We start from the raw sequence: 57,671 nt of genomic DNA, 5'->3' as shown, positions 1-57,671 counted from the left end.
CTTGAACCCTCACACCCGTTAAGGCGGCGGATTTTGAATCCGCTGCGTCTACCAATTCCGCCATCTCGGCAAGTGCGGCCAATTATACGTACCGCCCTTTCGAGTGCAAGCACAAAAAGCAAAAAAGTGTTTGTTCGCATTATTTTTAACCAACTCAGGACACTAAGATACACTTATGCAGAAAAAATCCCCATAGTTGGTCAAAAAACAACAGCCTAGTCTTACTCGCCAAGACAGTGTCTGTGCTAGGCTAGCATCGAATTGAATACTGGGATGTAAACATCAATGCAAACGTCTTCTATCGCTTGTCCAACCGCAGGTTTTTTTCGCCGCTTAGCGGCCTGGGTCTATGATATTCTCGTGGTTGCCGCACTTCTTATGCTTGCGGGGGGCGGCATGATGGCATTGCTCGCGATCGCACAAGCGCTCGGCATGTCTATCGCGCCCTACCAAGATATCAGTGACTTTCTCACCCATCACCCCATTGTTAACCCATTATATACAGCGTATTTAGCCTGTGTCATCGGTGGGTTCTATGGCTATTTTTGGTGTAAGGCAGGACAAACACTCGGGATGCGAGCGTGGCGCCTGCGCCTGCAAAATACCGATGGCAGTAATATTCGCCCCACTCAGGCACTGATCCGCATGGCAACGGCCTGCTTTGGCCTTGGCAACCTCATTGTTATCTTCGATATCAATAATCGCGCTTTCCAAGACCATTTTTCTGAGTGCGATATGATTGTGCTGCCAAAACCCACCAAAAAGAAATAACGCCCTCATCAATAGGGCGCAAGTGCGCCCTTTCCTATGCGGACTTCAGTTTAAGCCAACCGCTAATTTGATTTAAAACAAGAAAAGCCTAATTATCTCACGTTGGAACCCTTGGTGTTTTATCCTGTTTTATTCATCATTAACGCCCACCACTTATGACTAATTAAGCAATCTGCTCACATAAACGCTCTCGAACAAAGAGATAATATCTGCCTTACGCTGCAAGTAGATACATTTTAATCAATAAAAACCCATCTTTCCCTTGGCGAAAAAAAGGATAAGTACGCGTAAAAACCAACATAACATTCACTTTAAAATTTCAGCTCATCTTTTTTAATAAAAAGCCACATTTCCTTTTGTGAGATATCACCAAGAAGTAAGAAGCCTCTCGCTTTTACAATAAAGATAAAGCAAATGTTTATTGCTCAAAATAATAATGACGTGAAACTTAACACTTTACCTCAACACGTGTAGTACGCCCCAGTACTGAGAAGAGGTATGAGGAGAAACCATGAGTAACCAGAGTGTTCCTGAGAAAAAAGGTTGGTTTGCCAATCTGAAGTTCCCATCCGCTTATACGATACTGTTTATTCTTATTGCCGTCGTTGCCGCCCTAAGTTGGGTCGTACCCGCAGGGCAATACGACCGCACCATGAACGAAGAGCTTGGTCAAGAAGTCCCTGTATCAGGCACTTATCAGCAAGTTGAGAGTAATCCGCAAGGCATCGTGGATGTCCTTTTAGCCCCCATTGATGGCTTTTATAATCACCAAACTTATGAAGCGGCGGCCATTGATGTCTCGCTGTTCATTCTGATTATTGGCGGCTTTTTAGGGCTGGTGACGAAAACGGGCGCCATTGATGCTGGTATTGAGCGGGTCACCAAACGCTTGGAAGGGCGAGAAGAGTGGATGATCCCTATCTTGATGGGCCTATTTGCCGCAGGGGGCACCATCTACGGGATGGCTGAAGAATCACTCCCCTTCTATACCTTGCTTGTGCCTGTGATGATGGCCGCACGTTTTGATCCTGTCGTTGCCGCTGCCACCGTGCTACTTGGCGCAGGTATTGGCACGTTAGGCTCAACCATTAACCCGTTTGCGACTGTGATTGCTGCCAATGCCGCAGGCATTCCTTTTACCGACGGTATTCTGCTGCGCCTCGCCATTTTGGCCATTGGTTGGCTCATTTGTGTCGCTTATGTCATGCGCTATGCTCGAAAAGTACGCGCTGACCAAAGCCAATCCATTGTGTATGACCAGTATGAAAGTAATAAAAAGCATTTCCTTGGCGAGCACGATGATAATCAAAACCTAGACTTCACCGCCACACGTAAGGTCATCCTTACCGTTTTTGCCGGTGCATTCGCGGTCATGATTTATGGCGTCTCCTCGCTCGGATGGTGGATGGCCGAGATCTCAGCCGTGTTCTTAGGGGCCGCCATTATCATTGGTCTTATTGCGCGCATGAGTGAAGAGGAAATCACCACCAGCTTTATAGATGGGGCGAGAGACCTACTTGGTGTAGCGCTGATCATCGGTATTGCGCGCGGTATTGTGGTGATCATGGACAAAGGCATGATCACCGACACCATACTGAATAGCGCGGAAAGCCTAGTATCGGGCTTGTCGTCATTTGTGTTTATCAATGTGATGTATTGGCTTGAAGTACTTCTGTCTTTCTTGGTGCCCTCATCATCAGGACTGGCTGTTCTAACCATGCCAATCATGGCGCCCCTCGCTGATTTCGCCAACGTCGGTCGCGAATTAGTCGTCACCGCTTACCAGTCAGCCTCTGGCTTGGTCAACCTAGTGACTCCGACGTCTGGCGTGGTCATGGGCGGCTTAGCCATTGCGCGTGTACCCTATGCGAAATGGATAAAATGGGTTGCTCCCCTGCTTGGCATTTTAACTATCATGATTATGGTTATGCTCAGCGTCGGTGTCATGCTGTAAACACTATCACCGCAACACACGCGCACTTGCGATAAGCAAGTGCGCTTTTTTTTGCCTAAAAACGACCTTGACCTGCTTTATTTTTTTGTCACTTTGTATTTTTCACAACAAAACAACATTTTTAACAACAAGCCGTATAATAATGATCACCGTCACAATTCAAACCAAAAGATCGCCTGTGTTTGTTAAATTAAAAAAAATCAAAAGATAGTCATTCATTAATGACGCATAAGCTTTAATACACGCAAAATAAAACAGGCATAAAACAAACACAAATCCCGCGTAAACTCTGAAGATAAAAAAATAAAAACGCTAAGCAATCATTAAAAGTGATTAATTATTAAAGACCACGTAAATCATCTTCCATAAATACCATTAACACAGGGTAAAAACCGCTCTCTGGGATGTATTGAGTCAATGTGATCCAACTTCCAGTTCCATTATCACGCCGCGTTAGAATGAATTTGTACCCAATAATAAATCTGCACTTTTTATTTATCCCTTCCGATGAAAAGCCAAGCAGAGATATACGGAGAAAGAAAGATGAACAACTTCTATGTCGGCTCAGAAATTGGTCAATTACGTACAGTGATGTTACACCGTCCTGAGCGTGCTTTGACACACCTCACTCCCTCTAACTGTCACGACCTGCTTTTCGATGATGTGCTTTCCGTTGAACGCGCAGGTGAAGAGCATGACAAGTTCGCACAAACGCTTCGAGACCAGGGTGTGGAAGTCTTATTGTTGCAAAACCTGCTGGCTGAAACACTGGATGTCCCTGAAGCCAAAGCTTGGCTGATGAACCTAAAAATATCTGACTATACCTTTGGTCCGTCGTTTGCGAACGATATCCGCTGCTACTTAAATGATCTTCCTCATCATGAGTTAGCGTCGATGTTCTTAGGCGGGCTCGCCTACTCTGAGCTTCCGCTGGCGACAACATCGATGTTGCAAGCGATGCATGCCCCTTCAGACTTTATTATCGACCCACTGCCTAATCACTTATTTACGCGAGATACCTCGTGCTGGTTATACGGCGGCGTATCGATTAACCCAATGGCTAAACCGGCGCGTAAACGCGAAACCAACCATCTACGCGCTATTTATAGATGGCACCCACGTTTCGCCAATGGCGACTTTATTACCTACTTTGGTGGCGAGAACATTGATTATGACAATGCCACTATCGAAGGCGGCGATGTCACTGTCTTGGGTAAAGGGGTGGTCCTCATTGGGATGTCTGAACGCACCACGCCGCAAGGGGTAGAAAACCTCGCATCCAGTTTGTTCAAACACGGACAAGCCAAGCAAGTGATTGCGATGGAGCTCCCTAAACACCGCTCATGCATGCACCTTGATACCGTGATGACCCATATGCGCGAAGATACCTTCTCGGTATACCCAGAAGTGATTCGCAAAGACATCAAATGCTGGAGCCTCACCGGTGATCGCACTGGCAAACTCAATGTTCGCGAAGAGGATTACTTCCTGACCGCGATTGAAAAAGGACTTGATGTCGGCCCACTGAATCTGATTACCACAGGTGGTGACAGCTTTGAAGCCGAGCGTGAGCAATGGAATGATGCCAACAACGTCCTCACCGTTCGTCCTGGTGTCGTGGTGGGCTATGAACGGAATACCTATACCAACGAAAAATACGATAAAGCGGGTATCACTGTCTTGTCGATTCCCGGTGACGAATTGGGCCGCGGCCGGGGTGGCGCGCGCTGCATGAGCTGCCCTATCCATCGTGATGGTATTTAAAACGCATTGGGCTGAGCCTGCTTGCGCTCAGCCCCAACGACTGTAGAGAGTATGATTATGAATAAACCCACTGTCGTGGTTGCATTAGGTGGCAACGCCCTCCTGCGTCGAGGCGAGCCTTTAGAAGCCGACATTCAACGTGCCAATATTGCCAAAGCGGCGAAAACCATCGCGGCGATTGGTGAGCAATATAACGTCGTTCTGGTTCATGGCAACGGCCCGCAAGTCGGCTTATTGGCACTGCAAGGGTTAGAGTATAAATCTGTGACCCCTTATCCGTTGGATGTGCTCGGCTCTGAAACTCAAGGCATGATTGGCTACATGCTGATGCAAGAGCTACATAACTTAGCACCGGATCAACATGTGTCTTGTATGCTCACGCAAATGACGGTTGATCCCAAGGATCCGGCATTTGCCAATCCGACCAAACCGATTGGCCCCGTGTATGACCAACAAGAAGCGAATCAGCTTGCTGACAAATATGGCTGGGATATCAAACCGGATGGCCAATATTTCCGTCGGGTGGTACCTAGCCCGCAACCCACTGGCATTATTGAGGATGATGCCATTGCCAGCTTGATCAAACAGGGGCATTTAGTGATTTGTACCGGTGGTGGCGGTATCCCAGTCATTAAAGAAGGTGATCAACTCAAAGGCATTGAAGCGGTGATTGATAAAGACATGTCAGCCGCATTCTTAGCCCGCCAAATCAATGCCGACGCTCTGCTGATTTTGACCGATGCCGAGGCGGTGTATCTCGACTATGGTCAACCCAATCAACGGGCCATCGCCGAGACAACGCCCGAGGATCTAAGCCAATACACCTTCGATGCAGGCTCAATGGGGCCTAAAATAGATGCCTCGTGCGAATTTGTGCGCCAAGGTGGAAAACTGGTTGGCATCGGCGCTTTAGAAGATGGTTTAGCGATTCTAGCCGGTCAGGCGGGCACGCGTATTCGTCCACATTCAGTGAATAAAAACAATATTTCTCACGGCCAACCTGCTCCTGCACAAGCCTGAGACCAATAACGAAGAGGATTTCCCATTATGGCTTTTAACCTACGCAACCGTAACTTTCTAAAACTACTGGACTTCACGCCTCGTGAGATCCAACACTTTATCGACATGGCTATTGAACTCAAAAAAGCCAAATACAACGGTTATGAAACGCCGCGTCTAAAAGGTAAGAACATTGCTCTGATCTTCGAAAAAGCCTCAACACGCACCCGCTGTGCCTTTGAAACCGCTGCGTTCGACCAAGGCGGCCAAGTCAGCTACATCGGCCCAACCGGCTCTCAAATTGGTCATAAAGAGTCGATGAAAGACACCGCTCGCGTACTCGGCCGCATGTATGACGGTATTGAATACCGTGGCTTTGGACAAGACATTGTCGAAGAGCTCGGTGAGTTTGCCGGGGTACCTGTATGGAATGGCCTGACCACCGAGTTTCACCCTACACAAATCTTAGCCGATTTAATGACCATGCTCGAACATGGCCGTGGTAAGCAGCTTCATGAAATGCGCTTTGCTTATCTAGGCGATGCTCGCAACAACATGGGAAACTCCCTGATGGTCGGTGCAGCGAAAATGGGGATGGATATTCGCTTGGTTGCACCAAAAGCATTCTGGCCGGAAGACGCATTGGTGACACAATGCCGTGAAATTGCAGAGCAAACCGGTGCGCGCATTACGCTCACCGAAGACGTACAAGAAGGCGTTAAAGATTGTGATTTCTTGTATACCGACGTCTGGGTTTCCATGGGCGAGTCTAAAGAGGCTTGGGACGAGCGCGTCGCGATGATGAAACCCTATCAAGTCAATATGGATGTAGTGAAAGCAACTGGTAATCCACATGTAAAATTCATGCATTGCTTGCCCGCGTTCCATAATAACGAAACGACCGTCGGCGCCGAAATAGAACAAAAATACGGCCTAAAAGGGCTAGAAGTCACCGAAGATGTGTTTGAGTCAGACTGCTCTATCGTTTTTGACGAAGCAGAAAATCGCTTACACACCATCAAAGCAGTGATGGTCGCCACCCTCGGCGATTAATCCCCTGACAGGGCGTCACACGGCGCCCTGCTTCTCCTCTTAATACCACGCAGTGACACGCATCAAGGTTTCCCTTTACCGCAACTGATAGCATATGCGATTGAATCGCTAATCATCAGTTTTATCTACTGATGTTAAAGCAAAATGCCGTTAATTATAAGGGGTTGCCCGTGATTGATGATGCAATTCTATCGGTAACAGCCGCCACACCAGAGGACGATATCCTTTCAGCGTGCCGGCATTTACTCCAAACCCAAAGCTTTACTACCCAAGATGCTGTGCGTCAGCAACTGGTGGATCTTGGCTATTTTGATGTCAGCCAATCGACTGTCTCTCGGTTATTATCCAAGCTGGGGGTCGCCAAAGTACCCAATGCGCATGGACAAAAAGTCTATACGCTGAGTGGCGAGATGGAGCCTGTGTATGCGATCTCTTCGGTTGGATCACAAATTGACGCGATCACCTGTAGCCACGCCATGGTGGTGGTAAAAACACATCCAGGCGGTGCCCAACTGATTGCACGCTTAATCGATCTTCACCGGCACCCCTTAATTTTAGGCACGGTAGGCGGCAACGACACCATTTTGGTCGCCCCTCGCCGCTTAAGCGATCTCAGTGCCTGCGAGCAAGTGGTCCGTGATCGCCTTGCCCCCGTGTAAACGGCTTTACCTGGCTGGATAACCGTTSCAGACTATAGGTGTTGCGTTTTAACAAAGGAATAGACAATGATCCAAGTACTGCAAACTGAACAGGCGCCAGAAGCGATCGGTCCTTATTCACAAGGGGTTGATCTTGGCAATATGATCCTTACTTCTGGCCAAATCCCGGTTAACCCGGTAACTGGACAGATTTCACCAGAAATTACGGCGCAAGCACGCCAGTCGCTGGATAATGTTAAAGCGGTTGTCGAAGCGGCAGGACTGAAAGTGAACGATATTGCTAAGCTCACTGTGTTTGTAAAAAACATGGAAGACTTTGCCGATATCAACAAAGTGTATGGTGCATTCTTTGACGAGCACGGGGTAGAAAACTATCCAGCACGTTCGTGTGTTGAAGTGGCACGCCTGCCCAAAGATGTTGATATTGAAATTGAAGCTATCGCAGTACGTAGCGCTTAAAGAAAAAAAGCGGCGTCGACGACGCCGCTTAATTGTCACCCAGCCAATCTCGGTTTATATCTGCGAGGCGGTTGGCAACTCAACCATCGCATGAATCCGGGTCAGTACCTGCTCAAACCATGCGGTAAACCGCTCAGGGCTCTCTGCGACTGCCTGCCTCACCTCACTTTCCGGCCACCAGCGACAATCTTCTACCTCATCTGGGTTTAAGATCATATCGACGCGATTCACCTCACAGGCAATGACTTGATCCAACTCGTGTTCAATCAACCCGTTGCCCAACTCTGCGCGATATTCAAACCAAGGTCCCATCATAAAGTTGAGTGGACGCGCAATACCTAACTCTTCGTATAGACGCCGCTTTGCCGCTGCGGCAATCGGTTCATCCTGTTTGGGGTGTGAACAACAGGTGTTAGTCCACAACCCGCCACTGTGATATTTATCTGCCGCCCGACGTTGGAGTAGATACTCACGTTCCCCATTGGCGTTGCATCGAAATAACATAACGGAGAAGGCCATATGCAACCATCCTTGCTGATGCGCCTCCAACTTTTCAGCGATCCCTTGTGGTTCACCATTAGGTGAGACCAACACAACATGGTTGCGCTGGGTTGAAGTCATAGCTGAATCCTCAATTAGCGGTCGCGTTGATTACGTTCCGCAACTTCTGCATCAAGCTGTTCTAACTTGCTTTTCATCACCTGGTGGCAGTGTTTAGCAAGCGCACGAACATTGTCTTTATCGTAGCCCTCAGATGAAATCGGTGCCATCACTTCAACAATCACATGACCATTGTTCCAACGATTGGCTTTTAAATGATGCGTTGAGCTGCATACGATCGGGATCAAAGGCACGTTGGCACCGATAGCGGCGTGAAACGCGCCGGTTTTAAAAGGCAATAACCCACGCCCGCGAGAACGTGTCCCCTCTGGGAATAACCATACGCTCAGTTGCTTGGCACGGATCTTTTCCGTCACCTGCGCAATGGTCCCCATCGCTTTACTGCGGTTCGCTCGATCAATCAATACGTTGCCGGTTAGCCAATAAAGCTGGCCAAAAATAGGTACCCACAAGAGGCTTTTTTTACCAACGGTGACAGCGCCAGGCATTAATGCATTAGATAAGGTCACCATATCCCAGTTACTTTGGTGGTTGGCAATACAAACACTGGCACCGGGCTCGCGCGGTGCGCCTTCGGCAAAACGCAGTTCCAAGCGAATCCCAAATAAACGAGAGAGGCGCCCAAACCATTTACTGATATGATAGCAATTACGGGGGTTACGGGGGCTTAATAAGCAGTAAAGCCCSCCAAAGACAAACAGCAACACAGCGGCAATTAATAATGCCAGCAGTCGCACGACAAAAATCATTTCTCTCTCCAAAGAGCCAGCCTAGAAGGCGAGTCAGTATACGGATTCAGCACAAAAATGCACCCACGCCGCCCTTAATCACAAGGGCGGACGTTGTGTTATTCATCAGTGAGAATGTCTATCTCATCGACGCGCTGAAGGCCTCGAGGCAGCATACTCCCTCGACGACCACGTTCGCCACGATAATGGGCTAAATCGTCTGGCTTTAACGTTAATTTCCGTTTACCTGCGTGCAGAGTAATCCCTACATCGGCGGGCACAACATAGAGCTGACTTAACACTTCTTCACGCGATTTCGCGCGTGCGCCAGGGATATTAATGATTTTATTGCCTTTGCCTTTGCTCAACTGGGGAAGTTCATGCACAGGAAAGACCAACATTCGCCCTTCATTAGAAATAGCCACAATCAAATCCGTTTCTAGCTGGCTGATTTGACGAGGCGGCATCACCTCTGCATGCGTGGGCACCGTTAGCAAGGCTTTGCCGCTGCGGTTTTTTGACAGCATATCGGCTTGTTTACACACAAAGCCATAGCCCGCATCGGAAGCCATCAGCATAAACTGGTTTTCATCTGCCATGAGTACATGACGAATCGATGATCCTGGCGTGATATTAATTCGACCCGTAATCGGCTCGCCTTGGCTTCGTGCTGACGGCAAGGTATGCGATTCGATCGCATAACTGCGCCCATCTGATCCCAAGAACACCGCAGGTTGATTACTCTTACCCGGTGCGGCATCGAGGAATTGATCCCCGGCTTTGTAATTTAGGCTGCTGGCATCAACATCATGGCCTTTGGCATGACGAATCCAACCTTTGTCAGATAACACCACAGTGATGGGCTCACTGGGGACTAAATCACGTTCCGTTAACGCTTTGGCCTCGGCACGCTCGATCAAAGGAGAACGGCGGTCGTCACCATATTTTTCTGCATCCGCCAGGATTTCTTTTTTGATCAAGGTGTTTAACCGACGATCTGATCCCAGCAATGTTTCGAGTTTGTCGCGCTCTTTGCTCAGCTCATCTTGCTCACCGCGAATTTTAATCTCTTCCAACTTGGCCAACTGGCGCAACTTGATCTCAAGAATGGCGTCGGCCTGTTTTTCACTCAAACCGAAGCGCTGAATCAACTCCGCCTTTGGCTCATCTTCACTGCGGATGATCTCAATCACCTCGTCAATATTGAGGTAAGCGGCGAGTAAGCCCTCCAAAATATGCAGGCGAGCGAGCACTTTTTCTAAGCGATGCTCAAGGCGACGTCTCACAGTTTGGCGTCGGAAGGTTAACCATTCAGACAAAATGCTGTGTAAGCTTTTGACCTGCGGCCGACCGTCCAGGCCAATCATATTGAGGTTAACGCGATAGCTTTTCTCTAAATCGGTCGACGCGAATAAGTGATCCATCAGCTGATCACAGTCAACACGATTCGAGCGCGGAACGATGACAATACGCGTTGGATTTTCATGATCCGACTCATCGCGTAAATCATCCACCATCGGCAGCTTTTTCGCCCGCATCTGATTGGCGATTTGCTCTAATAATTTGGCACCAGAGACTTGATGCGGCAACGCCGTGATCACAATTTCATTGCTTTCTTTATGCCACAAAGCGCGCATCTTGATGGATCCACGTCCGCTGGTATAGAGCTTTTTCAAATCTGATTTTGGCGTGATCACTTCAGCTTCGGTCGGATAGTCAGGGCCTTGAACATACTCAAGCACGCCGTCTAAATCCATACTGGGCTTATCAATCATCGCCGCCAGCGCATTGGCGAGCTCCCGGGCATTGTGCGGGGGAATGTCGGTGGCCATACCCACTGCTATCCCAGTAATACCGTTTAATAAAATATGCGGTAAACGTGCCGGTAAGGTCTTCGGCTCTTTCATGGTGCCATCAAAATTGGGGCCCCATTCGACCGTGCCCTGGCCAAGCTCTTGCAGCAACACTTCTGAAAAGCGCGAAAGACGTGATTCGGTATACCGCATCGCAGCAAAGGATTTAGGATCGTCCGGTGCGCCCCAGTTCCCTTGCCCATCAACCAGTGGGTAGCGATAAGAAAACGGCTGCGCCATTAACACCATGGCTTCATAGCAAGCCGCATCCCCGTGGGGGTGGTATTTACCCAACACATCGCCAACGGTACGGGCCGATTTTTTATACTTTGCGGAGGCGGAAAGCCCCAACTCGGACATCGCGTAAATAATCCGGCGCTGCACTGGCTTTAAGCCATCGCCGATAAACGGCAGTGCGCGATCCATGATGACGTACATCGAGTAATTGAGGTAAGCATCCTCAGTGAACTGGCGAAGAGCAAGCTGCTCTACGCCATCATAAGTCACCTCTGTCATGCGAATAAGATCCCGTTATAGTTATTTAAATATCGATAAGTTCGGCCATATCGCCTTTTTGCTGCAGCCAATGGCGGCGATCTTCCGCTCGCTTTTTCCCCAACAACATATCCATCAGCTGTTGCGTTTGCTCTTCGTCATCGATAGTGAGCTGTACCAAGCGCCGAGTATTGGGGTCCATGGTGGTCTCACGCAGTTGTAAGGGGTTCATCTCCCCTAACCCTTTGAAACGTTGAACATTGATCTTGCCACGCTTATTACTTAAACGCTCCAAGATCCCGGCCTTTTCATCCTCGTCCAAGGCATAAAAGACCTCTTTTCCACAATCAATCCGGTACAAAGGCGGCATCGCGACATAAACGTGGCCACCTCTGACCAACGCATGAAAGTGTTGCATAAATAATGCGCATAAAAGGGTCGCAATATGCAGGCCATCTGAATCCGCATCGGCCAAGATACAAATTTTATCGTAACGCAGGTGAGATAAATCGCTCGAGTCCGGATCGATCCCCAGCGCGACCGAAATATCGTGTACTTCTTGCGAGGCGAGTACTTGGTCTGCTGAGACTTCCCAGGTATTCAGGATCTTCCCTCGAAGCGGCATCACCGCTTGGAATTCTCGATCGCGCGCTTGTTTGGCCGACCCACCTGCAGAATCCCCTTCGACCAAAAAGAGCTCAGTACGACTGGAATCTTGCATGGCACAATCCGTTAACTTGCCAGGTAATGCAGGGCCAGACGCCACTTTTTTACGCACCACTTTCTTGGCAGCACGCATCCGTCGATGGGCGCTGGCGATACAGACTTCTGCCAAGCGCTCAGCCAAATGCGGGCGCTCATTAAGCCAAAGGCTGAACGCATCTTTTACCACGCCAGAGACAAACGCCGCACATTGGCGTGATGACAAGCGCTCTTTGGTTTGTCCGGCAAATTGCGGGTCTTGAATTTTAACCGAGAGCACGTAGGCACAACGCTCCCAAATATCGTCCGCGGTCAGCTTGACTCCGCGAGGCAATAGGTTGCGAAATTCACAAAACTCCCGCATTGCTTCCAACATACCTTGTCGTAAGCCATTAACGTGGGTACCGCCCTGTGGGGTTGGAATTAAATTCACATAACTTTCGGTGGTTAACTCTCCCCCATCTGGGAGCCAAATCACCGCCCAATCAGCGGCTTCACTTTGGCCACTAAATTCACCGATAAAAGGCGTCTCGGGCAGTACCTCATAACCTTTCACACTGTGTGCTAAGTAGTCTTTGAGACCGTCTTCATAGCACCAAGTAATGGTTTCATTGGTGTTTTTATCCGTCAGGTTCACCGTCAAGCCCGGACACAACACAGCCTTGGCTTTTAAAATGGTTTTCAAGCGCGTAAGCGAGAACTTGTCCGAATCAAAAAATTGGCTATCGGGCCAAAAATGAACGCGGGTACCTCGATTACGGCGTCCACATGTTCCGGTGACAGTCAAGTCTTGTACTTTATCGCCATTTTCGAACGCGATGTCATACACCTGACCGTCGCGTTTAACGCTGATCTCGACCCGATGAGACAAAGCGTTAACAACCGAAATACCCACCCCATGCAGGCCGCCACTAAACTGGTAGCTTTTATTGGAAAACTTACCGCCAGCATGAAGTTTACATAAAATCAGTTCGACCCCAGAGACGCCCTCTTCTGGGTGGATATCAACCGGCATCCCTCGCCCATCATCAATCACCTCTAATGACTGATCTGCATGAAGAATGACATCAATTTTACTGGCGTGACCGGCTAGCGCTTCATCGACACTATTATCGATCACTTCTTGCCCCAAATGGTTGGGACGGCTGGTATCTGTGTACATACCCGGACGTCGGCGCACTGGCTCGAGCCCATTGAGGACTTCTATCGATCCTGCGTTATAGTTTTGTTCTGTCATAATCGATTAGCTTAATAAATGTGATGACATGGTCAGCAAGGGGGATCCGCTTGTCAAGCGCGACCCCAGATTGCCACGAGTTTCTGTGAGCTGCCATCCGAGTCATAATTGGCTTAGGCATCCGCTTAGCAGAGCGCTTTGGCAGATAAACATGGGTGGACAAGGCATTGGTCAAAGCATGAGTGGACAAGCATTGGCGTGGTAAGCAGATTATACGCCGAGAAATTGCAGTATCTCCTCGCAATAGCGTTCAAAGCCAATAAAACTATGATCGCCATGAGGCTCAACGGTCTGTTTGCTCGCGTTAAATTTCTCCACCGCCTGACGGTAATCTAATACTTCATCACCCATTTGTTGTAATAACCAAAAGCGAGAAGGCTCAGACAGCGTGGGCACATCAAGCTCACGCAGGGCGAGAATATCAGCGGCATCCAAGTGGTAATGCTCTTGGGTATAAGGGTTAACCTGCTCGCCAATATAGTCTTGCAATAACTCGTAAGGGCGAACCGCAGGGTTCACCAGTACAGCAGGCAATTGATAACGTTCACTCAACCAAGTGGCGAGGAATCCCCCTAATGAGCATCCAACCAATCCAAGTTGATGCGTTTCCCTGTAGGCCTCTACCCGTTCAGAAAGCAAATCGATAGTCGGCGCAGGATGGCTAGGGAGTTGCGGTACCAATACATCAATATCAGGACGGTAACGATGGCAAAACTCACGCATTTGCGTGGCTTTTAATGAGTGTGGCGAGCTATTAAAGCCATGTAAGTAAAGTAACGCAGATGCCATGTTGATTAATACCCGCTCAAGTCAAAGTCAGGACGGAAGTAACGACCAGTGACACGTTCAACTTGCGTGTCAATGTGTCCGTCAGGATAAAGCGTCAGCCAGCGCCAACCCGGGTTTTGGTTATCGAGGGCAAAATCATGCGAATCGGGCATAAACTGGATACAGGTTGAAGGCGCTGCCATCACACGCGCGCCTTGATGACGAATATCTAACGCCTGATGAATATGACCACACACCACCACTTTCGCTTGAGGGTGGCGAGCCATAATCTGCCAAAACGCCTCTCGATTGGCCAGTTTATGCTGATCAAGCCAAGTGCTTCCTGCCTCCAAAGGGTGATGATGCAATAGCACGAGTGCGTGTCGCTCTGGATAAGCACTTAAGTCCGCATCTAAGCGTTTGAGTTGATCGTGAGATAATTCACCGTGCGGCACACCCGCGACCTGGCTGTCAAGCAAGATCATTTGCCAGTGCTCCCCTAATAAGACCTGCGAACGGGCCATCAAGGTGTTCGAGTGCAGCACCGCGCGCATTTCAGGCTGAAAGTCATGGTTGCCTGGCAGCCAAAAGCAAGGCTGATTCCAACGTTGAATCCCGTCGACAAAACGGCGATATGACAATGCAGAGTGATCTTGCGATAAATCGCCCGTGGCAATAATGGCATCAAAAGGCTTAGATGTCGCACTGATTGCCTCTAACACGGCGTGATAGCTTTGAAGTGTGTTGATACCCAGCAAACTGCCCTGCTCATCGGCGAACAGGTGCGTGTCGGTAATTTGCAAGAGACGAATGCAATCGCCGTGGGCGTTATCTATCTGACAAGGCTGCAACGTTGAAAGTACCTTTGCTGGTTTAGTTTAACGATGATTTATACATAGGATTAGACGCGCTAATGCCACGACGCAAACAATGGCCGAGCCAATCCGATAAAAATGCATTCACTTGATGCTTTTCATCACGCTGATGCATGCGCGGATTTGGGTAATCATAACGTGGTTTCAAGCGCGAAATCTGCTGCGTGGTACACACTTCCGCCACGCGTGCATCATGATACAAGCGTACAGTCAGGTTAGCATGTAAATACGAAGGTGCGTCTCCTGGACTAAGCTGTGCGATATCAAGCAAGGTGGTATAACGCGTCGACTCGCGGACCACCAGCGCATATTCCTGACCATGAATATCGTATCGGCAGACGCGACCTACGTCATCCGGCTGTGGCATCAGACGAACAAGCTTAGCGTAATTGGTTTCATAAAGGCGCATCATCGCCGATAAGTCGACGCGATAATTAGTTTTCACGGGTACCTACTTGTTATTCGAGCCTGCGCAATGCGTACACGATCGGTTATCGGTTTTAACGATTATAACTCTGACGCAATCTCGCCGTATTGAGTTCCAACCATTGTAAAGCAATGATCGAGGCTGCATTCTCAATTTCACCATCGACCACTTTTTGATACGCCTGCTCACGAGAAAAACGATGAACAAGAATGTCTTCATTCTCAGTGTCTAGACCATGAATCCCCTCGGCATCACTCGCATCCACAATGGCAACAAATACATCGAGTTGCTCAGAGCACCCACCGGAGCTGGATAAATAACGGGTGACATGTTCCATTTGCTGCAACAACAATCCAGCTTCTTCTCGCGCTTCACGGTGTGCCACTTGCTCTGGTGATTCATCGCTATCGATCATGCCCGCGACAATTTCTAACTGCCACGGCGTCGCACCCGCCGCCATCGCCCCGACGCGGATTTGCTCAAGCATGACCACCTCATCTCGCCCTGGATCATACGGCAATACCGCGACGGCGTGACCACGCTCAAACAGCTCTCGTACCACCGCACCGCTCCAGCCGCCCTCAAATAGACGATGACGAAACTGATAGCGTTGAATAGAAAAGAAGCCTTGATAAAGTGGTGAAATATCTTCAATCACGATATCGTCGCGACCAAATTGTCCGGGCGGATGGTCTGACATGCTAGCTCCTTATGATAGGCTGTCGCGGCGCAGTCTTATCACTGGCCCTGATTCACTGCAAACTTTAAACTTAACTTTTTTGATAAAAGTTACAACTATTTTTAAGTCCCATTTACAAATTGGATAGTTTACACTCAATGTCCTCAGAAATTGTCAGTTTCACGCAAGCATAATTGCGTTAAGCTAGTAACTGTATATTTATCAAATAGCACAGATTCAGGGATTCTATCTATGAAAAAATTGCTCCCTCTGGCGTTAGGTTTGGCACTCGGCAGCGTAAGCAATGCAGCCTTTGCCGATGATCTCGCCCAAATTTACCAACAAGCGAAGCAAAGCGATCCCACTCTTAATCAAGCGGCCGCTGAACGTGACGCGGCGTTTTCCGCCGTGGATGCTACCCGCGGCACCTTGCTGCCTCAAATTGCACTTAACGCCAGTTACGCGATGCAACGCAATGACAGCGACGATAACAGTGATAACGATGTCACTTCCGCCGATATCAGCCTAAGCCAACAAGTATTTAAGCGTGATAGCTGGGTGAATCTGGATATTAGCGAAATGCAAGCGCGTCAACTGGATGCCGCCTATGCTGCCCAGCAACAAGGGTTAATGCTGCGCGTGGCGCAAGCGTATTTTGATGTCCTACGTGCGATGGACAAGCTTGAGTTTATTCAAGCAGAAAAAGCGGCGGTGGGTCGTCAGCTTGAGCAAACCAAGCAACGTTTTGAAGTTGGCTTGTCGGCGATTACCGATGTGCACGACGCTCAAGCGCAGTATGACGCTGTGCTCGCCGATGAGATCTTGGCAGAAAACGCCCTCACCAACAGCTATGAAGGCTTACGTGAGATCACCGGCCAAGCGCCGAGAGACTTACGCGTGCTCGATAAAGCGCGTTTTAGTGCCAGCAACCCGCAACAGCAACCCGCTGCTTTGGTGAAAACCGCAGAAGAGAAAAATCTGCAATTGCTAGCCAACCGCATTGCGCGTGACACCGCCAAAGAGCAGATTAAGCTCGCCAAAACCGGTCATCTGCCTACGTTGACGTTTAACGCCAAATACGGGATGACGGATAGGGATAATCAGCACGATGATTTTTATTCCTCTGATTACAATCAAGGCTCTGCCAGCCTTGATTTTAGCTTACCGCTCTTCACCGGTGGCAGCACCTCTGCCAATGTTGAAAAAGCACAACATGAATATGTGGCCGCCTCGCAGGGTTTAGAGTCCACTTACCGGAGCACAGTGAAAGATGTGCGTGCGTTCTATAACGACATTAATGCTTCGATTGGCGCGCTGCGTGCTTATGAACAAACGGTGATTTCAGCTCGCTCTGCATTAGAAGCGACAGAAGCCGGCTTTGAAGTGGGCACCCGTACCATTGTCGATGTGTTAGACGCAACACGCCGTTTGTATGACGCCAACCGTAATCTATCAAACGCACGTTACGATTACATTTTAAGTCATTTGCGTTTACACCAAGCGGTCGGCACCTTGACCGAGCAAGACTTACTTGATATTAACCAAGGGCTGGTGAAACAAGACTAGTCCATGCGTTGAATAAAAAAGGTGCCACATCGGCACCTTTTTTTGATCGCATGATCTTTTTATCGCACTACTTTTTATCGCATTATCCCAGCTGGCTCGTCTGGCCGTTGCGCTGGTCGCTGACCTTATTCAAAACGGGGACAAGGTTATTGCCCGCGACGAATCGATTCAATGATCTCAGTCGTTGAGCATCCTTCTTCGAAGTTAAGCACCTTGACCTCACCGCCATTGGCAAGCACCGCTTCAGCTCCGGCTATTTCACTGACCTGATAGTCGCCGCCTTTCACCAATAAATCCGGTAACACCGCACTAATCAGGCGCGCAGGCGTTTCTTCGCCAAAGGGTACCACCCAATCCACAGCGCCAAGCCCCGCCAAGACTGCCATGCGTCGATCGGTGGGATTAACCGGGCGGCCTGGTCCTTTTAAACCTTGTACCGACGCATCAGTATTAACCGCGACAATCAGGCGATCGCCCAATTTAGCGGCTTCGTTTAAATAGGCAACATGACCGGCGTGCAAAATATCAAAGCAGCCATTGGTCATCACCACTTTCTCACCCCGTCCTTGCGCCACCTTAACCGCGTCGATCAGTTGCGATTCTGTGGTGACCCCAAAGCCGGACTCGTGCGAGCCATGTATGGCTTCGGTTAACTCAATGGTTGATAGCGTTGAGGTGCCGAGCTTGCCGACCACCACACCGGCAGCGGCATTGGCCAGTGCACATGCGTCTTCGATCGGTTTGCCGGCAGCTAACGAGGCCCCTAGAACCGAAATGACGGTATCGCCAGCGCCGGTGACGTCATAGACCTCTTTGGCCAGCGTCGGCAAGTTAAGTGGGGCAGCATCAGGACGAAGCAGGGTCATACCATGCTCACTACGGGTGACCAACAACGCGCCCAATTCGTAGTGTTTAATCAGCGCTAAGCCTTTTTCTTCCAAACTTTGATCGTCTGTCACCGTGCCAGCCACGGCTTCAAATTCGCTCAGGTTTGGCGTCAGCAGGCTGGCGCCACGATAGCGTTCAAAATCCGTCCCTTTGGGATCCACCAAGGTGGTCACGCCGGCTTGATTCGCCGCTTGGATCAATAATTGCACCTGCGCCAATGCACCTTTGGCATAATCCGATAAGATCATCGCCTGCGCCTTGGGTAAGGCGGCTGTCACTTTTGTCAGCATTGGGGTGAGATCCACGCCCGCAAATCCCTCCTCGAAATCGAGCCGGATCAACTGCTGATTACGGCTCATCACCCGTAACTTGGTGATGGTTGGATGCGAGTCCAGCGCCACAAAGTCACAATTGACGTTTAAAGAATCCAGGGTTTGGGTTAACGCATCCGCTTGTTCGTCCTTGCCTGTCAAACCAATTAACTGGGTATGTCCCCCTAAAGCAGCGATGTTCATCGCCACGTTGGCAGCCCCACCAGGGCGCTCTTCCGTTTGATTGATTTTGACCACAGGCACGGGCGCCTCTGGTGATATACGTCCGGTGGGACCATACCAATAGCGGTCAAGCATCACATCACCGACAACCAGAACATTGGCTTGGTTATAATCAGGCAGGCTGAGTTTCATCTGGATCTCCGAATACTGTCGTTACTGAGCGATAGTAGCATAGCCAAAAACCAAATGGGGCGCGTACAGGCGTGCGCTGCGCACAATCTCAACATCCATCGGGCAGACAAGCACAGGACAGCTCCTGTAATTTACTCTACAATGTGGCGCGTGCCTGACGGCCGGTTTCATTTTTGTTTTTACGAGTCATTGACGCTATGAGCGATTTTTCACCGCCAAAATTTCACATTGGATTTCTTCACCCTCGATATCTTCACACTTGGCTCGGGGTGGGACTCATGTACCTAGCCAGCTGGCTTCCCTACCGCGTTCAGTTTTACGCGGGGCGCGGGCTTGGTCGGCTGATGCATACGCTGATGAAAAGGCGTGTGAAGATCGCCGATCGTAATCTGGCGTTGTGTTTCCCTGAAATGAGTCCTGCCTCGCGTCAGGCGATGGTGAAAGAGAACTTTGCCAACTCTGGCTTGGCCCTTTTTGAAACCTGTATGGCATGGTTTTGGCCTTCTTGGCGCATCAAAAAACATGTGGTCTATGAGGGCCTAGACCAACTTAAACACCTAGAAAGTCAGGCGCAAGGTGTGCTCTTAATCGCTGTACACTCGATGAACTTAGAACTGGGGGCACGTGCCTTAGGTGAGGTCACTCCTGGCGTGGGTGTGTACCGCCCTAACAATAATCCTGTTTATGATTGGTTCCAGCACCGTGGCCGGACGCGACACAATGGCGTCATCGACAGGAAAGACGTTAAAACCATGATTCATCATCTCAAACAAGGCGATAGGATGTGGTATGCACCGGATCATGACTATGGGCGACGCCGTTCAACCTTTGCGCCATTATTCGCCGTTGAGAAAGCGTGTACGACCACAGGGACGAGCTTATTCGCACACGCAGGTCACGCTGCTGTGGTACCGTTTTCGATTGTGAGAGATCGACGCGGTGGTCAGTACCGGATAACCATCCATTCTCCGCTGCAGGACTTTCCCAAGGACGCCGATGCGGCTGCCGTTGTCACCAATCGCGCGGTTGAGCAGTTAATCCTACAAGCGCCGGAGCAATATATGTGGTTACACCGACGCTTTAAAACACGCCCTGAGGGCGAGCCATCGCTTTATTGAGCATCGCACGCGGATCGCTGATTTACGACGCCTTTTCTGTCGCTAACCATTGTTGCCAAGCTTGCATCACGGCATCGCGTTCGTCGAGGAATGCACTGGCTTCGACCTTGCCACTCTCTCCCGCCAAGTGGCTACGATGCAATGCATTGCGCATGCGGGTATACGCCGATTTCAGGCGCTCTGCTTGTGCCATCGTCATCACGCCAAGCTCGCCTGCTTGCTCAAAAATGCGTGCGTTATCGCTGTAACGGGTTAACGCAGGTTGTGTGGCACTGTTGCCGAGCACCAGGTATTGCGCTAAGAACTCAATATCCGTGATCCCACCAGCGTCTTGTTTGATAGAGAAGGTATCGTTTTGCCCTGTCGCTTTATGCTGACGCATTTTTTCACGCATACCACTGACTTGCTCGCGCAGTGTGTTCTGATCGCGCGAGGCCGATAAAATGCGATGCCGCACCTGTGCAAAGCCAGACCCAAGGTCGGGATCGCCGTCGATCATCCGCGCGCGAACTAACGCTTGGTGCTCCCACGTCCAGGCTTCGTTTTGTTGATAATCCGCGAAGGCCTCTAGCGTGCTCACCAGCATCCCTGAGGTACCTGATGGGCGAAGGCGCGTGTCGATTTCATACAAAATCCCAGACGGAGTGCGGGTGGAGAAAAGATGCACAATGCGCTGCGCCAAACGCAGATAAAATTGCCGGCCATCAATCACTTTTCGCCCATCAGTCTCAACATCCGCCGGGCAGTCATGGAGAAAAACCACGTCGAGATCGGAATTGTAACCCAGCTCCCAGCCCCCTAACTTGCCGTAACCAATCACCGCAAAGCCACGTCCCTCTCGCTCGCCTAAGTGTGTCGGTTGGCCATATTTTTCCACCATCTGGTGCCAGGCCTGATTGACCACCGCCTCAACAATCGCCTCGGCCAAGTAAGTCAAATGATCACTGACCCGCATCACCGGTAAGACACCGGCAATATCAGCGGCGGCAATTTTTAATAGTTGCACTTGCTTGAACTGACGTACGGCCTCCATCTGCTGCTCCATGTCCTCAACCGGGATCCGTGCCAGGTAATCGCGTAATTCGCTGCGATACGCATCGGGCGCAAGAGGTTGATACAAGTGGGTCAGATCCAGCAGCTCGTCGAGCAACAAGGGATAACGTGCCAGCTTTTCCGCCACCATGGGGCTGGCGGTACAAAGCCGAAGGACTTGATCAATCGCCCCCGGATGTTCATCTAATAACTCTAAATACGTTGTCCGAGTGGCAATATTTAATACTAAATGGGTAATGTGCGGCAGAACCTGTTGAGGCTCAGGCAAGGTTAATAATTTACTTAACAACACCGGCATCAGACGATTGACCACCTCACGGCCACGTGGGCCAACGGTCCGTTTCGCAAGCTCTTGCTTAAACGTTAATAATTGCTCAGCAATATTGGTCTCCGGCACATCCAACCCTGTGAGGATCAATTTAGCGTTGTCGACATCGCGCGCCATCGCCCATAGATCGTGATACTCACTATCAACATCCATGTCGTTATCTTGTTCATCTTCGCCAATTAAGCCAGAGAAAACCTGATTGACCGCCTGCATGTGCCGCGCGATCTCCGCATGTAAACTCGCCCAATCTTTGCTCCCCATGGCGAAGGAGAGACGATCCCGATCAAGCGCGTTATCGGGCAAGGTCTGCGTTTGTTTGTCATCAATGGCCTGCAATAAGTTCTCGACCCGACGCAAATAGCAGTAGGCTGCTTTTAACTGACTGACTTCAGCGGCTGGCAGTAACGCCAGTTCTTCTATCGCATCCAAGGTTTCCAGTAAGCCACGCTGACGTAAGCTGGGCTCTCGCCCCCCACGAATTAATTGGAAAGATTGTGCAATAAATTCAATTTCTCGAATGCCACCCGCACCCAGTTTAATATTATCCGTCAGTCCACGCCGACGTACTTCTCGTTGAATTAACTGCTTCATCCGCCTTAAAGCTTGTATCGCGCTAAAATCGATATAGCGTCGAAAGACAAAAGGACGCAGCATTTGTCTAAGCGTTTGATAACAGTCGTATTGCTCTTTGCCCATCACCCGTGCTTTAACCATGGCGTAACGCTCCCAATCACGCCCTTGTTCTTGGTAGTAATCTTCCAAGGCAGAAAAGCTCATCACCAAAGGCCCACTGTCGCCAAATGGGCGCAATCGCATATCAACGCGATAGCAAAAACCATCGACGGTAGGCTGATCGAGCGCTTTTATCAGCTTTTGACCCAGTCGCGTAAAGAATTGGGCATTGGCGATACTGCGCCTTGCTCCCTGAGTATCTCCATTTTCGGGATAAGTAAAAATCAAATCGATATCGGAAGAAAAATTGAGCTCACCGCCTCCCAATTTCCCCATCCCGAGGATCAACATAGGCTGAGGGTCGCCATCTGGGCTCATTGGCGTGCCCCAATCATAGCAACAACGCTGATATAACCAGTGATAAGCACTGAGGATCTGCGCCTCAGCCAAAGCCGATAAATGCTGTAAACTCGCCTCTACTGGCCACTGCTGATGAATATCGCGCCAAGCAATCCACACAAGTTCACGTTGCCGACACAAACGTAGTTGACGATGGAATTCATGCTCATCATTCACCGTCTCAAGCGCTGCCGTCAGTTCTGGTTGATAGCAAGCCTCGCGTGATACATCGCGGTGATGTTGATAAAGCCATTGCAACAATCCGTCAGTGTGCGTGAGCGCAGAGGCAATAAAATCGCTGCATACCAATGCCTTTTCCAGCTGGTCGCGGGCGGGTCCTTGCCATTGGTCAAGTGCTTGGGGGGCGAATTCAGCCAATTGTGTCCAATGTTGATTCAGGTTGGCGGAAAGGGAGTCAGACAGCACCATGGGCATTCCTTTTGATAATTCCTTCATTTGACACTAACAAAAACGGCTCACTCATGCAGTGAGCCGTTATCTTTATCGGGACGTGAAGGGACAACGATTACACTTTAAAGGCATCGATCTTGTCTTTCAGTGACTGAGCGCTTTGCTCGACCATTTCAGCCGTTTCATGCAGCTCGCTCGCCACCGTCACTGACGCCTGAACCAAGTCTTTAACATTGGTGAGGTTTTGATTCATTTCACCGGCCACCGAGGCTTGTTGCTCTGCCGACGAGGCAATTTGGAAGTTCATATCATTCAGTGATTGGATTTGAGTAACAATTTGCTCTAACTCGCCACCTGCCTGACTCACCGAGTCTACCCCGGCACTCGCCTCCGTCACACTGCGATCCATCAGTCCCACCGCTTTTCGTGCACTTTGCTGCAGTTGGGTGATCATATCTTGAATTTCAACCGTCGCTTCTTGGGTATGTTGTGCCAGCTTACGCACTTCATCCGCCACAACCGCAAAGCCGCGTCCTGTATCCCCCGCCCGGGCAGCTTCAATCGCGGCGTTAAGCGCCAATAGATTGGTTTGCTCTGAGATGCCTTGAATGGTCACCACCACAGTACCAATTTTCTCCACTTGCGCGTCGACCTGACCGACGACTTGTGATGACTCACTAATGTCATTTGATAGCGCATTGATGGTATTAATGGTGGTGCTAACATGCACTTGGCCACTGCTGGCTTGCTGACTGGAGCTTTCGGTCGCTTTAGCTGCTTCTCGGGTATGCTCTGCGACCGTTTGCACGGTGGCGCTCATTTCACTCATGGCTGACGCCAGTTGATCCATTTCATCGAACTGCTCTTTCGACGATTCTTTGGTTTCCGACATGCTAATGGTCATGATCTCGGCCAGAGACGACAGATCGTCTGACGCTTGTCGCTGCGCTTGAATCACGTCGACCAATTGCCGACGAGACGTTTCCAGCTCGCGCGCAAGATCGCCAAACTCGTCTTGGCTATTCATTTCAATCGGCTCACTCAAATCGCGCTTCGCCAACGCACGAATCCTATCGGTCAGGTAGTTGATTTGGCGCAGCATGATGTTAGATCCACCCAGCAAGATCACCATAAAAGACACAATCATTACCGCAGTCTGCCACGCTACTTTGATGATATAATCTTGGTAATACGCTTGCGCTTGAGATGTGGGTTGCGAGGCGACTAACCACCAATCGCTGTTGCCTACAGGCACGGCATACCCATGTTGCCCGCCATCATAGACGGTGTAACTGAACGGCTGTGACTGATTGATAAAAAGCTCAGTAATATCAGCATCAGAGGTGTCATCCGGCACACGCAATTGCTCAAATTGTCGCATGGAGGGGTGCGCCCAAATCTGACGCGTCTCGTCATTGACTAAAAATAAATACGCGCCTTCACTGAACGCATTGTTCATGGTGTCGACCGTCTCTCGCATCAGACGCTCTCCGTCCGGTTGCTCGATCAATGTGCCAGTCATCGCGGCACTGGAACGGGCAAGTTCTTGGGTCTGGCTTAAGGTGAAATCAATGACGGATTGGCGAAATGTATTGGCGTCCCACATCTGCTTGCCGACCAAAATAATGGTGCTAAAGACCATAAGAATCACGAGTTTTGGAACCAAGCGCAGATTGGTAACGGGTTTTTCCCACGCATAGAAGGTATGTTTAGCCATAATCCTGAAAGCTCCATGACCGCTATCAAGCCAACTGAGTGACCTAAACAAACGGACGATTATTGATACTAGGTGATGTTATATCGACAAACACCACGTTGGCTGAATCCTTGTTTACCGTATTTGTGAAATTTAACCACAAACACTGCCCACAATGATCACTTAATCAAATTACCATGTGACGTGTAAGCCGTTTATAACGCAAAAACCATCAACATAGATTGATCTTGACTGGCTTTTTACTGAGTCAACGTCGAGACCAAAGGCGCCATGGCGATGCATACAGACACATCTTATTTGCATAACCGATTTGGCTAAAAAAAGCAGCCATCTGGCTGCTTCTACTTATTCTCTTACACTTTTTAGCGTCGCTTATTCTTGCCAATAAGGCGTGAGACGTAAGCCTGTTTGGCGGCTTTGCGTCATCGCATGAAAAAGTGATTCTTCTTTTCTCGCTAACCACTTTTCCGCTTGTTGCTTATCGTCGTTATCGTCAATCGCTGCAACTAAATCGCGTACTGGCTCAAGTAGCCGAAGTTCCTCTATACCTTGCAGTAAATCTAGCCAAGGCAGTCGAAACGCTTTACGGCGACTTTTATCAAAGAGTGACGCCAAGCAGGTCCCTAACACCAAGTTGCGTTGCAGACGTGGATACTGATCAAAATACTCATGCCTTGTCAGTGTCTTACTCTCGTCAAAGGCATCAAGGAGCTCATGCCAAGATTCAGGTAATGCCTTATCGGCCAGGGTTTGAATCGGTTGCGCTAATTTATCCGCTGCTTTTTCATCTAAAAACGGCTGCCAACCTTTAGAGAGAATCCAACGACTTAAATCAAGCAACAGATTGCAGTAGCGAGAGGTATGAAGTAACGCCACGATATCCTCGCGCTCCGGCAACTGAGTTTGCTCAGCTTTCAGCGTTTTGACCATCATTTTTCGGGCATGAAGTTTGCGCAGGTATTGGCCTTTATCTTCACACAAGCGTGCATTCGCCCACGCATCATCCAGCCAAGCGAGTTCGCCATCAAACCATTGCAACTCTTGACGCAATAATGTGCTCGCTCGTCTCGGCAACACGCTGCCGAATAGAACGAAGGCTTGGCGGATCAGTAATACCGCGTAGCGAATTTCCTGCAGCGCATCAAGCGACTCTCGCTCTATGTAGATTTGTTCGTGGTAATGCCAGTGGCTGAGCGCGTGCTCAAGAATTCGAATGAGCGCTTTCTCTTGCGTATCGTCGGCGCTCAGTTTGACGATAGACAGCGCTTTGACCGGATCGCCTTGATAGCCAGTGGCTAAGCGGTAGCCTCGCGCGGCTTTACTCAAATTTCCCAGTCGCAGTCCTCCCTCATCGGCAAGGTTGCGCGCCAATGAAAATAAGGCATCGGTTTGCCCCGAAATAAGCTCTAGCTCGACCTCAGAAATCACATCTTTATCACCGGCTTCGGTTGAGACTTCACCCTGATCGCTGGCTAACTCTATTTGACTCCCGTCGTCAGTGGCTAAGAGCCACTGTTGGCGGACAAAGTCGGTGGAAAAGAGCGGCTGAATCGACTGACTCAGTGCATCAATATTGACACTATCAGGCCATGCATCGATCGGGATCAAAGAAAGGTCGGGCTCAGGTCCATTAAGCTCAGCGTTGTATTCTGGGCGCTGATGCAGCCCAGCTACCACCCGGCCAGCGGTTTTGAGCGTTTGAATATAAACACCATCAAAACAACGCACACGCAAACCGATATCGTGTTCGCGTAGGGTAAAATCTGGCGTATCGAAGTAGATGTTGCCCAGCTCACGCTGGCTTTGCTGTAGCTGCTTTACACTGACAATCTTATCGCGGATGCGGTGAGGGAAGTCAGAAGAGACAAAAAATTTGAGCTCTATCTCAGTGTCCATACGGGTACCTATAGCCAATTGCCTGACAAGGATATGAACAATTGATCTTGTCGGCAAGGACTATAACCACCAGTCTTGATCAAACGCACTGCGGCATAGATCACAAAAGCTGTTTCTTTAGCCAATGTTCTGCGCTACCATTCGCCGCTCCGATATACCATCGTTGAACGTTTAGCCTCCACTCTTTGCCCTTTGGGCGTGAGGCAACCAGGTAGATTACGGCTATGCCAGTCAATACAATTGTTGGGCTATTCGCAAAAAGCCCCATAAAACCTCTGCAACGCCACGTCAATCGTGTCAATGATTGCTGTGAGCTACTGATCCCGTTTTTCCATGCTTGCGAACAGCAAGATTGGGAAAAGGCGAATCAACTCCGTCACCAAATCTCTGAGATAGAGAAAGATGCTGACACCCTGAAGCGCAATATCCGACTCAAGTTGCCCCGCGGTTTGTTTATGCCCGTTGATCGGACGGACATGCTCGAGTTACTGACTCAGCAAGACAAATTGGCAAACTTGTCCAAAGATATTGCCGGCCGAGTGATCGGCCGCCAGCTTCGTATGCCCCCAGCAATGAATACCGCTTTCATTGCTTATGTACAACGGTGCCTAGATGCAGCCGCTCAAGCACGTCGGGTGATTAATGAGCTCGAAGAACTGCTTGAGACTGGATTTAAAGGACGCGAAGTCACCTTAGTGGCCGAAATGATTCATCAGTTGGATGTGATTGAAGATGATACTGACTCAATGCAAATCCAGCTTCGCCAGGCATTGATGGCGGTGGAACAGGAATACAATCCTGTCGACGTCATGTTCTTGTACAAAATCCTCGAGTGGGTCGGCGAAATTGCTGATCAAGCGCAACGTGTCGGTGCGCGCTTAGAGGTCATGCTTTCCCGTTCCTAACCGAGTGATGTAACAACAAGGTATTACAATGGAAATCCTGATGAATCACGGGACCATTCTTATTATGGTCGCCGCGGCTTTTGGTTTTTTAATGGCAATTGGTATTGGTGCCAATGATGTCGCCAACGCAATGGGCACGTCTGTGGGCTCTAAAGCGCTAACCATCAAGCAAGCCATTATTGTTGCCATGATTTTTGAATTTGCCGGCGCTTATTTAGCTGGCGGTGAAGTCACAGATACCATTAGAAAAGGTGTTATCGATACCAGTCTCTATGCCGATCAACCGTTAGAATTGGTCTTTGGCATGATGTCCGCTCTGCTCGCAGCGGGTACTTGGCTGCTCCTTGCCTCCTATATGGGCTGGCCAGTCTCCACTACCCATTCTATAATTGGCGCGATCATTGGCTTTGCTTGCCTATCGGTTGGCTCTGAGGCCGTCGATTGGCATACCGTCCAAGGTATCGTTGGCAGTTGGGTGATCACCCCCTTCATCTCCGGTCTTTTTGCCTACTTTATTTTTCGTAGCGCCCAGCGCCTCATTTTTGACACTGACCGCCCCGTACTCAATGCAAAACGTTTTGTCCCCATTTATATGTTCCTTACCGCGTTTATTATTGCGATGGTGACCATTAAAAAAGGGCTCAAGCATGTTGGCTTACATTTGACCACGTTAGAGTCAGTTAGTGCGTCAATTGTCTTGTCTGCACTGGTGATGTTTTTTGGCGTGTATTACATCTCTAGACAATATCGCGGCGATGAGAGCCAAGGTTTTCAAGGCGTTGAGCGGATATTTAGCTTACTCATGGTCGTCACAGCGTGTGCCATGGCTTTCGCGCATGGCTCAAACGACGTTGCCAATGCCATTGGTCCCCTTTCAGCGATTGTCGCGACCGTGCAAAACCTCGGTACTGTGGCAGAAAAAACACACATTGCTTGGTGGATTCTTCCGATGGGCGGTGCCGGCATTGTCATCGGCCTTGCGACCTTGGGGCATCGTGTCATGGCGACCGTTGGCTCAGGAATAACAGAACTCACACCAAGCCGCGGATTTGCCGCGCAATTAGCCACCGCGAGCACAGTCGTTTTAGCCTCGGGGACAGGCTTACCGATTTCGACCACGCAGACATTAGTCGGTGGCGTTCTCGGCGTTGGATTTGCCAGAGGCATTGCCGCACTCAACCTCGGCGTGGTGCGCAATATTGTTGCCTCGTGGCTCATCACTCTTCCAGCAGGCGCTTTATTAGCTGTGATCTTTTACCAAATAATGATCACCTTCTTTGCCTAACAGTCGGCAGCGATGTCAAATCACGGTTAAAAAAAGGGGGGCATGGCTCCCCTTTCTTTTTAGCCTATGSCACTATGCCTAGCAAAGCCGATGTGTCCCACACTGAATAATGCAAAGGACCCCAGACGTGAAACACCTGTATTCTGCTCTCATATTGCTATTCGTTCTCGTCACCGCGCCGCAAGCCATGGCGGAAAACTATATTTCTGATGAATTATTTACCTATATGCACTCTGGCCCGGGTACACAATATCGCATTATCGGCAGTGTTGATGCAGGCGATAAAATCACTGTACTCAAGCGCGACCAAAATGCGGGCTATTCGCAAATTGTCGATAGTCGCGGCCGTAAAGCCTGGGTGAAAAGTGACTTCGTCACCACTCAACCAGGCTTGAAAGAACGTGTACCTGCGCTTGAAGCCGAGCTCAAAAAAGTAAAAACAGCCTTATCGAGTGCACAGGATGATGCCAAAGCGCAACAAAAAGGGTTGGTTGAGTCGCTCAAAAAGCGTAATGCGCAAATCGAGAAGCTAGAAACACACAGCAGCGAACTTAATAAAAAGCTGATTGATGCACAAAATGAAATTCGTGCTTTGCGTGCAAAAATTGATACGCAAAAAGATGACTTATTAATGCGCTGGTTCGCCTACGGCGGCATGGTGGCCGGCGGCGGCTTGCTGTTTGGCCTTGTGCTGCCACATCTTATCCCACGTAAAAAACGTCGTCGTGACGGCTGGGCATAATCAATCTCCGATAAATAGGCTGCGTTTGCAGCCTATTTTATTTAGATCGCCACGTTTATATCGTTTACGTTTTATCCCGCGTTTTTCTATCTCGTCGTTGATGAGCAATCCCGTCGTTGATGAGCAACCCCATCTTTCGTTGGCTAGCTAACGATTAGCCATCCAACGGTAACCATTATCAGCACACGGTGGGCGTGCTGCTACGCTATATGTATACTTCTATGAAGGTATGACTCAGCATCTTTGCTGTTTCTTCACTTTCTGCAACCAAGGAGCTTTGTGTGAAACACTATCTTGTCGGCGGCGCGGTACGCGATGCGTTGTTAAGTTTACCGGTCACGGACAAAGATTGGGTCGTGGTGGGCGCGACAGTGAAGCAAATGCAAGCCTCAGGCTATCAACAAGTTGGCCAAGACTTCCCAGTCTTTTTGCATCCCCAAACGCATCAAGAGTACGCATTAGCACGCACAGAGCGTAAATCGGGCCAAGGCTACACCGGTTTTGTGTGTGACTTTTCGCCAGATATCTCGTTAGAGGCCGATCTTCAGCGGCGTGATCTCACTATAAACGCCATTGCCCAAGATGAAGATGGCACCTTGATTGACCCTTATGGCGGTCAGCAAGATTTACACAACCGGATGTTACGTCATGTCTCGCCCGCCTTTAGCGAAGATCCATTGCGCGTGCTACGTGTGGCACGATTTGCCGCCCGCTTTGCGCCTCTCGGCTTCACCATTGCCGACGATACATTGGCGCTGATGAAAGCGATGGTCGCCAAGGGCGAACTTGCCCATCTCACTCCAGAGCGAGTTTGGCGGGAGTGGGAGAAAGCGCTTGGCAGTGATCGTCCCGATGTGTTTCTTGCTGTGCTGCGCGATTGTGGTGCACTTGCGGTAGTGATTCCTGAAATCGACGCCCTGTACGGCGTGCCGAATCCTGCCAACTGGCACCCTGAGATCGATACCGGCATCCACACTGAAATGGTCAGCCGTTATGCCGCCTCGTTGACCGATGACAAATGCATTCGCTTTGCTGCACAAGTCCATGATCTCGGTAAAGCCCTCACCCCTTCCTCCATCTTGCCCGGCCATCGCGGCCATGGCGATCGCGGGCTGCCGGTGATAAAAGAGCTGTGCGAGCGGCTTAAAATCCCCAATCAATGCAGAGATTTAGCCTTGGTAGTCAGTGCACATCACTCTAAGATCCATAAATGCGATCAACTCAGCCCCGAGCATTGGGTGGTATTATTTAATCAAATTGATGCGTGGCGAAAACCTGAACGGGTTGAGCAATTGGCCTTGGCATGTTTAGCCGATGTGCGTGGCCGCAAGGGACGTGAAAATTATCATTACCCGCAAGCCGATGCCTTACGTGAGCGCTTTGCCTGTGCCGAGAACGTCGATGTAAAGCCGATTGTCGACGCTGGCTTTAAAGGAGCCGCGATTCGTGATGAGCTTCATCGCCAACGCATTCAGGCGATTGCGGCATGCGCTGCGCCAAGCGATCAGCAAATCGCGGGGACACCCTATTAACGAAACTCACGCGACGTGACCGACAAGGTGGTGAGCTTAGGGGTAAGGTCAATCAACTTACCGGCAATTACATGCACCACCTCACCCTGACGCTCGACAATGCCATGCACTTTCAACACCGTGGCTTGCATAAAAGCACGGGATTGCGCCCGTGCCGTCCCCGCCCAGACCACCACATTAATATTGCCGGTATCATCTTCCAAGGTGACAAAGGTTACACCACTGGCGGTACCTGGTGATTGCTTGCCCGTCACCACGCCCGCCACCGCGACCCAGCTTTGCGGCGCACACTGTGATAACTCAACGCCGCGGGTAAAACGGCCCAGCGTGCCGGCTTGCGCCATCAAACGAATAGGATGATCGGTGAGCGACAGCCCCAAGGCCGCGTAATCTTCAATCACGTTCTGCCACTGGGAAGGCGAATGAGGCAAGACAACCTCATCGTCACTGGTGGCCAGTAGCGGCAGTTGCCGCTGCTGATCCATCAGTGCCCAGCGCGCCTGATAGCGATTGCCAGTCAGCGCCGCCAATGCGCCACTGCTGGCTAGAGCTTGATAGGCATCGTGGTCAAGGTTAATTTCTTGCAGTGCCGACAAAGACGCAAACCCCGACTCTGGACGATGGACCAGCAATCGGTCTATCGCCGCCGCACTCAATCCTTTGACTAATCGCAATCCCAGCCGCACGCCCCAGTGATCGTCGACCTTTTCTAAGCAATGATCCGCCCCCGAGTGTTGCACACAAACCGGCAACACAGGCACCTGATGGCGAGTGGCATCTTGCATCAGTTGTGACGGCGAGTAAAACCCCATCGGCTGGCTATTGAGCAAGGCGGTATAAAACGCGGCGGGATAATAATGCTTCAGCCACGCCGATACATAGGCCAAGACCGCAAACGACGCCGAGTGGCTTTCAGGGAAACCATAATCACCAAAACCACAGATTTGCCGGTAAAGCTGCTCGGCAAAGTCGGCGCGATAGCCACGCGCGGTCATCCCAGTAATCAATTTGTCGCGAAACGGCGCCAGTCCACCCTTTTTCTTCCATGCGGCCATCGCAGGACGCAGCTGATCCGCTTCGCCACCAGAAAAACCGGCGGCCACCATCGCCAGTTTGATCACCTGCTCTTGAAAAATGGGCACTCCAAGCGTACGCGCCAGCACTTGCTCAACCGCTTTGGACGGGTAGCTCACCACTTCTTCCCCATCACGGCGCTTTAAATATGGATGCACCATGTCACCTTGAATCGGGCCGGGGCGGACAATGGCAATTTGAATCACCAAATCATAATAACAAGCCGGTTTGAGCCGCGGTAGCATACTCATTTGTGCCCGTGACTCAATTTGAAATACCCCTACGGTATCGGCGTGCTGAATGCGCGCAAACACCCCCGGATCATCGCCTTGTTGAGTGATCGCCGCCAAACTCAAGCGAGGGCCACCGGCTTGAGCAATCAAATCAAAGGTACGTCGAATCGCGGTGAGCATGCCCAGTGCCAGTACGTCGACTTTCATCAGATGCAGCGTTTCCAGATCGTCTTTATCCCACTGGATCACCGTCCGCTCTGCCATCGCCGCATTTTCCACCGGCACCAACTCATACAAAGGCCCATCTGCAATCACAAAGCCACCGACATGCTGAGAAAGGTGGCGCGGAAAGCCGATCAATGTCTGGGTAAGCGACAGCCATTGTTGGCTTTTCGCGCTTTTAGGATCCAGGCCCAACTGTTGAAGTTGCTGCGTCCAAGACTGAGTTTTATCGCGCCGATTGAGGTTTTGAATAAAAAAATCAATCTGGCTAGCGGGGATCGCCAACGCTTTGCCCACATCACGCAGTGCACTTTTAAGCCGATAACGGATCACGGTTGCCGCTAAGGCAGTCCGCTCACGGCCATATTTTTGATACAAATACTGGATCACTTCTTCACGGCGCTGGTGCTCAAAGTCCACATCAATATCCGGCGGCTCGTCGCGCTCTTTACTAATAAAGCGCTCAAACAGCACATCGACTTTGCACGGATCCACCGCGGTGATCCCTAAGCAATAACACACCACCGAGTTCGCCGCCGAGCCGCGCCCTTGGTATAAGATCCCACGCGATTGAGCAAAGCGCACCAGATCGTAAATGGTCAAAAAGTAATACGGGTAATCGAGCGCCTCGATAAGCGCGAGCTCTTTTTCAATGATGGCTCCCACGTCACTGGATACCCCATTGGGGAAACGCTGCTGTGCGCCTTGCTTGACCGCGTCACGCAGATACGCCATCGCAGACTCGCCGGTTGGCACCACTTCTTTGGGGTAGCTGTATTTGAGGCTCGCCAAGGAGAACTGACACTGAGCGGCAATCTTGGCACTTTCCGCTAGCCACTCGGGTGGGAATAGAGTCTGTAACTTAGATAGCGGGCGTAAAGCCCGCTCTGCATTGGGCAATAAAGTCTGCCCCAATTCAGCCACAGGCTGACGATGCCAAATCGCGGTTAAAGTATGATGTAATGCTAGTCGCTCAGGGTGATGCATCTGCACATCACCACACGCTGTCACACAAAGTTGATACTGGCTTGCCAGCATGCGACAGTGCGCCAGATACGGATGATCGTGTTCTGCTAAATCGCGGCGCACAGCCAGGTACAAGCGCTCAGCATGATAACGCAGCAGCCACGTTGCCCAGTGATGATCACTCTCCGCGCCACTGGGTAGCCATAGCACCAAGCCATGGCGTATCGACATCAGATCCCACTCGCTCAGCTGGTAATCGCCTTTGTGACTGCGCCGCCGCGCATTGGTGATAATCCGACACAGCTCTTGATAAGCCGCTTGGGTGGGACACAGTAGAACAATATCTAACGCGTGCAGGCGAAAGCGACTGCCAATGATCAGCGAAAGCTGCGGATAATCACGCTGAGCTTGATACGCACGCACCACACCTGCGACCGAGCATTCATCGGTGATCGCGAGCGCTTGATAGCCCAATGCCGCCGCTTGCGCCACCAGCTCTTCTGGGTGTGAGGCGCCCTCAAGAAAGGAAAAGTTGCTGCAACATACCAGCTCGGCATACGTACTCATCGCTTCACCCCTAACTAAACCAGCCGTGTAAAAACCAAGTTTGCTCTGGCGTGCGAAACACCCACAACCATTGCTGCTGGGCATTTTGGGCAATAAAGTAATCGCGCTGGATAGGCGCATCTTCCCACCAGCCCGTGACAATCCGCTCCGGCCCTTCACGTAAGGTGACCTTACCCACCAGTGGCGTAGGCTGCGGCAATAATAAACTTGGACGCGGGCGCGTCGGCGCCGACGTTAGCTGAGTAACGCGTTGATGGTGCGGTAGGTACTGACTCGCGGCCTCGGGACGGTGATGATCCACATACGCTAACCGCATAACCGCCTCCTCCCCTAATCGGGCCGCCAGAGTCGCGACCAACTCATCGCGGCTTTGATCACCTTGCTGCGGGCTAAACAGATCCACTTGGCCGGGTTGATGGCAATTGATGTGCGTGACAGCCACACTCACCGCCGTTACTGGCTGGCTTACTTGCCATGACGCCAGGCGTAAACGCACCAACGCCATCCAGCGATCGGGGTCTTTCTCACCATACGCGGCCATTACCGGCAGGGTTTCTTCGCATCCATCACGCAAGCTAAACCCCAACGTCAGCGCGGGGGTGCAAGCACTACGTTGCTCAAGAAAGTGGCACAGTGCTGATACCAAGTTATCGATGATCGGCAATAAATGGGCTTGCTCACTAAGCTCAAACAACAAGACCTGCTGCTGAAAAAATTGCAGCGGTGGCTGAAAATAATTCAGTGGCGTCGGCTTATCGCCACTCACTTCGGCAAGATAATCCACCACTGTGCGCGGAAAACGTCGCATCAGCGAAGCGGTGGGCAAGGCGACAAGCTCACCTAACTGAGAGAAGCCTAGACGCGTAAACTGGGTTTTCACCGTCTCCGGTAAAGGGGCAGCGGCCAACGGCAATTGCTGCAACGCTGCCTGCAAATGCTCGGGGTCGGTACTGACCTTGCCTGCGTGACCATACGCCATAAGCTCGGCGGCACGCGGCGTTTGGCCCACACCAGCCTGATAACGGATGCCATTTTCAACCAACGTTTGAGTCACTGCCTGCCATAGCGGGGGAAACCCTTGATATAGCGCCAACATCGGTGAAACGTGTAGCCATAAACCTTTAGGCGGATTAAGACTGATTTCCGCGACTAACGGATAAAGCTGTGTGGCGAGCTGCTCAAGCGCGGACTGCTCTTTCTTCGCGCAATAAGGGTAGACCGCAAGCTGATGACAGTTAACTGCCGCCGCCCCTAACCCCATACCGGTATTCAGACCGTGTGTGTTAGCCGCCACAGAGAGCTGCACTAAACGGCCTTCTTGCTCGTTGACCAGTCCCACTGCCTGCTCAGGTGACGGCACATAGAGGCTATCTAACAACAAGCTCGGGCAATGTAGGTACAGCCACAGAGTCATCACGCTTGCTCCCGCTGTTGCCGTGAGGGAAAGGCGAGCAAATTATCTGCGCTGCTCGGCCAAGTCACTAACGCGGGCCATTGCTCGCGCCAATCGAGGGTAAACGGGGCCGGTGGCCATTGGCCGCGACAATAGCGCACCGTGACTGTCACGCCACACGCGGAAGGGGCCAGCGCCACACTTAAATCAACAGGCAAGGTCAATGAATACGATTGCTGACGGCGCAACAACACCACCGCACATTGACCATGTTCGGCCGCCAGTTTTAAGCGTTTGACTTGCCCAATCGTGATCGAAGATGGCCATAACACTACCGCCTGACACGCACCACTGCGCGCCGCTTGCTCGGCTGCCCACAGCGCATGTTGATCGCTGTCGGGATACACTAGCAAGGTGTTTTCTGTCGGATAACCTTGCTGATGCAACATTGCCGCATTAATGCCGACCGGAGGACGGATCCAGGCGATCTCTTTACCGGTAGCGCGATACAGCGCAGGCAACACTAGCCGCAGCTCACCAACGCCAAAATCACTGATGATATCCGTCACCCCTGGCGTAGGGATCCCACCCAGACGCTGATCAAACGCGGCATAACCGGTCGCTTGCTTATCGGGTAACTCAGCCATTAGCGGACGCTGACTAGCACGCCATAGGCCGTGTTGTTGGGCTAATTGTTCGAGCGTTTTCATCATTAAAATACCTGTATATATATACAGTATATTTAACTTTCGTCGCGCTGCAAGAGAAAGAAAAAGAAAAAACCGGTGCACGCCCTATAACCGGTTGATAAAAAAACGCCCCCTAAAAAGGAGCCGACTTTCTTGGTGGGATGTTGTGTCTGATAAGGTATAAAGCGCTAAGGGGACTCCGTATATATATACAGTATATTTAACTTTCGTCGCGCTGCAAGAGAAAGAAAAAGAAAAAACCGGTGCACGCCCTATAACCGGTTGATAAAAAAACGCCCCCTAAAAAGGAGCCGACTTTCTTGGTGGGATGTTGTGTCTGATAAGGTATAACGCGCTAAGGGGACTACATCGCTGAAATAGGCGTCTTCACCGATTGAGACGAGGCGAGCATTACTTGGTTACGTCCTCGGTGCTTAGCGCGATACATCAACACATCTGCCGCATGAATCAAAGCATCAAGCTCTAACGCGTCCATATCATCGGTAACATCACTGGCAATGATTGCACCGATACTGACCGTTACCCGTATCTCAGCACCGTCAAACTCAAACACACTATCCGCCACATCGCAGCGAATATGGTTCGCTATTTCAATCAAGGCATCTAAATTTGGCGTTGGACAGAGTACACAGAACTCTTCGCCTCCCAGACGTGCTGCAGCGCCTTTTTTGACTAATCGCTTTAGGTAGCTGGCAAGGTGTACCAACACTTTATCGCCTTGCATATGCCCGTAGGTATCGTTGACTTGTTTGAAATGGTCAAGATCAATCAGGATCAATCCCATTTCTTGCTGACGGCTAAGTTTGGGCTTTTGACGTGAAAAGTAAGCGTCTAAACCACGACGGTTTAACAGCTGCGTTAAAGGATCCGTATTAGCAAACTCTCGCAGACGTGAATTGGCTTGGCGCAGCGCAACAGTCCGCTTATACACCATACGCTTTAGAATAAAAATATAGGTCACCGCGCCTAATAGCACCGCAAGAGCGACACTCGGGATAAGCCAAGTGGGATAGGCTTCGACGCGTTCAGTATTAATCCATTTTTGTTTAATACGCAGTAACTCTTGTGCGGGGATGTTATCAATGCCGGCACGTACCTCGTTCAGTAGTGCTTGATTACCTTTAGGTACTGCTGCATAAATTGGACGGGTATAAAGAACCTGCTCCGCGACAAATGCCAGCGGTTTTCCTTGAGTCAGAAAGTAAAAGCTGGCGACCTGACTATCTGCCACAAGGGCTTGGATTTCACCCTCTAGCGCGGCCGCAAATAAATCCTCGTTATTCACAAAGCTACGTTGCTCCACTTGCGGATAGTGCTTGGCTAAGAACGAGGATTCATAACTTTCTGCTACCACACCAACGACTTGATCTGCCGCTAAAGGCTTAGTAACCGCACTGCCGGGTTGGTTTTGCAAATACAAAGAGCCATTAATATTAAAAATTGGCGTCGTAAAATCTAAAAAGCGCTCACGTTCAGGCGAACGTAATAAACCAGCATGCACACGATTACCACCTTCTCGCATGTAAGAGAGGGTTTCAGGCCAATCTAACAGAACAAATTGAATGGATTCATGATTGTATTTGGCATAAGCCTGCCAGAAATCGATCAACAGCCCTTTGGGCTGACCTGAGTCGGATAAATAGCTATAAGGCTTCCACACTGACGAATGCGCAACGACTAGTATGTCTTTTTCTTCTGACAGATACGCGTCGTCAGCCCATGCAAACGTACTTGCATACGTGCAGGCTATAAGCAGCATCCCTGTCAAAAACCGTAAAATACGCGCAAACATTGTTAGGCAGCCCATGAAAAGAGTCTTGATGGTAGATAAATTCTTACAGAACGCAAAAGACTTAATAAAAAAGCATGATCCAGTTCAAATTGGAAGCCAGATCACACCATATAATGTCAAGTTAGACATTAACGGTATAGAAACCAAACAAAAAGGAATACGTCGTATGGTAAAGGAGCGCGCGTCAACAGAAAGCGTAATCAATACAAAAATATCTTACCCCCTCACTCACCTGTCATGCTGTTGTAATGATTTAAATCGGTAGTTGTGGTAAATTTACGCGCCCAAATGGAGAAAGGGGCTTGGATATTCAGATCGCGTGCTTTAAGTCTTCTAATCGATAGTGGCTTTATTGCCCGTGATCAACATAGATCATTACAGACCATCTATACTCACAGGTGATAAACAGTGATGTTACCCCAGCTATCCTAGTTGCGGTAACGCCATTGAAAAATGCAGAGGTTTCGCTTTCACAGCTACTTGAGCAAAAAGTGCGTGGTAAAATTACACTTTTTCAGTGTGTTGTGAGAAAGCACCAAGCTTATGTTTCAATTTTTGACCGGAGAAATGTGTCGATGAAAAAGACCAAAATCGTATGTACGATTGGCCCAAAAACCGAATCTGAAGAGATGCTGACTCAGCTTGTTGAAGCTGGTATGAACGTCATGCGCCTTAACTTCTCACACGGTGACTATCAAGAGCACGGTGCTCGTATTGCTAACCTACGTAACGTGATGAAGCAAACGGGTAAACAAGCCGCTATCTTGCTGGATACTAAAGGTCCGGAGATCCGTACGGTAAAACTAGAAAATGGCGACGACGTCATGCTAGAAGCCGGTCAAACCTTCACTTTCACCACAGACACCTCTGTCGTGGGCAATAAAGATCGCGTTGCGGTCACTTACGAAGGTTTACCTCAGGATCTAAAAGCGGGTAATACTGTCTTAGTCGATGATGGTCTGATTGAGATGGAAGTACTAGAAACGACTGAAAAAGAAGTGGTTTGTAAAGTACTGAACAATGGCGAGCTAGGTGAAAACAAAGGCGTTAACCTGCCAGGCGTTTCCGTTAGCCTTCCGGCATTGGCAGAAAAAGACAAGTCTGACCTTAAGTTCGGCTGTGAGCAAGGTGTTGATTTTGTTGCCGCTTCATTTATCCGTAAAAAAGAAGACGTGGAAGAAATCCGCGAGCTACTCGCCCAAAACGGTGGCAGCGACATCAAAATCATCTCTAAAATCGAAAACCAAGAAGGTGTCGACAACTTTGACGCTATCTTAGAGGCCTCAGACGGCATCATGGTTGCTCGTGGTGATCTGGGTGTAGAAATCCCGGTTGAAGAAGTGATCTTCGCGCAGAAGATGATGATCGAAAAATGTAACCGTGCTCGCAAGCTGGTTATTACCGCAACACAAATGCTGGATTCGATGATCAAAAACCCACGTCCAACCCGTGCTGAAGCCGGTGACGTGGCGAATGCTATCATGGATGGTACCGATGCCGTCATGCTGTCAGGGGAATCTGCAAAAGGTAAGTACCCATTAGAAGCGGTAAGCATCATGGCGCAAATCTGTGAGCGTACAGACCGTCAAATGTCACCTGCGTTGGGTTCTCGTCTCGATAGCAGCCGTCTGCGCATCACCGAAGCTGTCTGTAAAGGCGCTGTCGATACCTCTCAAAAACTGGGCGCACCTTTGATTGTCGTTGCGACCGAAGCGGGCAAATCAGCACGCTCAGTACGTAAGTACTTCCCAACGGCTAATATCATCGCGGTAACCACCAATCCGAAAACAGCCGCACACTTGTGTCTGACTAAAGGGGTGACGCCCGTGATGATCGAAAGCATCGACAGCACGGATGAGTTCTACCGTCGCGGTAAAAACATCTCTCTCGAATCAGGCTTGGCCAACAAAGGCGATATCGTCGTGATGGTGTCCGGTGCTTTAGTTCCTTCAGGCACAACCAATACTGCATCAGTGCACGTGCTGTAATTGATCGTACTTATATAGCAAAAGCTTTAGCAAAACTTACGCCTCGACACTATGTCGGGGCGTTTTTTTATCTGCGCTTACCAGTGGACAATTTCTTTGAAGTGCGTTTTGATCAATACCGCTAACGGCACCAAATAAATCGCGCTAAGTTTTAATGCCAATACTGCGAGCGTCAAGGTGGTCACACGCACTAAGCACTTATTGATCGTTTGTAGTAAAGGATGGTTCATCATTATTTTAGTCTAAAAAGATCGTTGTTCAAAAATTAGGCTGTAGTTTACAAAGCAATCAATAAATCGCAAGCGCCAATCACCGCTGTTATCATGACAGGTAAAGGCGCTGTGTCTAAGCCACTGATTTACCGATATCACAGAGAAAAAGATGACAAAACCATTAACCATTTTGGATATTGCCCGCTTAGCCGGGGTCGGGAAATCGACCGTATCCCGTGTGTTAAACAATGACGCACGTGTTAAAGACAGCACACGCGCTAAAGTGCAAGCGGTGATCGACCAACACGACTTTCTCCCTTCTAAATCCGCGCGGGCGATGCGAGCACAACGCAGTGGTGTTGTAGGTGTGATTGTAGCTAAGCTGAGCTCCAACTCGGAAAATACCGCGCTGACTGGCTTGCTCAATACCTTGTATGCCAGAGGCTATGACGCCGCGATTATGGAAACGCAATTTTCGCAACAAAAAGCACAAGCCCATTTGGACGTGCTAAAACGTCGTAATGTGGATGGCATTATCTTTTTTGGCTTTTCGGGGTGTGATCTCTCTGCTCTGGCGCCTTTTGCTCCCTATTGTGTGGTACTCGCGATCGATAGTAACGACTATGCCAGTGTGAGTTATGACAACCAAGGCGCTGTCACACAAGTCATGGCGCATTTCTATGCCCAAGGACTGCGCCACATTCACTTTCTCGGTATTGATGAACACGATGAAACCACGGGGCGTGCTCGGGCCCATGCCTACCATTCTTTCTGTGAACGCCACCAACTACCTGCCCGTCTGCATCGCTGCGAAATGAGCCTACATGCTGCCTATAAGGCAACCGACTCACTGATTGATAGCCAAACTCAGGCGGTTGTATGTGCGTCTGATACCCTGGCGCTTGGCGTCGCTAAGCGATTACAAACCCTTGGCCGAGAGGACATTGCTATTGGCGGCATCGGCAATCATGACATGCTACGCTTTATGTTCCCACGCGCAGTCAGTGTGGAGCTGGGTTATCATCAAGCGGGTCAACATGCAGCCGAGCTATTGCTCAAGCAGCTTGATGAGACGCCTACTAAGATCACGCATTGGACACAACCGTGTCATCTCGTGGTGCCCTAACCTTTTCTCTACACGATGAATCAAGCAGTTAAAAAATTCTGTGTGATGGTTTTCAAATAATGGGAACGATTCCACTGATAAATTAGATCGCACGATCCATAATCAGTGGGAACGTTACCAATGAATACCCTACAGCAATACAGGATTGCTTATGAGCCAGATAGATAAAAAAGCCGTTGACCAATTGGTTACTCATATTGGCGGCAAAGACAACATTGCAACCGTAAGCCACTGCCTCACCCGTTTACGTTTCGTGTTAAACGATCCGGAGAAAGCCGATGTCGCTGAGATTGAAGCGATCCCCATGGTGAAAGGCTGCTTTACCAGTGCCGGTCAATTTCAAGTGGTGATCGGCACCAGCGTCGACCAAGCTTTCGTGCTGTTGCAACAGGCCACCGGCGTCGAGGGCCAATCAAAAGACGAAGCCAAACAAGCGGCTCGCCAAAATATGACCCTAACTGAACGTGCGATTTCACACCTCGCGGAAATTTTTGTTCCCCTTCTTCCCGCGATCATCACCGGCGGTCTGATCCTCGGCTTCCGTAATGTGATCGGTGATATCCGCATGTTCGATGGCAAAACCCTGACCGAGATCAGCGAATTTTGGGCCACCGCTCACGGCTTCTTATGGCTGCTTGGCGAAGCCATCTTCCACTTCCTGCCTGTCGGTGTCTGTTGGGCGACGGTGAGAAAAATGGGCGGTACGCCAATCTTGGGTATCGTGCTCGGTATTACCCTAGTATCCCCCCAATTGATGAACGCGTATCTTATCGGTAAAGAAATGCCTGATGTGTGGGACTTTGGCTGGTTCTCAATTGAAAAAGTCGGCTATCAAGCACAGGTGATCCCGGCAATGTTTGCCGGTATGGCACTGGCGTTTATTGAAACCCAGTTAAAACGGATTATTCCAGATTACTTGTATTTGGTGGTGGTGCCGTTTGTTGCGCTGCTGACTTCCGTGATCTTAGCGCATACCCTGATTGGTCCATTTGGGCGTGAAATCGGCAACGGCGTCGCCTTCTTGGCTCGCACGGCGATGACCGGTGATTTCGCCTTTATCGGGGCAGCGCTGTTTGGCTTCCTCTATGCACCTTTGGTGATCACCGGCGTTCACCACACCACCAACGCGGTGGACTTGCAGCTAATGCAGGAAATGGGCGGCACCCCTATTTGGCCGCTGATTGCCCTGTCCAACATTGCACAAGCCTCGGCGGTGGTCGGGATCATTTGGATGAGCAAAAAAGAAAACGAGCGCGAAATATCGGTGCCTGCCGCGATTTCTGCCTACCTTGGCGTCACAGAGCCGGCCATGTACGGGATTAACTTACGTTACAAATTTCCGATGCTGTGCGCCATGGTTGGCTCGGCCCTAGCGGCGATTGTGTGTGGTCTTTCCGGCGTGATGGCCAACGGCATTGGTGTGGGTGGCCTGCCAGGTATTTTATCCATTCAGCCACAGTTCTGGGGGGTTTATGCGGTCGCGATGCTGATAGCCATTATCGTGCCCATTGCACTCACCGCCTTTATGTATCGCCGCCAAGCCAGCAAAGGCAAACTGGCCGTCATCTAATTCCCCTTCAGTCTGCGGGGAGGGAACGCTCCCTGCTTTATTCGCGTTGAGAGAGACATTATGTACGCACATCCCTGGTGGAAAACGGCCACCATTTATCAGATTTATCCAAAAAGCTTCCGTGATACCACACAAACAGGGACAGGTGATCTGCCAGGCATTATCGAAAAGCTGGACTACTTTTCGACCTTGGGCATCGACGCGTTATGGTTAACCCCCATTTATGTATCGCCACAAGTCGATAACGGCTACGACATTGCCGATTATTACGCGATTGACCCAAGCCTAGGCACCATGGACGACTTCGACATCCTGCTCGCCGAGGCGCATAAACGCGATATCCGTATCATCATGGATATTGTCATTAATCACACCTCAACTGAGCATCCTTGGTTTCAATCAGCGCTTGCCAGCAAAGACAATCCCTATCGCGATTACTATATCTGGAAAGACCCGGTTAACGGCGGCGCTCCGAACAACTGGCAGTCAAAATTTGGCGGCAGCGCCTGGCAATGGCATGAACCGACCGGTCAGTATTACCTTCATTTATTTGCCACCGAGCAAGCCGATCTTAACTGGGAAAACCCAGCGGTCCGGACCGCCGTCAAAGAGGTGATGGCCTTTTGGGCCGAAAAAGGCGTGGATGGCTTTCGACTCGATGTGATCAATTTGATCTCCAAAGATCAATCGTTCCCCGACGATCACCAAGGCGATGGTCGCCGTTTTTATACCGACGGTCCCCGCGTTCACGAATACTTGCAAGAGATCAGCCGCGACATTTTCCAGCGTTACGGCAGCGTCACCGTGGGCGAGATGTCTTCGACCACCTTAGAGCACTGTCAGCAGTATTCCGCGCCAGATGGCAAAGAGCTCTCCATGGTGTTTAACTTCCACCACTTAAAAGTCGATTATCCGGGCGGTGAGAAGTGGCGACTGGCGCCGTTTAACTTCTTGGCGCTAAAACAGCTGTTCCGCACTTGGCAGCACGGCCTGCATAATCAAGGTTGGGGCGCATTATTTTGGTGTAACCACGACCAACCACGTGTGGTCAGCCGCTTTGGTGATGACCGCCACCACCGGGTCGTATCCGCTAAAATGCTCGCCACTGCGATACATATGCAGCAAGGCACACCTTACGTGTATCAAGGGGAAGAAATTGGCATGACCAACCCTGACTATCAACATATCGACGACTATCAAGACGTCGAAAGCCGCAACATGCACCGTCTGCTTTGCGACCAAGGCATGCCTGAAGGGGAAGTGTTGGCCATTCTTGCTGCACGCTCACGCGACAATTCACGCACGCCCATGCAGTGGGACCGTTCAGCAAACGCCGGTTTTACTCAAGGCATACCCTGGCTAAAGCCTGCGCCTAACTATGTTGACGTCAATGTCGACACCGCACTGGCGGACAAAGACTCTGTGTTCTATCACTACAAGCAGCTGATTTCTCTGCGTAAAACCTTACCGGTGATCCGTGAAGGAGATTATCAGGACTTGCTGCCTGACCACCCACAATTGCTCGCGTATCGTCGCGACAACGGTGATAACCAACTGGTAGTAGTGTGTAACTTTTACGGCGAACCGGTCACAGCGGCCTTGCCTATTGCCCCTGCCCCTAACGCAGACTTGGTGAGCCATAATTACCCAGAAGCCAAGCCGTTGATGCCAGAAATGCAACTGGCACCCTATGAAGCCTTGGTGTACTTGATTAATCCCGCCTGACCGACAAAAAATGGCACGCCAAGGCGTGCCATTTTACTTACAACGACCAGTTGCTTTATTCACTGGCGCAGCGCTCGCTCGCCACGTGCAATGCCCACTACGCCACTGCGTGCAACTTCAATAATCTCGGTAATCTCACCGACCGCGCGAATAAAGGCATCCAGTTTGTCACTGTCACCGGTCAGCTGCACGGTATACAGCGAGTTCGTGACATCGACAATCTGACCACGGAAAATATCCGCCGTGCGTTTTACCTCCGCGCGGGCAAAGCCGCTGGCTTTTACTTTCACCAACGCCAGTTCACGCTCAATGTGCTCGCTTTCGGTGACATTGCTCACTTTCAGCACATCAATCAGCTTATGCAGGTGCTTTTCGATTTGCTCGCGGTCCGCGTCGCTGACCACCGAGGTGGTGATATTCAAGCGCGACAAGGTCGCATCATCGGTGGGTGAGACCGTGAGTGATTCAATGTTGTAGCCACGCTGAGAGAATAAGCCCACAACCCGCGACAAGGCACCTGGTTCGTTTTCCATTAAAACCGATACAATACTGCGCATTAGGTTCTCTCCGTTTTGCTCAACCACATTTCATTCATCGCCCCGCCGCGTACCTGCATCGGATACACGTGCTCAGTTTCATCGACATTAATATCGACAAAAACTAAGCGATCTTTCATTGCCAGCGCCTTTTCTAGGCCGGCTTCCAGCTCGGACGGATGACTAATACGCATTCCCACGTGACCATAAGCCTCAGTGATCGCGGCAAAATCTGGTACCGAGTCCATATAAGAGTGCGAGTGACGGCCTTGATAAATCATGTCCTGCCACTGTTTGACCATTCCGAGGAAGCGGTTATTGAGGTTCACAATCACCACCGGAATGTCATATTGCAACGCGGTGGAGAGCTCTTGAATATTCATCTGAATACTGCCATCACCCGTCACACACACCACCTGCGCGTCCGGTAGCGCGAACTTGACCCCCATGGCGGCGGGAAGCCCAAAGCCCATGGTGCCTAAGCCGCCGGAGTTAATCCAACGGCGTGGCTTATCAAACGGATAATAAAGTGCGGCAAACATTTGATGCTGGCCGACATCCGAGGTCACATAGGCATCACCATGAGTGAGGCGGTACAAGGTTTCAATCACCTGCTGCGGTTTAATCCGCTCAGGATCAGCAACATATTTCAAACACTGGCGCTCACGCCAAGTTTGAATATTGTGCCACCAGGTGCTGAGCGCATCGCTGTCGTTGCTGCCTCCCTGCTCCACCAGCAATTTGAGCATGCTACTGAGCACAGCATCGGCAGAGCCGACAATAGGAATATCGGCCGAGACAGTTTTGGAAATGGTCGAGGGATCCACATCAATGTGCATGATGGTGGCATCGGGACAGTATTTTTCGAGATTATTAGTGGTGCGATCGTCAAACCGGACACCAATACCAAAAATCAGGTCGGCTTGGTGCATCGCCATGTTGGCTTCGTAGGTACCATGCATGCCCAGCATGCCCAGCGAATACTCATGGGTGCCGGGAAAGGCACCCAGCCCCATCAGGGTGCTAACCACCGGGATGTTCAAGCTTTCTGATAGCTGGCGGATTTGTTCGCCGCAATCAGCCATGATAGAGCCACCGCCGACATACAGCACCGGCTTTTTCGCCGCCAGTAGTGCTTTTAGTCCGCGCTTAATCTGCCCTTTATGGCCGGTTGTTGTCGGGTTGTAGGAGCGCATGCGCACACTATCAGGATACTGATACGGATGCTTTTGCGCCGGATTGACCATGTCTTTGGGGATGTCCACCACCACAGGGCCGGGACGTCCAGTCGAGGCAAGATAAAAGGCTTTTTTGACAATATTGGGAATATCTTCAGCACGCTGGACTAAAAAGCTGTGTTTCACCACAGGACGAGAAATCCCCACCATGTCGCACTCTTGAAAGGCATCATTGCCAATCAAGCTACTCATCACCTGCCCAGAAAAAACCACCATGGGAATTGAGTCCATGTAGGCGGTGGCGATACCGGTAATCGCATTGGTTGCGCCTGGGCCTGAAGTCACCAGCACCACGCCTACTTCACCGGTTGCGCGCGCGTAACCATCTGCCATATGCACGGCCGCTTGTTCGTGACGCACTAACACATGATCGATACCACTTTTTTCATGCAATGCATCGTAAATATCCAGCACCGACCCGCCTGGATAGCCAAAAATATGTTTTACGCCTTGATCGATCATGGAGCGCACGATCATCTCGGCACCAGATAACATTTCCACTCTACGCCTCCCTGTTTGCATAGTTAGGACTTACTTTTAGCCTAATCCAGCTCCTTACACTTGGATGTACTGGTGGTGTGATCACACGGACATCAAAACCAAATACTGGCGGTAAGGTAGCGTTAGATTGTCACTTGGCCTGCTTCGGATGAAGCTGTAATCAATGTAACGTTTTATTTGCAAAACTGTCCATTGGCTAACCAGTATTTACATTTAATCACTAGATGTTGAGTGTATGTTGCTGGATTACGCTGATGAGAAGGGAGTAAATCGACAACATTCACTAAAAAAGCATCGGCTTGCGAGATTTGCTATTCCGACAAAAGGCGATAAAGAGGAGAAAAGGGATAAAAACAGCGTATGAGGAGGCTCACCAATGAGCCCCCTAGCTAGAAACCGTCAACGCTGGTACATGGCGTCGATATGATGCTGGTAACGCGACAGGATCACTTTACGACGCAACTTCATGGTTGGCGTAAGCTCACCACTGTGCATACAAAAGCCCTGTGGCAACAAGGTAAAGCGTTTGACTTGCTCAAATTTGGCCAATTCATGTTGCAAGCTCTGTAAACGCTTTTCAAACAAGGCCACCACATCAGAATGTTTTAACAGCTCTTTGCGATTTTGATATTCGATGTTAGCCGTTCGCGCCCACTCTTCTAAGGCATCAAAGCAAGGCACAATCAAGGCAGAGACAAAATGACGCGCCTCGGCCACCACCGCTATCTGATCGATAAAATGATCACGCACCAAAGCGCCTTCTACCCGCTGTGGTGCTATATACTTACCGCCTGACGTTTTCATCAGCTCTTTGATTCGGTCAGTGATAAATACATTGCCGTGAGCATCGAGATACCCCGCATCGCCGGTTTTCAAAAAACCATCCGCGGTAAAGGTGGCCGCCGTCGCATCGGGCTGATTGAAGTAGCCACGCATCACCATCGGCCCACGCACTTGAATTTCATTATCCTCACCGATGCGCAATTGGGCGCCGGGCATCGGAGAACCAATCGACTGGGGGTCAAAGCAGGTATCATCCCAACAAGACACGGTGGCCGTGGTTTCGGTCATGCCATAACCGAGCTTCACGTTAATACCGATTGCATGGAAAAACGCGCCAATGTCAGGGTCAAGACGCGCCCCACCGCATGGCATCAAGCGCATCTTGCCACCCAGCAGCGCACGCAACTTACTGAGTACCAGCTTGTCGGCCAACGCCAATTGCCATTGCTGGCGCCGCGACAGTGAATGGCCAGCACGTAACTGAGCAGCATGACGCTCGCCTTGGCGCAGGGCCCAACGGAATAAATGCGGTTTAACGCCGGTGGCTCGACTGAGTTTGTCGTGAATAGCTCCATGGATTTTTTCGTAAAAACGCGGTACGGCCGACATCAATGTTGGCTGTACCGACGCCAATGCCGATCGCACTTTTTGCGGGTCTGAGAGATAGGCATTGACCGCCCCACGATGCAAAACGTAATAGCTCCAGGCACGCTCAAAGACATGTGATAAGGGCAGAAACGCCAAAGAGACGTCATGCGGTTCAATGGCGAGCACCTGATCATGTACATCAAGCTGCGCCGCAACGTTGGCATAATCGAGCATGACCCCTTTGGGCTCCCCAGTAGTGCCTGAGGTATAAATCAAGGTGATCAGATCTTCCATGCAGCGTGCGTCAATGCGCGTCTCTAATTCAGCTTGATAGCCACGATCGTCTTGCAATAACCAACTCGCCCAATCCCACACTTTAGGATGTGCTGGCACCGGCGTCTCTTGGCTTAACGCCACCACACCTTTGATGTTTGGGCATTGCTCCAACGCCGCTACCGCCATTTCCAATTGATCGTCACCCGCGAAAATCCATTGCACATCGGCATCGTTAATAATGTATGCCGCTTGCTGAGCCGTGCTGGTCGCGTAAATCGGCACCGGCACAGCGCGAATTTGCAGTGCGGCATAATCTAACATTGCCCACTTTTCACTGTTTGGCGCGAAGATAGCGACGGTTTGCTGAACCTGACAGCCGGCTTTGAGTAAACAGCGAGACAGTTGATCAACACGCTCGCCGAGTTGACGCCAGCTAATACTTGTCCACTGGTTGTGTTGCTGGAAGCGAATCGCTTCTCGCTGATGCTGAGTGCGAATTTGCTCACGAAGGCGGGTAACAATATGGTATTGGGTGTTCACTATGCTTCTCTTGGGCTCACCTTTAGGCGAACAATTGTACGCTCAAATAATAAAGCGAGTCTACTGAGCGCTCGGGTAAAAACAAGTAAAATCGAGCGAATACTCTAGTGAAAATGTAAAAACGTGATTCAGCGGCATTGAGGCGTTAATCAGTCACCTTGTGCATAACGGATCCTATTAACGGTTTAACCGCTGTAACCTCAATCGGTTCGGCTCAACGCGTGTTGATAAGCGGTTGAAGTCTAAGATCGACTCTTCGACTGTTTCCGGATAATCAACCTGAGCCCACAAATGGTGAAATAGGCTGCGCGTCTGGCCCAACTCACCTTTGACTAGCCATTCCGCCAGAGCTTTAGCAACATCTGGATATGCAATCGCGCCCACTGCAGGTGTCTGTAGCCATTCTCGGACAGCACGCACATCCAAGCTATTCATAGTGTGCGCCAAGCCAAGCTGGGCGAGTGTCGCGACATTACTTAACTGCTCAAACTGACCAGACAGTGGTTTTAATAACAGTTTTTTCCCCAACGTCAGCGCTTCAGACGGAAGTTCAAAGCCCCCATTCGCTATTACCCCCTGGCACTGATGCAGCGCCGAGTGAAAGCTTTCTTTGCCCAGCGGCATAAGCGTAAGATTTTCTCGCTGCTCGGGCGCGCTTACCTCGGGGTGAAAGCAGACAAAAGGCTGGCTAAAGCGCAACAACAACTCACTCACCGCAGATAAAGATTCAAAGGGGAGATACACCAGTACCGCCTTTTCCGCAACGGGCGACACCGTTGTTGCATTCGGCAGGCTGGTATCAATAATCGGAGGTAAAATCGCTTGGTTAAAGTGATACCAATGCAGGCCAATGGCATAGTCTGTTGGCGCAAAGTGGCGCATAATCAGACAATTAATCCAAGTTTCACCGTGTTTGGGCACCGCATATGAAAACGCGGCTTGATGACTGATGGCTACCGAGGGTATTCCTTGTTGGCGCGCCGCCCACGCACTGATGGGTTCAAAATCAGAAATGACCTTATCGTAGTCTGATACATCAAGCTGGCGTATATCCCGTCGCAGCTGTGCCAAGTAATTGTGTCTCACCGTGGCTAACATATCAATTTTGCCATCGCGGCTCACAAAGCTCATCCCGGTGAAGGTCCGATAGTCACCGAATGGCGTCATATCAAAATAGTGCTCTGCCGGCCGACCAGAAAAAATAAAATCAACCTCGACATCGTACTCTGCCAAAGCACGCGCCATCGCTCGGGCTCGCGATATATGGCCGTTACCGGTTCCTTGAACACCGTATAAAAGCTTCATGAAAGACCTGCCATTCCGTAAAGATCCGCGGTGATGCTGTGCGCCCAGTTGGCACACATTACCCCTAACCCTGCGCCCACAATAATGTCGGTCACAAAATGCACCCCCAGTAACACCCGAGAAATGCCAATCAAGCTCGCCCAAATAAAGACAAGCAGCATGAGTGATGGGAAAAAGGTGCTTAGCAAAGAAGCCATTAAAAAGGCACCTGCAGTGTGGCCTGATGGCATACTGTATAGGTCAGACGGCGTGATAAAGGCGGGTGGCTGCGAAGGACGTGTGCGCCGGAAACTACGTTTTAATACCCAGTAAATTGGCAGCTCAATGGCAAATGCAGTGAACCCCGTGAGTAAAAACCAGAGCCCCACGGCTTCTTGCAGCCACCAAGCAGCTAATCCCACCATGATATAAAGAGGTCCATCGCCCGAGCGGGAAACGGCACGGGCCACTTTGGCGGTGTCAGCGCTAAAGCGATGCGATAGGCAAAGTGTCGATACCGAGTGGTCAAAGCGTTGAATCGCAGCAAAGCGTCTCATGGTACCTCCCAATACAGCGAGCTGATGATTAAACATTAGCCAGCGGGTGTGACAGGTCGGTGACGTTATTGGGACATCTCAATGAATTTACTCTGCCCCGTCGCCGCTAAAGATCAGCTGTATTGGCGTAATTAAAATAATGCAGGGTGGACAAAGCCGCCCCAGATCACAGCACAAAAGTCTAACTTTTAGCGCAAAAAGTAGTTTAATCAACCGGTTTTTCGCCTTTGTATTGCGCAGAAAAAGGGTTTTGTTTTTTTCAGATTGACGCTTTCCCCATCGCTCTGTTATTTCTAGTAACAGAGCATTTACTGACGGACATCAGCATGACACTGTTTCACCTACGCCTCATTCTCCTCCTTATCGTGACCCAGTCGCGCGGGTAGGTTTTGGGCAGAAAACAACAGTGAATGCCAAATCTCAAAAACCCGCGCCAGACGCGGGTTTTTTTGTATCTAATGTCGCCAAAATAAAACATATCGCCAATTAAAGAGCCATGACGGCGGCCAGCAAACACAACAGGGAGTTACTCATGAGCGAGAACAGCCAAGTCATTCTGTTTGACACCACATTACGTGACGGCGAGCAGGCGTTGTCGGCAAGCTTAACGGTCAAAGAGAAACTGCAAATCGCGCAAGCTTTGGATCGTTTGAAAATAGACATCATTGAAGCTGGCTTTCCTGTGTCCTCTCCGGGCGACTTTGAGTCCGTACGTACCATTGCTAAGCATATGCAGCATGCCCGTGTCTGTGCTTTGTCTCGCGCTGTTCCTAAAGACATTGATGTGGCAGCGGAATCGCTCAAAGCCGCCGACGCTTTTCGTATCCACACCTTTTTGTCCACCTCTACCATTCATGTCAAAGACAAGCTTCGCCGCAGCTACGATGACGTAGTAGAAATGGGCGTGCGTGCGGTCAAACATGCGCGCCAGTATACGGATGATGTGGAGTTTTCCTGCGAAGATGCCGGACGCACCCCGATTGATAATTTATGCCGCATGGTCGAAGCGGCGATTGATGCTGGCGCCACCACGGTCAATATCCCAGATACAGTCGGCTATACGGTCCCCAGTGAGTTTGGCGATATCATTGCCAACCTGTTCAACCGCGTACCCAATATCGACAGAGCGGTGATTTCTGTTCATTGCCATGATGACTTGGGGATGTCGGTCGCCAACTCTATTGCCGCTGTACAGGCCGGCGCCCGCCAAGTAGAAGGCACAATTAATGGCATCGGCGAGCGCGCCGGTAACTGTGCGCTAGAAGAAATTGCAATGATCTTAAAAACCCGCGCTGACTTGTTAGGTGTGGAGACAGGGTTAAACCATACTGAAATCGCCCGCACCAGTAAGCTGGTTAGCCAACTTTGCAACATGCCAATCCAGCCCAACAAAGCCGTGGTCGGTACCAATGCCTTTAGCCACTCTTCTGGCATTCACCAAGATGGCATGCTGAAAAACAAAAATACCTACGAAATCATGACGCCAGAGTCGATTGGATTGGGTAAAAAATCATTGAATCTCACCAGTCGCTCCGGCCGCGCGGCGGTGAAAAGCCATATGGATAACCTTGGCTACAACGAGCAAGACTATGATTTGGAGACCTTGTATCAATCATTCTTGCAATTAGCAGATCGTAAAGGCCAGGTGTTCGATTACGACTTAGAAGCTTTAATGTTCTTCAACAACCTCAAAGAAGAGGACGATTTTTATAAGCTCAATTATTTAGGCGTGCAATCGGGCAGCTTAATGGCGACCACCAGCATCAAGTTGCAATGTGGCGATGAAGAAAAACGCGAAGCGGCGATTGGAAACGGTCCCGTCGACGCCTTGTACCAGTGCATATACCGGATCACCGGCTATGACATTGAGCTGGATAAATTCGATCTGACTGCCAAAGGAGAAGGGGAAGATGGCCTCGGCCAAGCCGACATCATTGCCAACTACAAAGGCCGTAAATATCACGGTACCGGGGTATCAACCGATATTATCGAGGCCTCCGGCGAAGCTTTATTAAACGTGATCAATGCTATTTATCGCGCCAACAAAATTGCGCAGATTAAGGAACAATCCCATTTAAAACAGGAGACAGTATAACCATGGCTAGCGCACACCAAATTGCAATTTTACCCGGCGACGGTATCGGCCCCGAAGTGATGGTGCAAGCCGAAAAAGTGCTTGATGCGGTTAGCGAACGCTTCGCTGTCACCTTTGAGCGTCAGCACTATCCGGTTGGCGGCGCCGCGATTGACGCCCATGGCTCGCCGCTGCCCGCACACACCTTGGCTGGCTGTGAAAAAGCCGATGCGATTTTATTCGGCTCAGTCGGCGGCCCTAAATGGGAGCATTTACCCGCGACCGAACAACCGGAGCGCGGTGCCTTACTGCCGCTACGCAAGCACTTTGGTCTGTTTTGTAATTTGCGTCCGGCACAAATCCATACTGGTCTCGAAAGCTTTTGTCCGCTGCGCGCCGATATTGCCGACCAAGGTTTTAATATCGTGGTGGTACGAGAGCTGACCGGCGGGATTTATTTTGGTGAGCCCAAAGGGCGGGAAGGCGAAGGCCGCGAGGAAAAGGCGTTTGATACGGAAGTCTATCATCGCTATGAAATTGAGCGCATCGCACACATCGCCTTTCAATCCGCCCAGCTTCGCCACAAACAAGTGTGCTCAATCGACAAAGCCAATGTGCTGCAAAGCTCGATGCTGTGGCGCGAGGTGGTAGAAGCGGTGGCAAAAGATTATCCGGATGTCAGCTTAAGCCATATGTATATCGACAACGCTACCATGCAGCTGATTAAAGACCCGTCACAATTTGATGTGATGCTGTGTTCAAATATTTTCGGCGACATCATCTCCGATGAGTGCGCGATGATCACCGGCTCTATGGGTATGCTGCCCTCAGCCAGTTTGAACGCGAGTAAATTTGGCTTGTATGAGCCAGCCGGTGGCTCCGCGCCCGATATCGCTGGGCAAAACATCGCTAACCCAGTGGCGCAAATTTTATCGGCGGCACTTATGCTGCGTTACTCGTTGGGCGAAGAAAACGCGGCCTGTGCAATTGAACACGCAGTGAGCCAAGCGCTGGCAGCCGGTGAACTGACGGCCGATCTGGCCGGTAACCATCCAGCACTGAGCACCGAGCAGATGGGCGATCGTATCGCCGCCTATATCCGCCAAGGCGCATAATCATTACCCGTAAGGATACGAGCTATGTCGAATGCAAACACCCAGCAAGGCGCCAAGACCTTGTACGAAAAAATTCACCAGTCTCACGTGGTCACTGAGCAACCAGGCGAAGCGCCGCTGCTGTATATCGACCGTCACTTGGTGCATGAGGTGACCTCGCCACAAGCGTTTGACGGCTTGAGAGAGAAAGGCCGTCCGGTGCGCCAAGTGAGCAAAACCTTCGCCACCATGGATCACAATGTTTCCACCGAAACCAAAGATATTAACGCGTCAGGGGAAATGGCGCGCATCCAAATGGAAACCTTGGCTAAAAACTGCGAAGAATTTGGCGTCACCCTGTACGACTTGAATCATCCCTACCAAGGCATTGTCCATGTGATGGGGCCCGAGTTAGGGATTACTTTGCCTGGCAATACCATCGTCTGTGGTGATTCTCATACGGCAACTCACGGTGCTTTTGGTGCACTGGCCTTTGGTATTGGTACCTCCGAAGTCGAACACGTACTGGCCACCCAAACGCTCAAGCAATCCCGCGCCCGCACGATGAAAATTGAAGTCACGGGCAAAACCGCCCCCGGGATCACCGCCAAAGACATTGTCCTAGCGATTATCGGCCAAGTCGGTCATGCCGGCGGCACCGGACACGTGGTGGAATTTTGCGGTGACGCCATTACCGACTTGTCCATGGAAGGGCGAATGACGGTCTGCAACATGGCGATCGAATTGGGCGCAAAAGCGGGCCTGATCGCCCCCGATGAGACCACATTTGCCTATTTAAAAGACAAGAAATTTGCTCCTAAAGGTGAACAATGGCAGCAAGCGGTCGCTTACTGGCAAACTTTGCACTCGGACGCCGATGCACAGTTTGATCGCGTGGTCACCCTCGATGGCAGTCAAATCCATCATCAAGTCACTTGGGGCACTAACCCCGGCCAAGTGGTCAGTGTGCACGATAGCGTGCCTGCCCCTGAGACAATGACCGATCCGATAGAGCGCCACTCAGCAGAGCGCGCGCTAAAATACATGGGGCTAACCGCAGGCCAAGCCATAACAGATATCCAAATTGATAAAGTCTTTATTGGCTCATGCACCAACTCTCGAATTGAGGACATGCGCGCAGCCGCGGCGGTCGCCAAAGGTCGGCACGTCGCAGATAGCGTCCATGCCATGGTGGTGCCAGGCTCAGAGCAAGTGCGTGCCCAAGCAGAGCAAGAAGGGCTGGATGTGATTTTCCGCGAGGCGGGCTTTGAGTGGCGCTTACCCGGCTGCTCAATGTGCTTGGCGATGAACAACGATCGCTTAGGCCCCAAAGAGCGCTGTGCATCGACCAGCAACCGTAACTTTGAAGGCCGCCAAGGCCGTGAAGGCCGCACCCACTTGGTCAGCCCAGCCATGGCCGCTGCCGCCGCCATTGCCGGTCACTTTGTTGACGTTAACCAATTATAAGGAGGCCTCATGTCAGGCATACACACTCATACCGGCATTGTTGCCCCATTGGATGCGGCAAACGTCGACACCGATGCGATCATCCCCAAACAGWTTTTGCAAAAAGTCACCCGCACCGGATTCGGCCAGCACCTGTTTCACGATTGGCGCTTTTTAGACGATGCGGGCAAACAGCCGAACCCCGAGTTTGTGCTCAATCAAGCGCGCTACCAAGGGGCGAGCGTGTTACTCACCCGCGAAAACTTTGGCTGTGGCTCGTCACGCGAACATGCTCCTTGGGCGCTGGATGATTACGGTTTTAAAGTGATTATCGCCCCCAGTTTTGCCGATATTTTCTATGGCAACTGCATTAATAACCAAATGGTGCCGGTGACCCTTGAAGAAGGCCAAATCGATGCTTTATTTACGTATGTGGCCGAAAATGAAGGTGCGACGGTAACGCTAGATTTGCCCGCCCAAACCATCCGTGCCGGTGAACACTGCTTTAGCTTCCAGATGAATGATTTTCGCCATCATTGCTTACTCGAAGGTTTGGATAGTATCGGGCTGACGTTACAGCACGAAGCGGAAATTTCGCGCTTTGAGCAGCAAATACCTGATTTTTTGGTGTAATACCATCCACTCATCTCTCGCCAATAAGTGCTGATTATTCCGCATTTATTGGCGTTCCTTCCCATTTTTCTATCCTCAATGAAACCAACCGCTGACTCGCTTGGTCTAGTCTCAAAGAAGGTTTGATCGCATTAAGGACTGACAATGCAAAAACATTTGATACTTCTGTTCGGGCTAGTGTTTCCGCTCATCAGCCAAGCCGCGCCCAAAGCGGACTACTGGGCAATGTGGGATGCACATAATCCTGACAGCCAAGCCACCCTCACGCATCACAGTTGGCAAGTATTACTCGATAAGTATTTACAGCCTCAGGGGCAGCACACCTTATTTAACTACGCAGCCGTCACCGAGGCCGATAAAGCGACCCTCGATCATTACATTGGCATGCTTACCAAGCGCGATCCGCGCACCCTGAGCAAAGACGAACAATATGCTTACTGGGTCAACCTTTACAATGCGGTCACGGTGACGCTGATTTTGGACGCCTATCCAGTCGGTTCGATCACCAAGCTAGGTGGACTCTTTAGCTTTGGTCCGTGGGATGATGACGTAGTGACGGTGGCGGGCGAAGCCCTCACGCTCAATGATATCGAACACCGTATTTTGCGTCCGCTATGGCAAGATCCGCGTACCCACTATGCGGTCAATTGTGCCAGCCTTGGCTGCCCTAACCTGCAACCGCAAGCCTTTCAAGCCGACACCTTGGATGCGCAATTAGAACAAGCCGCCAACACCTTTATTAATAGTGATAAAGGCGTGAGTCAGCAGGGTAATCAGTGGCAGCTTTCTTCTATCTATGAGTGGTTTGAGACTGACTTTGGCGGCAGTGAACAAGGGGTGATCACCCATATCAATCAATATAGAGACATCAAGCTTCCCAAGGATGCACGCTTGGATTATGACTACGACTGGACGCTTAACCAACTCGCGGACTAAAAGGCTTGGTGAACACTAAGCCAATCAGTACAATAGCACCGTACTCATTGGGGAGCCTCATGGCTGAGATTGCGCGCGGCGCTAAACCCATCGAACCTGATCCAGCTAACACTGGCGTAGGGATTGAGACTTGATGTAGCCATCAACTTGCCTCAACACCCACGCCCAACTTAGGAGCGTGCTGTGAAAGTTATTACCTCTGTTCTCACCCTGGTTTCTTTATCGCTGTTATCACTCAGCGCACGTGCCGCCGACCCTCTAACGGTCTATACCTATGATTCTTTTATCGCCGATTGGGGCGCAGGGCCAAAAATCAAAGCCGAATTTGAAAAACGCTGTGACTGCCAATTAGAGTTTGTGTCTCT

The 57,671-nt window shown here is 50.4% G+C and carries 45 protein-coding genes, 1 tRNA gene and 1 riboswitch (2 of these 47 running past the window's edge); of the genes, 23 read left to right on the top strand and 23 right to left on the bottom strand.

All coding sequences use genetic code 11. The features are described from left to right. Positions 1 to 70, bottom strand: a tRNA-Leu gene (locus BZG77_RS02430); it reaches 17 nt to the left of the window's first position. A 215-nt stretch (positions 71 to 285) separates the two neighbouring features. On the opposite strand from BZG77_RS02430, the gene BZG77_RS02425 reads away from it, so the two are divergent. From BZG77_RS02425 to BZG77_RS02395, 7 genes are all read left to right on the top strand, one after another. Next, the gene (locus BZG77_RS02425) at positions 286 to 771 is read left to right on the top strand and encodes an RDD family protein (RefSeq protein ID WP_077459918.1); all 486 of its coding nucleotides are present in this window, start codon (positions 286 to 288) and stop codon (positions 769 to 771) included. Positions 772 to 1,282: 511 nt separating this feature from the next. Further along, on the top strand, positions 1,283 to 2,725 hold the full coding sequence (locus BZG77_RS02420) for a YfcC family protein (RefSeq protein WP_077646060.1): 1,443 nt from the start codon (positions 1,283 to 1,285) through the stop codon (positions 2,723 to 2,725). 543 nt (positions 2,726 to 3,268) lie between these two features. Continuing rightward, positions 3,269 to 4,489, top strand: a complete 1,221-nt coding sequence (gene arcA, locus BZG77_RS02415) for an arginine deiminase (RefSeq protein ID WP_025674807.1) — start codon at positions 3,269 to 3,271, stop codon at positions 4,487 to 4,489. Positions 4,490 to 4,546: 57 nt separating this feature from the next. Beyond that, positions 4,547 to 5,509, top strand: a complete 963-nt coding sequence (gene arcC / locus BZG77_RS02410) for a carbamate kinase (RefSeq protein ID WP_021023407.1) — start codon at positions 4,547 to 4,549, stop codon at positions 5,507 to 5,509. 27 nt (positions 5,510 to 5,536) lie between these two features. After that, on the top strand, positions 5,537 to 6,541 hold the full coding sequence (gene argF, locus BZG77_RS02405) for an ornithine carbamoyltransferase (protein ID WP_077459922.1): 1,005 nt from the start codon (positions 5,537 to 5,539) through the stop codon (positions 6,539 to 6,541). A 173-nt stretch (positions 6,542 to 6,714) separates the two neighbouring features. Next, a complete protein-coding gene (locus BZG77_RS02400) occupies positions 6,715 to 7,200 on the top strand; it encodes an arginine repressor (protein WP_241844089.1) in 486 nt (161 codons plus the stop codon). A 66-nt stretch (positions 7,201 to 7,266) separates the two neighbouring features. After that, a complete protein-coding gene (locus BZG77_RS02395; protein WP_077459924.1) occupies positions 7,267 to 7,659 on the top strand; it encodes a RidA family protein in 393 nt (130 codons plus the stop codon). Between the two features lie 54 nt (positions 7,660 to 7,713). Here the strand turns inward: BZG77_RS02395 and idi are convergent, their stop codons facing one another. The 8 genes from idi to nudF form a co-directional block, all read right to left on the bottom strand. Further along, entirely contained in the window at positions 7,714 to 8,280 is a 567-nt protein-coding gene (gene idi / locus BZG77_RS02390; protein WP_077646058.1) for an isopentenyl-diphosphate Delta-isomerase, read from the bottom strand. 14 nt (positions 8,281 to 8,294) lie between these two features. Then, positions 8,295 to 9,029, bottom strand: coding sequence for a 1-acylglycerol-3-phosphate O-acyltransferase (locus BZG77_RS02385; RefSeq protein ID WP_077646057.1), 735 nt, complete (start codon positions 9,027 to 9,029; stop codon positions 8,295 to 8,297). A gap of 98 nt (positions 9,030 to 9,127) precedes the next feature. Next, on the bottom strand, positions 9,128 to 11,377 hold the full coding sequence (parC, locus tag BZG77_RS02380; RefSeq protein ID WP_077646056.1) for a DNA topoisomerase IV subunit A: 2,250 nt from the start codon (positions 11,375 to 11,377) through the stop codon (positions 9,128 to 9,130). A gap of 25 nt (positions 11,378 to 11,402) precedes the next feature. Then, the gene (gene parE, locus BZG77_RS02375) at positions 11,403 to 13,295 is read right to left on the bottom strand and encodes a DNA topoisomerase IV subunit B (protein WP_021023400.1); all 1,893 of its coding nucleotides are present in this window, start codon (positions 13,293 to 13,295) and stop codon (positions 11,403 to 11,405) included. Between the two features lie 210 nt (positions 13,296 to 13,505). Beyond that, positions 13,506 to 14,084, bottom strand: a complete 579-nt coding sequence (gene yqiA, locus BZG77_RS02370; protein ID WP_077646055.1) for an esterase YqiA — start codon at positions 14,082 to 14,084, stop codon at positions 13,506 to 13,508. A gap of 5 nt (positions 14,085 to 14,089) precedes the next feature. After that, positions 14,090 to 14,914, bottom strand: a complete 825-nt coding sequence (gene cpdA / locus BZG77_RS02365; RefSeq protein WP_077646054.1) for a 3',5'-cyclic-AMP phosphodiesterase — start codon at positions 14,912 to 14,914, stop codon at positions 14,090 to 14,092. Between the two features lie 22 nt (positions 14,915 to 14,936). Continuing rightward, complete coding sequence (locus BZG77_RS02360; RefSeq protein ID WP_108743928.1) at positions 14,937 to 15,383, bottom strand: DUF1249 family protein; 447 nt, start codon at positions 15,381 to 15,383, stop codon at positions 14,937 to 14,939. A gap of 55 nt (positions 15,384 to 15,438) precedes the next feature. Further along, positions 15,439 to 16,065 carry an ADP-ribose diphosphatase gene (gene nudF, locus BZG77_RS02355; RefSeq protein WP_077646053.1) on the bottom strand — a complete coding sequence of 209 codons (627 nt, stop codon included), beginning with the start codon at positions 16,063 to 16,065 and terminating at the stop codon, positions 15,439 to 15,441. 231 nt (positions 16,066 to 16,296) lie between these two features. On the opposite strand from nudF, the gene tolC reads away from it, so the two are divergent. Then, on the top strand, positions 16,297 to 17,610 hold the full coding sequence (gene tolC, locus BZG77_RS02350) for an outer membrane channel protein TolC (protein WP_077646052.1): 1,314 nt from the start codon (positions 16,297 to 16,299) through the stop codon (positions 17,608 to 17,610). Between the two features lie 146 nt (positions 17,611 to 17,756). On the opposite strand, the gene hldE is transcribed toward tolC, so the two are convergent. Continuing rightward, complete coding sequence (gene hldE / locus BZG77_RS02345; RefSeq protein WP_077646051.1) at positions 17,757 to 19,184, bottom strand: bifunctional D-glycero-beta-D-manno-heptose-7-phosphate kinase/D-glycero-beta-D-manno-heptose 1-phosphate adenylyltransferase HldE; 1,428 nt, start codon at positions 19,182 to 19,184, stop codon at positions 17,757 to 17,759. Positions 19,185 to 19,381: 197 nt separating this feature from the next. Between hldE and lpxL the strand changes: the two genes are divergently transcribed. Further along, entirely contained in the window at positions 19,382 to 20,302 is a 921-nt protein-coding gene (gene lpxL / locus BZG77_RS02340) for an LpxL/LpxP family Kdo(2)-lipid IV(A) lauroyl/palmitoleoyl acyltransferase (RefSeq protein WP_077646050.1), read from the top strand. A 22-nt stretch (positions 20,303 to 20,324) separates the two neighbouring features. Here the strand turns inward: lpxL and glnE are convergent, their stop codons facing one another. The 3 genes from glnE to BZG77_RS02325 all read right to left on the bottom strand — a co-directional run bounded on the left by glnE (position 20,325) and on the right by BZG77_RS02325 (position 26,778). Continuing rightward, a complete protein-coding gene (glnE, locus tag BZG77_RS02335) occupies positions 20,325 to 23,183 on the bottom strand; it encodes a bifunctional [glutamate--ammonia ligase]-adenylyl-L-tyrosine phosphorylase/[glutamate--ammonia-ligase] adenylyltransferase (protein ID WP_077646049.1) in 2,859 nt (952 codons plus the stop codon). A gap of 97 nt (positions 23,184 to 23,280) precedes the next feature. After that, entirely contained in the window at positions 23,281 to 24,882 is a 1,602-nt protein-coding gene (locus BZG77_RS02330) for a methyl-accepting chemotaxis protein (protein ID WP_077646048.1), read from the bottom strand. Positions 24,883 to 25,254: 372 nt separating this feature from the next. Further along, on the bottom strand, positions 25,255 to 26,778 hold the full coding sequence (locus BZG77_RS02325) for a CYTH and CHAD domain-containing protein (RefSeq protein ID WP_077646047.1): 1,524 nt from the start codon (positions 26,776 to 26,778) through the stop codon (positions 25,255 to 25,257). Between the two features lie 224 nt (positions 26,779 to 27,002). Here BZG77_RS02325 and BZG77_RS02320 point away from each other — a divergent pair, with 224 nt between their 5' ends. From BZG77_RS02320 to BZG77_RS02305, 4 genes are all read left to right on the top strand, one after another. Then, on the top strand, positions 27,003 to 27,683 hold the full coding sequence (locus BZG77_RS02320; RefSeq protein WP_021023390.1) for a TIGR00153 family protein: 681 nt from the start codon (positions 27,003 to 27,005) through the stop codon (positions 27,681 to 27,683). A gap of 28 nt (positions 27,684 to 27,711) precedes the next feature. Further along, complete coding sequence (locus BZG77_RS02315) at positions 27,712 to 28,968, top strand: inorganic phosphate transporter (RefSeq protein WP_077646046.1); 1,257 nt, start codon at positions 27,712 to 27,714, stop codon at positions 28,966 to 28,968. Between the two features lie 127 nt (positions 28,969 to 29,095). Continuing rightward, the gene (locus BZG77_RS02310; RefSeq protein WP_077646045.1) at positions 29,096 to 29,710 is read left to right on the top strand and encodes a TIGR04211 family SH3 domain-containing protein; all 615 of its coding nucleotides are present in this window, start codon (positions 29,096 to 29,098) and stop codon (positions 29,708 to 29,710) included. 281 nt (positions 29,711 to 29,991) lie between these two features. Then, positions 29,992 to 31,242 (top strand): multifunctional CCA addition/repair protein, encoded by a 1,251-nt coding sequence (locus BZG77_RS02305; RefSeq protein WP_077646044.1) that lies wholly within the window; start codon positions 29,992 to 29,994, stop codon positions 31,240 to 31,242. Here the strand turns inward: BZG77_RS02305 and BZG77_RS02300 are convergent. The 4 genes from BZG77_RS02300 to BZG77_RS02285 all read right to left on the bottom strand — a co-directional run bounded on the left by BZG77_RS02300 (position 31,239) and on the right by BZG77_RS02285 (position 38,199). After that, complete coding sequence (locus BZG77_RS02300) at positions 31,239 to 34,304, bottom strand: error-prone DNA polymerase (RefSeq protein WP_108743927.1); 3,066 nt, start codon at positions 34,302 to 34,304, stop codon at positions 31,239 to 31,241. The genes BZG77_RS02305 and BZG77_RS02300 overlap by 4 nt on opposite strands. A 10-nt stretch (positions 34,305 to 34,314) precedes the next feature. Continuing rightward, complete coding sequence (locus tag BZG77_RS02295; protein WP_077646043.1) at positions 34,315 to 35,718, bottom strand: Y-family DNA polymerase; 1,404 nt, start codon at positions 35,716 to 35,718, stop codon at positions 34,315 to 34,317. Further along, positions 35,718 to 36,410, bottom strand: coding sequence for a translesion DNA synthesis-associated protein ImuA (gene imuA, locus BZG77_RS02290; RefSeq protein WP_077646042.1), 693 nt, complete (start codon positions 36,408 to 36,410; stop codon positions 35,718 to 35,720). Before imuA ends, BZG77_RS02295 begins: the two co-directional genes overlap by 1 nt. 340 nt (positions 36,411 to 36,750) lie before the next feature. Beyond that, the gene (locus tag BZG77_RS02285; RefSeq protein WP_198532372.1) at positions 36,751 to 38,199 is read right to left on the bottom strand and encodes a transporter substrate-binding domain-containing diguanylate cyclase; all 1,449 of its coding nucleotides are present in this window, start codon (positions 38,197 to 38,199) and stop codon (positions 36,751 to 36,753) included. 575 nt (positions 38,200 to 38,774) lie between these two features. Between BZG77_RS02285 and pykF the strand changes: the two genes are divergently transcribed. Next, a complete protein-coding gene (gene pykF / locus BZG77_RS02275) occupies positions 38,775 to 40,187 on the top strand; it encodes a pyruvate kinase PykF (protein ID WP_077646039.1) in 1,413 nt (470 codons plus the stop codon). Positions 40,188 to 40,264: 77 nt separating this feature from the next. On the opposite strand, the gene BZG77_RS14815 is transcribed toward pykF, so the two are convergent. Next, positions 40,265 to 40,420 carry a hypothetical protein gene (locus tag BZG77_RS14815; protein ID WP_158011405.1) on the bottom strand — a complete coding sequence of 52 codons (156 nt, stop codon included), beginning with the start codon at positions 40,418 to 40,420 and terminating at the stop codon, positions 40,265 to 40,267. A 148-nt stretch (positions 40,421 to 40,568) separates the two neighbouring features. On the opposite strand from BZG77_RS14815, the gene treR reads away from it, so the two are divergent. The 3 genes from treR to treC all read left to right on the top strand — a co-directional run bounded on the left by treR (position 40,569) and on the right by treC (position 44,820). After that, a complete protein-coding gene (treR, locus tag BZG77_RS02270) occupies positions 40,569 to 41,525 on the top strand; it encodes a trehalose operon repressor TreR (protein ID WP_077646038.1) in 957 nt (318 codons plus the stop codon). 151 nt (positions 41,526 to 41,676) lie between these two features. Beyond that, positions 41,677 to 43,095: a PTS trehalose transporter subunit IIBC gene (gene treB, locus BZG77_RS02265; RefSeq protein WP_077646037.1), complete on the top strand. Its 1,419-nt coding sequence runs from the start codon at positions 41,677 to 41,679 to the stop codon at positions 43,093 to 43,095. Between the two features lie 60 nt (positions 43,096 to 43,155). Beyond that, positions 43,156 to 44,820, top strand: a complete 1,665-nt coding sequence (treC, locus tag BZG77_RS02260) for an alpha,alpha-phosphotrehalase (RefSeq protein ID WP_077646036.1) — start codon at positions 43,156 to 43,158, stop codon at positions 44,818 to 44,820. Between the two features lie 59 nt (positions 44,821 to 44,879). Here the strand turns inward: treC and ilvN are convergent, their stop codons facing one another. The 5 genes from ilvN to BZG77_RS02235 all read right to left on the bottom strand — a co-directional run bounded on the left by ilvN (position 44,880) and on the right by BZG77_RS02235 (position 51,123). Then, entirely contained in the window at positions 44,880 to 45,377 is a 498-nt protein-coding gene (ilvN, locus tag BZG77_RS02255) for an acetolactate synthase small subunit (RefSeq protein ID WP_077608385.1), read from the bottom strand. Next, positions 45,377 to 47,095, bottom strand: a complete 1,719-nt coding sequence (locus BZG77_RS02250; RefSeq protein WP_077646035.1) for an acetolactate synthase 3 large subunit — start codon at positions 47,093 to 47,095, stop codon at positions 45,377 to 45,379. The genes ilvN and BZG77_RS02250 overlap by 1 nt, the downstream gene beginning before the upstream one ends. 399 nt (positions 47,096 to 47,494) lie before the next feature. Continuing rightward, positions 47,495 to 49,282: an AMP-dependent synthetase/ligase gene (locus tag BZG77_RS02245; RefSeq protein WP_108743926.1), complete on the bottom strand. Its 1,788-nt coding sequence runs from the start codon at positions 49,280 to 49,282 to the stop codon at positions 47,495 to 47,497. Positions 49,283 to 49,459: 177 nt separating this feature from the next. Then, positions 49,460 to 50,587 carry an MJ1255/VC2487 family glycosyltransferase gene (locus BZG77_RS02240; protein ID WP_077646033.1) on the bottom strand — a complete coding sequence of 376 codons (1,128 nt, stop codon included), beginning with the start codon at positions 50,585 to 50,587 and terminating at the stop codon, positions 49,460 to 49,462. After that, complete coding sequence (locus BZG77_RS02235) at positions 50,584 to 51,123, bottom strand: phosphatase PAP2 family protein (RefSeq protein ID WP_077646032.1); 540 nt, start codon at positions 51,121 to 51,123, stop codon at positions 50,584 to 50,586. Before BZG77_RS02235 ends, BZG77_RS02240 begins: the two co-directional genes overlap by 4 nt. A 532-nt stretch (positions 51,124 to 51,655) precedes the next feature. On the opposite strand from BZG77_RS02235, the gene leuA reads away from it, so the two are divergent. The 6 genes from leuA to thiB all read left to right on the top strand — a co-directional run. Continuing rightward, entirely contained in the window at positions 51,656 to 53,218 is a 1,563-nt protein-coding gene (gene leuA / locus BZG77_RS02230; protein ID WP_077646031.1) for a 2-isopropylmalate synthase, read from the top strand. Positions 53,219 to 53,220: 2 nt separating this feature from the next. Beyond that, complete coding sequence (gene leuB, locus BZG77_RS02225; protein ID WP_077646030.1) at positions 53,221 to 54,312, top strand: 3-isopropylmalate dehydrogenase; 1,092 nt, start codon at positions 53,221 to 53,223, stop codon at positions 54,310 to 54,312. A 24-nt stretch (positions 54,313 to 54,336) separates the two neighbouring features. Next, a complete protein-coding gene (leuC, locus tag BZG77_RS02220; RefSeq protein WP_077646029.1) occupies positions 54,337 to 55,758 on the top strand; it encodes a 3-isopropylmalate dehydratase large subunit in 1,422 nt (473 codons plus the stop codon). Between the two features lie 9 nt (positions 55,759 to 55,767). After that, entirely contained in the window at positions 55,768 to 56,370 is a 603-nt protein-coding gene (gene leuD / locus BZG77_RS02215) for a 3-isopropylmalate dehydratase small subunit (RefSeq protein WP_077646028.1), read from the top strand. Positions 56,371 to 56,514: 144 nt separating this feature from the next. Next, on the top strand, positions 56,515 to 57,306 hold the full coding sequence (locus BZG77_RS02210; RefSeq protein WP_077646027.1) for a DUF547 domain-containing protein: 792 nt from the start codon (positions 56,515 to 56,517) through the stop codon (positions 57,304 to 57,306). 38 nt (positions 57,307 to 57,344) lie between these two features. Next, positions 57,345 to 57,446: riboswitch (TPP riboswitch) on the top strand. A gap of 43 nt (positions 57,447 to 57,489) precedes the next feature. Beyond that, positions 57,490 to 57,671 carry the 5' portion of a thiamine ABC transporter substrate binding subunit gene (gene thiB, locus BZG77_RS02205; RefSeq protein ID WP_077646026.1) on the top strand. The gene runs 814 nt beyond the window's last position, so the window shows 182 of its 996 coding nt (coding positions 1-182); its start codon is at positions 57,490 to 57,492; the stop codon falls past the right edge of the window.

The organism is Salinivibrio sp. IB643 (assembly GCF_001996105.1).
In the GTDB taxonomy this organism is placed as follows: Bacteria; Pseudomonadota; Gammaproteobacteria; order Enterobacterales; family Vibrionaceae; genus Salinivibrio; species Salinivibrio costicola.
The sequence above is the reverse complement of the archived record's forward strand: the minus strand, read 5'-3'. Positions and strand labels throughout refer to the sequence as shown.

Excerpts from the sequence above, each read along its gene's own strand:
- argF (WP_077459922.1), top strand. The coding sequence starts at position 5,537 with ATGGCTTTTAACCTACGCAACCGTAACTTTCTAAAACTACTGGACTTC.
- BZG77_RS02240 (WP_077646033.1), bottom strand. The coding sequence starts at position 50,587 with ATGAAGCTTTTATACGGTGTTCAAGGAACCGGTAACGGCCATATATCG.
- BZG77_RS02285 (WP_198532372.1), bottom strand. The coding sequence starts at position 38,199 with ATGTTTGCGCGTATTTTACGGTTTTTGACAGGGATGCTGCTTATAGCC.
- ilvN (WP_077608385.1), bottom strand. The coding sequence starts at position 45,377 with ATGCGCAGTATTGTATCGGTTTTAATGGAAAACGAACCAGGTGCCTTG.
- arcA (WP_025674807.1), top strand. The coding sequence starts at position 3,269 with ATGAACAACTTCTATGTCGGCTCAGAAATTGGTCAATTACGTACAGTG.
- lpxL (WP_077646050.1), top strand. The coding sequence starts at position 19,382 with ATGAGCGATTTTTCACCGCCAAAATTTCACATTGGATTTCTTCACCCT.
- BZG77_RS14815 (WP_158011405.1), bottom strand. The coding sequence starts at position 40,420 with ATGATGAACCATCCTTTACTACAAACGATCAATAAGTGCTTAGTGCGT.
- BZG77_RS02425 (WP_077459918.1), top strand. The coding sequence starts at position 286 with ATGCAAACGTCTTCTATCGCTTGTCCAACCGCAGGTTTTTTTCGCCGC.
- BZG77_RS02235 (WP_077646032.1), bottom strand. The coding sequence starts at position 51,123 with ATGAGACGCTTTGCTGCGATTCAACGCTTTGACCACTCGGTATCGACA.
- pykF (WP_077646039.1), top strand. The coding sequence starts at position 38,775 with ATGAAAAAGACCAAAATCGTATGTACGATTGGCCCAAAAACCGAATCT.
- BZG77_RS02315 (WP_077646046.1), top strand. The coding sequence starts at position 27,712 with ATGGAAATCCTGATGAATCACGGGACCATTCTTATTATGGTCGCCGCG.
- BZG77_RS02330 (WP_077646048.1), bottom strand. The coding sequence starts at position 24,882 with ATGGCTAAACATACCTTCTATGCGTGGGAAAAACCCGTTACCAATCTG.
- BZG77_RS02210 (WP_077646027.1), top strand. The coding sequence starts at position 56,515 with ATGCAAAAACATTTGATACTTCTGTTCGGGCTAGTGTTTCCGCTCATC.
- leuB (WP_077646030.1), top strand. The coding sequence starts at position 53,221 with ATGGCTAGCGCACACCAAATTGCAATTTTACCCGGCGACGGTATCGGC.
- glnE (WP_077646049.1), bottom strand. The coding sequence starts at position 23,183 with ATGGTGCTGTCTGACTCCCTTTCCGCCAACCTGAATCAACATTGGACA.
- tolC (WP_077646052.1), top strand. The coding sequence starts at position 16,297 with ATGAAAAAATTGCTCCCTCTGGCGTTAGGTTTGGCACTCGGCAGCGTA.
- parC (WP_077646056.1), bottom strand. The coding sequence starts at position 11,377 with ATGACAGAGGTGACTTATGATGGCGTAGAGCAGCTTGCTCTTCGCCAG.
- yqiA (WP_077646055.1), bottom strand. The coding sequence starts at position 14,084 with ATGGCATCTGCGTTACTTTACTTACATGGCTTTAATAGCTCGCCACAC.
- BZG77_RS02300 (WP_108743927.1), bottom strand. The coding sequence starts at position 34,304 with ATGAGTACGTATGCCGAGCTGGTATGTTGCAGCAACTTTTCCTTTCTT.
- idi (WP_077646058.1), bottom strand. The coding sequence starts at position 8,280 with ATGACTTCAACCCAGCGCAACCATGTTGTGTTGGTCTCACCTAATGGT.
- treC (WP_077646036.1), top strand. The coding sequence starts at position 43,156 with ATGTACGCACATCCCTGGTGGAAAACGGCCACCATTTATCAGATTTAT.
- leuC (WP_077646029.1), top strand. The coding sequence starts at position 54,337 with ATGTCGAATGCAAACACCCAGCAAGGCGCCAAGACCTTGTACGAAAAA.
- arcC (WP_021023407.1), top strand. The coding sequence starts at position 4,547 with ATGAATAAACCCACTGTCGTGGTTGCATTAGGTGGCAACGCCCTCCTG.
- treR (WP_077646038.1), top strand. The coding sequence starts at position 40,569 with ATGACAAAACCATTAACCATTTTGGATATTGCCCGCTTAGCCGGGGTC.
- BZG77_RS02395 (WP_077459924.1), top strand. The coding sequence starts at position 7,267 with ATGATCCAAGTACTGCAAACTGAACAGGCGCCAGAAGCGATCGGTCCT.
- leuA (WP_077646031.1), top strand. The coding sequence starts at position 51,656 with ATGAGCGAGAACAGCCAAGTCATTCTGTTTGACACCACATTACGTGAC.
- BZG77_RS02325 (WP_077646047.1), bottom strand. The coding sequence starts at position 26,778 with ATGGACACTGAGATAGAGCTCAAATTTTTTGTCTCTTCTGACTTCCCT.
- treB (WP_077646037.1), top strand. The coding sequence starts at position 41,677 with ATGAGCCAGATAGATAAAAAAGCCGTTGACCAATTGGTTACTCATATT.
- parE (WP_021023400.1), bottom strand. The coding sequence starts at position 13,295 with ATGACAGAACAAAACTATAACGCAGGATCGATAGAAGTCCTCAATGGG.
- hldE (WP_077646051.1), bottom strand. The coding sequence starts at position 19,184 with ATGAAACTCAGCCTGCCTGATTATAACCAAGCCAATGTTCTGGTTGTC.
- BZG77_RS02420 (WP_077646060.1), top strand. The coding sequence starts at position 1,283 with ATGAGTAACCAGAGTGTTCCTGAGAAAAAAGGTTGGTTTGCCAATCTG.
- BZG77_RS02295 (WP_077646043.1), bottom strand. The coding sequence starts at position 35,718 with ATGACTCTGTGGCTGTACCTACATTGCCCGAGCTTGTTGTTAGATAGC.
- BZG77_RS02320 (WP_021023390.1), top strand. The coding sequence starts at position 27,003 with ATGCCAGTCAATACAATTGTTGGGCTATTCGCAAAAAGCCCCATAAAA.
- imuA (WP_077646042.1), bottom strand. The coding sequence starts at position 36,410 with ATGATGAAAACGCTCGAACAATTAGCCCAACAACACGGCCTATGGCGT.
- nudF (WP_077646053.1), bottom strand. The coding sequence starts at position 16,065 with ATGTCAGACCATCCGCCCGGACAATTTGGTCGCGACGATATCGTGATT.